The sequence below is a fragment of the Vibrio sp. 10N.286.49.E11 genome (assembly GCF_041469505.1).
Classification (GTDB): Bacteria; Pseudomonadota; Gammaproteobacteria; order Enterobacterales; family Vibrionaceae; genus Vibrio; species Vibrio crassostreae_C.
In genome coordinates this window covers 1-57,671 of the sequence record NZ_JBFRKQ010000004.1, presented here as the reverse complement: position 1 = coordinate 57,671, position 57,671 = coordinate 1, and the positions used below count along the sequence as shown (strand labels likewise).

General features: G+C 44.6%; 42 protein-coding genes and 2 pseudogenes (1 of these 44 running past the window's edge). 22 read left to right on the top strand and 22 right to left on the bottom strand.

What is annotated here, in order from left to right; genetic code table 11:
- The 3 genes from glgB to AB4167_RS00895 all read right to left on the bottom strand — a co-directional run.
- On the bottom strand, positions 1–135 hold the start of the coding sequence (gene glgB, locus AB4167_RS00905) for a 1,4-alpha-glucan branching protein GlgB (RefSeq protein ID WP_372135979.1). Its footprint begins 2,046 nt before the window's first position; the window shows 135 of its 2,181 coding nt (coding positions 1–135); the start codon lies at positions 133–135; its stop codon lies beyond the left edge, outside the window.
- A gap of 174 nt (positions 136–309) precedes the next feature.
- Positions 310–2,490 carry a 4-alpha-glucanotransferase gene (gene malQ / locus AB4167_RS00900; protein WP_017067441.1) on the bottom strand — a complete coding sequence of 727 codons (2,181 nt, stop codon included), beginning with the start codon at positions 2,488–2,490 and terminating at the stop codon, positions 310–312.
- A 185-nt stretch (positions 2,491–2,675) separates the two neighbouring features.
- On the bottom strand, positions 2,676–5,129 hold the full coding sequence (locus tag AB4167_RS00895) for a glycogen/starch/alpha-glucan phosphorylase (protein WP_136981738.1): 2,454 nt from the start codon (positions 5,127–5,129) through the stop codon (positions 2,676–2,678).
- 566 nt (positions 5,130–5,695) lie between these two features.
- Here AB4167_RS00895 and malT point away from each other — a divergent pair.
- The 7 genes from malT (at position 5,696) to AB4167_RS00860 (ending at position 14,190) form a co-directional block, all read left to right on the top strand.
- On the top strand, positions 5,696–8,404 hold the full coding sequence (gene malT, locus AB4167_RS00890; RefSeq protein WP_017061867.1) for an HTH-type transcriptional regulator MalT: 2,709 nt from the start codon (positions 5,696–5,698) through the stop codon (positions 8,402–8,404).
- Positions 8,405–8,997: 593 nt separating this feature from the next.
- Positions 8,998–9,918 carry a DUF368 domain-containing protein gene (locus AB4167_RS00885; protein ID WP_017068934.1) on the top strand — a complete coding sequence of 307 codons (921 nt, stop codon included), beginning with the start codon at positions 8,998–9,000 and terminating at the stop codon, positions 9,916–9,918.
- Positions 9,919–10,121: 203 nt separating this feature from the next.
- Positions 10,122–10,562 carry a hypothetical protein gene (locus AB4167_RS00880; RefSeq protein ID WP_017061864.1) on the top strand — a complete coding sequence of 147 codons (441 nt, stop codon included), beginning with the start codon at positions 10,122–10,124 and terminating at the stop codon, positions 10,560–10,562.
- On the top strand, positions 10,559–11,155 hold the full coding sequence (locus AB4167_RS00875; RefSeq protein ID WP_004732104.1) for an SCO family protein: 597 nt from the start codon (positions 10,559–10,561) through the stop codon (positions 11,153–11,155). The genes AB4167_RS00880 and AB4167_RS00875 overlap by 4 nt, the downstream gene beginning before the upstream one ends.
- Positions 11,156–11,238: 83 nt before the next feature.
- On the top strand, positions 11,239–11,697 hold the full coding sequence (locus tag AB4167_RS00870) for a copper chaperone PCu(A)C (RefSeq protein WP_017068936.1): 459 nt from the start codon (positions 11,239–11,241) through the stop codon (positions 11,695–11,697).
- Positions 11,698–12,204: 507 nt separating this feature from the next.
- A complete protein-coding gene (gene rsgA / locus AB4167_RS00865; protein ID WP_102321105.1) occupies positions 12,205–13,269 on the top strand; it encodes a ribosome small subunit-dependent GTPase A in 1,065 nt (354 codons plus the stop codon).
- A 387-nt stretch (positions 13,270–13,656) separates the two neighbouring features.
- Positions 13,657–14,190, top strand: a complete 534-nt coding sequence (locus AB4167_RS00860) for a DUF4136 domain-containing protein (protein ID WP_137001434.1) — start codon at positions 13,657–13,659, stop codon at positions 14,188–14,190.
- Positions 14,191–14,520: 330 nt separating this feature from the next.
- On the opposite strand, the gene AB4167_RS00855 is transcribed toward AB4167_RS00860, so the two are convergent.
- Positions 14,521–14,712: a hypothetical protein gene (locus AB4167_RS00855; protein ID WP_017072403.1), complete on the bottom strand. Its 192-nt coding sequence runs from the start codon at positions 14,710–14,712 to the stop codon at positions 14,521–14,523.
- Positions 14,713–14,860: 148 nt separating this feature from the next.
- Positions 14,861–15,829, bottom strand: a complete 969-nt coding sequence (locus tag AB4167_RS00850; RefSeq protein ID WP_136979036.1) for an alpha/beta fold hydrolase — start codon at positions 15,827–15,829, stop codon at positions 14,861–14,863.
- Positions 15,830–16,114: 285 nt separating this feature from the next.
- On the opposite strand from AB4167_RS00850, the gene AB4167_RS00845 reads away from it, so the two are divergent.
- Positions 16,115–17,122 carry an AraC family transcriptional regulator gene (locus AB4167_RS00845; protein ID WP_137001433.1) on the top strand — a complete coding sequence of 336 codons (1,008 nt, stop codon included), beginning with the start codon at positions 16,115–16,117 and terminating at the stop codon, positions 17,120–17,122.
- A gap of 56 nt (positions 17,123–17,178) precedes the next feature.
- Here the strand turns inward: AB4167_RS00845 and AB4167_RS00840 are convergent, their stop codons facing one another.
- The 3 genes from AB4167_RS00840 to AB4167_RS00830 all read right to left on the bottom strand — a co-directional run bounded on the left by AB4167_RS00840 (position 17,179) and on the right by AB4167_RS00830 (position 19,586).
- A complete protein-coding gene (locus AB4167_RS00840; protein WP_372136014.1) occupies positions 17,179–17,841 on the bottom strand; it encodes an OmpA family protein in 663 nt (220 codons plus the stop codon).
- Positions 17,842–18,041: 200 nt separating this feature from the next.
- Positions 18,042–19,265, bottom strand: a complete 1,224-nt coding sequence (locus AB4167_RS00835; RefSeq protein WP_372135978.1) for an HlyD family secretion protein — start codon at positions 19,263–19,265, stop codon at positions 18,042–18,044.
- Positions 19,266–19,586: a hypothetical protein gene (locus AB4167_RS00830; RefSeq protein WP_017072398.1), complete on the bottom strand. Its 321-nt coding sequence runs from the start codon at positions 19,584–19,586 to the stop codon at positions 19,266–19,268.
- Positions 19,587–20,221: 635 nt separating this feature from the next.
- On the opposite strand from AB4167_RS00830, the gene sstT reads away from it, so the two are divergent.
- Positions 20,222–21,436: a serine/threonine transporter SstT gene (gene sstT, locus AB4167_RS00825; protein ID WP_004732110.1), complete on the top strand. Its 1,215-nt coding sequence runs from the start codon at positions 20,222–20,224 to the stop codon at positions 21,434–21,436.
- Positions 21,437–21,665: 229 nt separating this feature from the next.
- Here sstT and AB4167_RS00820 read toward each other — a convergent pair whose 3' ends face one another.
- From AB4167_RS00820 to AB4167_RS00810, 3 genes are all read right to left on the bottom strand, one after another.
- Positions 21,666–22,877 carry a tetratricopeptide repeat protein gene (locus tag AB4167_RS00820; RefSeq protein WP_102320670.1) on the bottom strand — a complete coding sequence of 404 codons (1,212 nt, stop codon included), beginning with the start codon at positions 22,875–22,877 and terminating at the stop codon, positions 21,666–21,668.
- 352 nt (positions 22,878–23,229) lie between these two features.
- The gene (locus AB4167_RS00815; protein WP_048609831.1) at positions 23,230–23,832 is read right to left on the bottom strand and encodes a response regulator transcription factor; all 603 of its coding nucleotides are present in this window, start codon (positions 23,830–23,832) and stop codon (positions 23,230–23,232) included.
- An 11-nt stretch (positions 23,833–23,843) separates the two neighbouring features.
- Complete coding sequence (locus tag AB4167_RS00810; RefSeq protein WP_137001432.1) at positions 23,844–25,715, bottom strand: sensor histidine kinase; 1,872 nt, start codon at positions 25,713–25,715, stop codon at positions 23,844–23,846.
- A 209-nt stretch (positions 25,716–25,924) separates the two neighbouring features.
- On the opposite strand from AB4167_RS00810, the gene dsrO reads away from it, so the two are divergent.
- The 5 genes from dsrO (at position 25,925) to AB4167_RS00785 (ending at position 33,252) form a co-directional block, all read left to right on the top strand.
- Complete coding sequence (gene dsrO, locus AB4167_RS00805; RefSeq protein WP_372135977.1) at positions 25,925–26,761, top strand: sulfate reduction electron transfer complex DsrMKJOP subunit DsrO; 837 nt, start codon at positions 25,925–25,927, stop codon at positions 26,759–26,761.
- Positions 26,758–27,906 (top strand): NrfD/PsrC family molybdoenzyme membrane anchor subunit, encoded by a 1,149-nt coding sequence (nrfD, locus tag AB4167_RS00800; protein WP_372135976.1) that lies wholly within the window; start codon positions 26,758–26,760, stop codon positions 27,904–27,906. Before dsrO ends, nrfD begins: the two co-directional genes overlap by 4 nt.
- Before the next feature lie 14 nt (positions 27,907–27,920).
- Positions 27,921–31,013 (top strand): tetrathionate reductase subunit A, encoded by a 3,093-nt coding sequence (locus tag AB4167_RS00795; protein WP_372135975.1) that lies wholly within the window; start codon positions 27,921–27,923, stop codon positions 31,011–31,013.
- A 526-nt stretch (positions 31,014–31,539) separates the two neighbouring features.
- Positions 31,540–32,181 carry a c-type cytochrome gene (locus AB4167_RS00790; RefSeq protein WP_136982465.1) on the top strand — a complete coding sequence of 214 codons (642 nt, stop codon included), beginning with the start codon at positions 31,540–31,542 and terminating at the stop codon, positions 32,179–32,181.
- Positions 32,182–32,190: 9 nt separating this feature from the next.
- Positions 32,191–33,252 carry a c-type cytochrome gene (locus AB4167_RS00785; RefSeq protein WP_136982466.1) on the top strand — a complete coding sequence of 354 codons (1,062 nt, stop codon included), beginning with the start codon at positions 32,191–32,193 and terminating at the stop codon, positions 33,250–33,252.
- A gap of 142 nt (positions 33,253–33,394) precedes the next feature.
- Here AB4167_RS00785 and AB4167_RS00780 read toward each other — a convergent pair whose 3' ends face one another.
- Both AB4167_RS00780 and AB4167_RS00775 read right to left on the bottom strand, forming a co-directional pair.
- Positions 33,395–34,324 carry a LysR family transcriptional regulator gene (locus tag AB4167_RS00780; protein ID WP_136982467.1) on the bottom strand — a complete coding sequence of 310 codons (930 nt, stop codon included), beginning with the start codon at positions 34,322–34,324 and terminating at the stop codon, positions 33,395–33,397.
- Positions 34,325–34,350: 26 nt separating this feature from the next.
- Complete coding sequence (locus AB4167_RS00775; protein ID WP_009845852.1) at positions 34,351–34,791, bottom strand: Lrp/AsnC family transcriptional regulator; 441 nt, start codon at positions 34,789–34,791, stop codon at positions 34,351–34,353.
- Between the two features lie 141 nt (positions 34,792–34,932).
- Here AB4167_RS00775 and AB4167_RS00770 point away from each other — a divergent pair, with 141 nt between their 5' ends.
- A complete protein-coding gene (locus tag AB4167_RS00770) occupies positions 34,933–35,517 on the top strand; it encodes a LysE family translocator (RefSeq protein ID WP_102320677.1) in 585 nt (194 codons plus the stop codon).
- A 55-nt stretch (positions 35,518–35,572) separates the two neighbouring features.
- Here AB4167_RS00770 and AB4167_RS00765 read toward each other — a convergent pair whose 3' ends face one another.
- On the bottom strand, positions 35,573–35,962 hold the full coding sequence (locus tag AB4167_RS00765) for a DUF1294 domain-containing protein (protein WP_017064222.1): 390 nt from the start codon (positions 35,960–35,962) through the stop codon (positions 35,573–35,575).
- A 156-nt stretch (positions 35,963–36,118) separates the two neighbouring features.
- Between AB4167_RS00765 and AB4167_RS00760 the strand changes: the two genes are divergently transcribed.
- Entirely contained in the window at positions 36,119–37,891 is a 1,773-nt protein-coding gene (locus tag AB4167_RS00760) for an alpha-amylase family glycosyl hydrolase (protein WP_372135974.1), read from the top strand.
- Between the two features lie 353 nt (positions 37,892–38,244).
- Positions 38,245–42,294 carry a pullulanase-type alpha-1,6-glucosidase gene (gene pulA, locus AB4167_RS00755; protein WP_372135973.1) on the top strand — a complete coding sequence of 1,350 codons (4,050 nt, stop codon included), beginning with the start codon at positions 38,245–38,247 and terminating at the stop codon, positions 42,292–42,294.
- Between the two features lie 141 nt (positions 42,295–42,435).
- Here pulA and AB4167_RS00750 read toward each other — a convergent pair.
- From AB4167_RS00750 to AB4167_RS00725, 6 genes and pseudogenes are all read right to left on the bottom strand, one after another.
- Positions 42,436–42,986 (bottom strand): annotated as a pseudogene (locus AB4167_RS00750) (endonuclease); the annotation flags it as partial.
- Entirely contained in the window at positions 42,890–43,135 is a 246-nt protein-coding gene (locus AB4167_RS00745) for a hypothetical protein (RefSeq protein WP_133151248.1), read from the bottom strand. The pseudogene AB4167_RS00750 and the gene AB4167_RS00745, both read right to left, overlap by 97 nt.
- A gap of 319 nt (positions 43,136–43,454) precedes the next feature.
- A complete protein-coding gene (locus tag AB4167_RS00740) occupies positions 43,455–45,077 on the bottom strand; it encodes an alpha-amylase family glycosyl hydrolase (protein WP_372135972.1) in 1,623 nt (540 codons plus the stop codon).
- An 86-nt stretch (positions 45,078–45,163) separates the two neighbouring features.
- Positions 45,164–45,670: a glycosidase gene (locus tag AB4167_RS00735; RefSeq protein WP_102394256.1), complete on the bottom strand. Its 507-nt coding sequence runs from the start codon at positions 45,668–45,670 to the stop codon at positions 45,164–45,166.
- A 328-nt stretch (positions 45,671–45,998) separates the two neighbouring features.
- On the bottom strand, positions 45,999–46,808 hold the full coding sequence (locus AB4167_RS00730; protein ID WP_102394255.1) for a MalM family protein: 810 nt from the start codon (positions 46,806–46,808) through the stop codon (positions 45,999–46,001).
- A gap of 103 nt (positions 46,809–46,911) precedes the next feature.
- Complete coding sequence (locus tag AB4167_RS00725; protein WP_102394254.1) at positions 46,912–48,186, bottom strand: maltoporin; 1,275 nt, start codon at positions 48,184–48,186, stop codon at positions 46,912–46,914.
- 434 nt (positions 48,187–48,620) lie between these two features.
- Between AB4167_RS00725 and glgX the strand changes: the two genes are divergently transcribed.
- From glgX to AB4167_RS00710, 3 genes are all read left to right on the top strand, one after another.
- Complete coding sequence (gene glgX, locus AB4167_RS00720) at positions 48,621–50,606, top strand: glycogen debranching protein GlgX (RefSeq protein WP_372129578.1); 1,986 nt, start codon at positions 48,621–48,623, stop codon at positions 50,604–50,606.
- Between the two features lie 240 nt (positions 50,607–50,846).
- Positions 50,847–52,589, top strand: a complete 1,743-nt coding sequence (locus AB4167_RS00715) for a diguanylate cyclase (RefSeq protein ID WP_102398418.1) — start codon at positions 50,847–50,849, stop codon at positions 52,587–52,589.
- Positions 52,590–52,720: 131 nt separating this feature from the next.
- Entirely contained in the window at positions 52,721–53,449 is a 729-nt protein-coding gene (locus tag AB4167_RS00710) for a tRNA (adenine(22)-N(1))-methyltransferase TrmK (protein ID WP_136982470.1), read from the top strand.
- Positions 53,450–53,554: 105 nt separating this feature from the next.
- Here AB4167_RS00710 and AB4167_RS00705 read toward each other — a convergent pair whose 3' ends face one another.
- On the bottom strand, positions 53,555–54,499 hold the full coding sequence (locus tag AB4167_RS00705; protein ID WP_017063993.1) for an acyltransferase: 945 nt from the start codon (positions 54,497–54,499) through the stop codon (positions 53,555–53,557).
- A gap of 230 nt (positions 54,500–54,729) precedes the next feature.
- Between AB4167_RS00705 and AB4167_RS00700 the strand changes: the two genes are divergently transcribed.
- Both AB4167_RS00700 and AB4167_RS00695 read left to right on the top strand, forming a co-directional pair.
- Positions 54,730–55,533, top strand: a complete 804-nt coding sequence (locus AB4167_RS00700; protein ID WP_372136013.1) for a ferredoxin--NADP reductase — start codon at positions 54,730–54,732, stop codon at positions 55,531–55,533.
- A gap of 612 nt (positions 55,534–56,145) precedes the next feature.
- Positions 56,146–57,138 carry a 2-hydroxyacid dehydrogenase gene (locus AB4167_RS00695; protein ID WP_065583768.1) on the top strand — a complete coding sequence of 331 codons (993 nt, stop codon included), beginning with the start codon at positions 56,146–56,148 and terminating at the stop codon, positions 57,136–57,138.
- Positions 57,139–57,258: 120 nt separating this feature from the next.
- Here AB4167_RS00695 and AB4167_RS00690 read toward each other — a convergent pair.
- A pseudogene (locus AB4167_RS00690) lies at positions 57,259–57,585 on the bottom strand (DUF6363 domain-containing protein); the annotation flags it as partial.
- Positions 57,586–57,671 lie beyond the last annotated feature (86 nt).

The window sequence follows — 57,671 nt, the reverse complement described above, 5'->3', positions numbered from 1 at the left end:
CCCAGGAATCCACACACGTAATGCACCTTGCTCAGAAGGTAGGTATGGCCCTAAAAACGCGAATGGGTCTGTGAAACAAGCCTGTGATAGTTGGGTATATATTTGTTTTTGCTTTGAAATCGAACTTAGTTCCAAAACGTTTCTCCCTAACCAAACATCCAAAAAACATAATACAAAAATGCCCGCTATTAGTGCGGGCAATATAACGACGGTTTATTCTACCAGATGAGCATTCATTATTGAGTGACCGAGGTTGTAGTTTCGTACGGCGTAAGCAAAAAACCACCTAATTTCAAGTCACTCACGTCATTACTTACCGGCTTTTTCTCGAACGTCAGTCAGCTTAGAAGCGATACGATTAACGCCTTCGTGAGCAAATATTTCGTCCAAGTTCATTGATAGTTTACGACGCCAGTTAGGGTATTCATCAACCGTGCCAGGAATGTTTACTGGCTTGTCCATCTCTAGCCAATCTTCTAGCTGAACGCTCAGTAGTGTTGAACCACCAGCCGCTACGTGCAGTTGAAGTGCCTCAGCAAGGTAAGAGTCCATCGGTACTTGGCTCGCATCGCGGCCCACACCTTCTGGTAGGAAACCATGCCATGCTACTGAATCTAAGATACCTTGCTTGCACTCTAGGCGGTCATCGAACAAGGTTTCTAATTGTTCTGCATCTGGGTATAAGCCAATCTCTTGGCCCATTTTCAGGTCATCACAGTGCCAGAAGCCACGAAGCGTTGGCATATCGTGAGTACACAGTGCCGCCATCGATTGTGATGCGTAGTGTTTTGGTGAGATGAAACCACCGTCATCTTCTGATGTTTCGAAGAAGAACACTTTGTAAGAGTGCACGCCAGCATCTGCAAGGATGTCGACAATCTCATCCGGTACCGTTCCTAAATCTTCACCGATAACGCTACATTGGTAACGGTGAGATTCAAGCGCCAGAATAGACAGCATATCTTGTACTGGGTAGTAGATGTACGCGCCCTTAGTTGCGTTCTCACCCTTTGGAATCCACCACAAGCGCAGTAGACCTAAAACGTGGTCGATACGCAGTGCACCACAGTGCTTCATGTTCGCACGAAGTAGCTTGATGTAAGCGTCGTAGCTTGTTTCTTGAAGCACTTCTGGGTTTAACGGAGGTAGACCCCAGTTCTGACCCAAAGGACCAAGAATATCAGGTGGAGCACCAATGCTCGCATCCATCACTAGGTTGCCTTCGTCAGCCCAAGTCTCGCTGCCTGAATCTGCAACACCTACCGCTAAGTCACGGTACAGGCCAACAGCCATGCCCTTCTCTTCTGCAAGAGACTGTGCATCGTTGATCTGGCAATCTGCTAGCCATTGCAGGTACATGTACAGATGAACGTTTTCTAAGTTCTCTTTGATGTATTTCTGTGTCGCTGGGCTGTCGAATGTACGGTACTTCTCAGGGAATACCGGCCATCCCCACATGCCAGAATCTTCTGCATGCAGTTCACCATGTAGAGCATCAAACGCCGCTTGATGCATCAGGCTATCGCCACCCTCTTCTACGAAGGCTAAGAACGCTTGTGCACGGTCGCTGTTTTTGTCTAGATGACGAGTCTTAAATTCTGCGAATAGCAGAGGCAAGATGCTCATCTTAAGCTCAGACACTTCGGTGTAGTTTACCCAGTGTGCTTCACGCGCTTTTTGTAGACGCTGTTGGAACTCTGCGCTGCCGACTGTTTGTTGTGCTTCTGCACTTAGTGCAAATTCAGGAACTGAACTCACATCAATGTATAAGATGTTCAACCAGCGACGAGAAGATGGGCTATATGGGCTCGCACCTTCAGGGTTCGCAGGGAACAATGAGTGAATTGGGTTTAGACCAACGAAGTCACCACCACGAGAAGCGATATCCGCAACAAGCTGTTTTAGGTCACCGAAATCACCAATACCCCAGTTATGCTGAGTTCTTAGGGTATAAAGTTGAACACTGGGTCCCCAAAGCTTTTTGCCTTGCTCGATTGGTGACTGCTTGAAACACGCTTTTGGCGTAATAATCAGTGTCATCTCGTAAGGCTTCTTACGGCGCTTACGGCTCACAATGAGCTTGTGATAACCCCATGCCAAATCACTTGGCAATGCAAACACTAAAGGGCCACCCTCGGCACGCTCGTCACGAATGACTTGAGATTGAAGATAGCCTTCAAGTACCTCTCCTTGCTCGGTTTCTAAGCGCCAGCTGAACTCACTTTCACGAGCACTTACACCTAGATTAAGCGCCACTTCTACTGGCTCACCGTCACGCAAGACAAGAACTGGGTCTAGTACATCTTTTTTGTGTTTTCTTTCTGCTGACTTAAGCAGTGCATCATCGCTGCTTGTATCGTAGCCCAACGAAGCCAATAGAGACGTGATCGTCTCGTCTGATACTTGTGCTTCATCGCCCCACGCACTAACGTAACTGTCGGCAATGTTTGCCATTTCTGCGACTTGTTTTAATACGGTCTGTTCTTTCATCGCTCTCTCCGAAAACGTTCTGACGCTTTCTATTTTGTAGGGTTGTTAATTTAATTTTTACTAATCAATTAGCTTGTGACAATCGGTTTGTAAGCAGCTTGTTTATAAACGAAACCTTTAAGCCTTTCGTTTGCTCACAAGCTAATTGAGCCAAGGCAGAAACTGCCTTGGCTACTTTGGAAGTATTAACGGTTAACCGCTTCAAGTTTCCAGATGTTGTTCACGTAGTCGCGGATAGAGCGGTCTGATGTGAACTTACCAACCAATGCTGTGTTAAGAATTGCTTTCTTAGCCCAACCTGCTTGGTCTTTGTATTGCGTGCCCATGTCTTCGTGCGCTTTCACGTAAGATGCGAAGTCAGCAAGACATAGGTAAGGGTCACCACCGTCTAGCAGGCTATCAAACGTTGCACGTAGAAGGCCTGGTTGACCTGGAGTGAACTCATCGCCAGTCAGTAGGTCTAGAGATGCTTTCAGTAGTGGGTCTGCATTGTAGTAGTCGTATGGGTTGTAGCCTTGAGCTTTCAGAGCTTGAACACCATCAACGTCTAGGCCGAAGATGTAGATGTTTTCATCACCCACTTCTTCACGAATCTCAACGTTTGCACCATCCATCGTACCGATAGTTAGCGCGCCGTTTAGAGCCATCTTCATGTTGCCCGTACCAGATGCTTCTTTACCCGCTAGTGAGATTTGCTGAGAAACGTCTGCTGCAGGGATGATGATTTCAGCCATGCTTACACGGTAGTCAGGAATGAATACCACTTTCAGTTTGTTACCGATGCGAGGGTCGTTGTTGATCTTCTCTGCAATCTTGTTAACCGCGAAGATGATCTCTTTCGCTAGGTGGTAACCCGGTGCTGCTTTCGCTGCGAAGAAACATACGCGTGGCTCACATTCGAAACCAGGTTCGTTAAGAATACGGTGGTACAGAGATAGAATGTGTAGCAAATCTAGGTGCTGACGCTTGTATTCGTGAAGACGTTTGATTTGAACGTCAAAGATAGCGTTAGTATCTAGCTCGATACCCATGTTCTCTTGAACCCAATCAGCTAGGCGCTGTTTGTTTTCTTTCTTAACAGCCATGAATTCTTTTTGGAATTTCGCGTCTGTTGCAAACTTAGCGATGCCTTCTAGCTGCTCAAGTTTTGCTGGCCATTCAGTGCCGATCTTACCCGTGATTAGCGCAGATAGACCTGGGTTACAGAACTTCAACCAACGACGTGGCGTGATGCCGTTCGTTACGTTAGTCAGTTTACCTGGGAAGATTTCGTTGAACTCAGGGAACAAGTCTTTCTTAACCAGTTGTGAGTGAAGCGCAGCTACACCGTTTACTTTGTAAGAACCAATCACACATAGGTTTGCCATGCGAACCATGCGGTGGAAACCTTCTTGGATGATAGAAAGCTTCGCTTGCTTCTCACCGTCACCAGGCCACATCTTGCGAACTTCTTGCATGAAGCGGTGGTTGATTTCAAAAATGATTTCCATGTGACGTGGAAGAAGACGGTTGATCAGTGATTCAGACCAAGTCTCTAGTGCTTCAGGAAGTAGTGTGTGGTTCGTGTATGCGAACGTATGAGCACTGATTTCCCATGCTTGGTCCCAAGATAGACCTTTCTCGTCAATCAAGATGCGCATTAGCTCAGGAATCGCAATCGTTGGGTGCGTATCGTTAAGCTGAATCGTTTCTTGCTTAGGCAGATCTTCTAGAGAGAAACCTGCTGCTTCGTGACGACGTAGAATATCGCGAACAGACGCTGCTGAGTGGAAGTACTGCTGCATTAGGCGCAGAGTCTTGCCTTTCTCGTGGTTGTCGTTCGGATAAAGTACTTTAGTGATGTTACCTGCATCGATTAGCGAGTGTTGCGCTTCGAAGTAGTCACCGTTGTTAAAGCTTGCTAGTGAGAATGGTGCAATTGCCTGACATTCCCAAAGACGCAATGGGTAAACCGTGTTTGACTCGTAACCTACGATAGGTAGATCCCAAGGCATTGCTTTCACTTCCATACCTGGAACCCAAGTACGTACTTCTTTACCGTCGATGAATTCAACTTCTACATGACCGTAAAAACCAATGTGTTGTGCTAGTTCTGGACGAGCCACTTCCCATGGGTAACCTTCAACACCGCGCCATGCGTCAGGTGCTTCTTGTTGGCGACCGTCTTGGAAAGATTGCTTGAATAAACCGTATTCGTAGTGAAGACCGTAGCCTACTGTTGGGTATTCTTGAGCGGCACAAGAATCCATGAAACAAGCAGCTAGACGACCAAGACCACCATTACCTAGTGATGGGTCACGTTCTTCTTCTAGAAGGTCAGTTAGGTTTTGACCTAGCTCTTCCATTGCATGAGTGATCTGTTCGTAAAGACCCATGCTGATCAGGTTGTTACCTGTTAGACGACCAATCAAAAACTCTAGTGATAGGTAGTTAACGCTCTTAGCGTTCTTAATTTTTTCATCATTTTCAGTTTCTAGCAGGTCAAAAGTCGTTAGCTCTGCAAGAGCACGACCCATTGCTAGATACCATGAACGGCTGTCTGCTGTTTCAACGGTTGTTGCGTAGGTTGCAGATAAATGTTTCTTAACACTCTCTTGGAATGACACTTTATCGAAAGTTTTTTGCTGAGTTGGTTTCATTTCAGAAATCTCGCTTTTAATAGTTCTAATTCATCTGTGACATATCGTGCATGGTCACCATAAACTAAACATCCTCCCGCTAATGCAACTGACTAGGAGTAGATGGGAGGGCGTAGGGGGCGTACCGACTTAGGGTTAGTGATCTGACTCTCATGTTCTGACTGAGAACAAAAACTTGGAGTGACTAAGATCACAAGCTCCCGTTCGATAACTTAACTTCAATTGATGTGACTTTTATTTAACCCATTTAAAGTCATTGCCAAATCTGAGTTTCAGATCACGAAATAATTTCCAACTCTCATCTTTTGCATTGATTCCCGTGTAGGGATGAACGAAGTCACATTCACAAACCAACCCGCAACGTGAGCAAAGTCTCAAATAAAGGGCGTAGACACCCAAAAACATGCAGGAGTGCAAGGTTTCTGAGGAGGATCGTAGTCGGTAACGTTTGGCTTCACGTAATATGAGTAAAGACTTAAGTAATTAGGCTCATGTCATTGGAGTGCACTCAACGATAGATTGGGATATTCCAGAACATAGCCACGGAATAGGTGTAAAACTTCGATATGTGGATCCCTTCGAAACTGACTCGTCCCGGCCGCTTACATAATGCAATCCTACGACCTAGGGTTCTCGATCTGCTTCACAATGCAGATTGCTATAAGCTTGTGTTGTTCCGCTCTCCAGCGGGCTACGGCAAAACCACCATGGCTGCACAATGGTTGGTAGATAAACCTAATGTGGGTTGGTACAGCATTGATGATAGCGACAATGATGCCTTCCGCTTTATCAACTACCTACTTCAATCACTTAATAAAGCGACTCAAAATGCCTGTCCGAATGCCCAAAAACTGGCAGAAAAGCGACAGTTTTCATCGCTGCATTCTTTATTAAGTGAAGTATTTGCCGAGATGTCGGAATTCCATCACGAGTGCTTTCTGGTGTTGGATGACTATCACTTGGTCAACAATGACGACATCCACGAAGCCATGCGCTTCTTCCTCAAACACATGCCCGATAACCTAACGTTGGTTGTCACCAGTCGTGGTACGCCACCACTTGGTACAGCAAACCTGCGCGTTCGTGACTTAATGATCGAATTAGGTAATGACTCGTTGGCGTTTGATACCGAAGAAACCACACGCTTTTTCAACCAACGCGTAGCCGACGGCATTGATGACACCACGGCAGATAGCATTTGTAGTTATGTAGAAGGTTGGCCTTCTGCACTACAACTTATCGCGCTACAAGCACAACACCAAAAACGCACTCTTGCACAGTCCGCAGAGTCATTCTCTCACTTTAACCACGCCCATCTTTGGGACTACTTGGTTGAAGAAGTATTCGACCTGCTAGACAAAGAAACCCGACAGTTCTTGATGCAATGTTCTGTGCTTGATCACTTCAACGATGAGCTTGTGTGTGCACTTACACAGCGTGAAGATGCCTTAGGTATGATCGAATCACTCAACCGTTTTGGTTTGTTCATCTACCCGCTTGAAGGTGAAAAGAACTGGTATCGCTTCCATAACTTGTTTGGTGAATTCCTCGCACATGAGCGCCAAGCTCGAATTCCTCAGCAAGAAGCTGAACTGCATCGAAGTGCTGCAAAAGCGTGGATCAAGCAAAACACACCACACCAAGCACTACGTCACGCACAGCGTGCTGAAGATCCAGAACTGATCATTCAAATCCTGACTGAGCACGGTTGGCCGATGTTCAACCAAGGTGAGCTTTCGTCATTAGAAATGGCGATCAAACAGCTAACCACAGATCAACTATACAGTGAGCCAAAGCTTTCGATGTTGCGCGCTTGGCTTGCACAAAGTCAGCACCGTTATGACCAAGTGGGTACTTTGTTGGAAGAGGCTGAGACTCAATATCAAGCGCGAAACATTGAACTCGATACTCAGCAGCAAGGCCAATACAACGCCTTACGCGCACAAGTTGCCATCAACAGCAATGAGCCTGAGAAAGCATTGGAATTGGCTGAGCTTTCGTTGAGTCAGTTGAACACCACCGTTTATCGTAGCCGCATTGTCGCAACCTCGGTTGTGGGCGAAGTGAATCACGTAATGGGTAACCTAAGCCGTGCGCTACCGATGATGCAACAAACAGAAAAACTGGCACGTCAGTATCAGGTTTACCATCAGGCCCTGTGGGCGATTCTGCAACAAAGCGAAATCTTGATTGCTCAAGGTTATGTTCAAGCTGCATTTGAGCTACAAGACAGTGCATTCAAATTGATTGAAGAACATCAGCTGCAATACGTACCTCTGCACGAATTCTTGCTGCGTGTTCGCGCTCAGATCTTCTGGTGTTGGAACCGACTAGATGAAGCGGAAGAGTGTTGCTACAAAGGCTTAGATATCCTTGGTCACCACTCTCCGAGTAAACACCTGCACAGCTATTCTATGTTGGCTCGTATTTCATTGAGCCGTGGTGAGATTGATAAAGCGTCGAAATTTATCGACCAGATTCAGCACCTATTGCGTCAATCGACTTACCACGTAGATTGGACGGCAAATGCTTCTCTTTCTTTGATTCTGTTCTGGCAAGTAAAAGGCGATAAAGAAGCTATCCGTGATTGGCTGAGTGTGGCTGTTCGACCTGAATCGGCAAGTAACCACTTCTGCCAACTTCAGTGGCGAAACATCGTTCGTGCTCACATCATCCTTGAGCAGTATGAAGACGCAGAAGAAGCGCTGACTTTCCTTAAGAGTGAAGCCCAGCGTTCGCACCTGATTACAGACACCAACCGCAACTTGATCGTTGAAGCCGTGTTACGTACACAAATTAACGATGAAGACAGCGCACGAATACTACTCGAAGAAGCGCTTCATATGACTAACCAAACCGGTATGGTCGGTAACTTCTTGGTAGACGGTGGGACTATCGGGCATATCTTGGATAAGTTGAGCAACAAGCCAGGCTTAGGTGATTTAGAACGTCACCGCGCACAACAAATCATGAAAGATATTTCCGCGACCCAACGCAGCCGCTCGGTTCACTTCGATGAAGACTTTGTTGAGAACTTGGTTAATCACCCGAACATTCCTGAGCTTGTGCGTACTAGCCCACTCACCCAGCGTGAATGGCAAGTACTTGGTCTGATCTACTCAGGATTCAGTAATGAGCAGATCGCTCAAGAACTCGATGTAGCGGGTACCACAATCAAGACTCACATCCGTAACCTTTACCAAAAGCTCAACATTGCTAACCGTAAAGAAGCAATCAGCACAGCGGAGAACTTGCTGCAGTTGATGGGGTACTAAAACGGATTCGAGATTCGAGATTCGAGATTGATTCGAGATTGATTCGAGAAAACATAAGCTAGTCACCGATGGTGGCTGGCTTTTTTTTCATCTGAAGTTTAGAACCTAAAAATGTAGGAATGGGAAAAGTAAAAAGACGATCACCAAACGACAGGCAAAAAAATAGCCAACCGCAATAATCGCGATTGGCTCTATATATTTGTGAACAAATCATAAGTTCACTAACAACGTCAGTTGGCTAGGTGACCCTCGGCTTAAGAAGGGTCAATGTATATAATGCAGTTAGCGTGCCAACTTTTATTCGACGTTTTATAAGCCCTGCACCGCATAAAAACCATGAATTTGTCATGCGAATTGCAAAGTGCATTTGCATATTGCAACCAAGATGCAATATCGATAAGGGATCAGTTTCATCTCTGCTCTTAATGACAAATCACTAAGTGGTTGTTATCTAAATGTTAGGCAAATATTCACTTCAACTTATTGCCTTACAATTAATAGAGTAATAAAAGCCCTTCCCCAAAAGCATATTCATACTTTTTTTACACTAAAGTTTGTATACTGCACAAAATCATCCTCAACTCTATGAAGCAATGAACTACTTAAGTACTTTTTTCAAAGGCATGGCAATGGGCGCAGCAGACGTTGTACCTGGCGTGTCGGGCGGAACCATCGCATTCATCACTGGTATCTACGATACGCTGCTAGAAAGCATTCGCAGAATTAACCCTAGCGTACTTGGCTTATGGAAACTCGAAGGCTTCAAAGCCGCGTTTAATCACATCAATGGTTTCTTCCTAATTTCACTGTTCGCGGGCGTATTCACGAGCATTGCGACATTCGCAAAATTGATTTCTTGGTTATTAGTCACCCACCCTGTTCCACTGTGGTCTTTCTTCTTCGGCCTGATCTTGGTCTCGGTTTTCCATATTCTTAAGCAAGTAGAGAAACGCGATATGATTCGCTTCGTGTTTTTGCTGCTTGGCGTTGCTTTCGCTTATAGCATTACCGTGCTTAAACCGCTGCAAATGGAACCAACCAGCATCAACGTATTGATTGCGGGTGCGATTGCTATCTGCGCGATGATTTTACCCGGTATTTCAGGCAGCTTTATTCTGCTCCTGATTGGCATGTATGGCCCCGTGCTTGGCGCCGTTAAATCATTTCAAGTCGATGTACTTGCGCTATTCCTTGCGGGCTGTGTGATCGGACTGCTGACTTTCTCACATGTACTGTCTTGGCTATTGCGTTCATTCCGCGACTTCACATTGGTATTCTTAACCGGTTTGATGATCGGTACGCTGCCTAAGATCTGGCCTTGGAAAGAGACCATCAGCTGGCGCACAAACTCAAAAGGTGAACAAGTTCCTCTGATTCAAGAAAACCTATCACCGTTTGATTTTGAAGCGGTAACCTCTCAGCCTTCTCAGTTGGTCATGGCGATTGTGATGATGTTTGCTGCGATTGCATTGGTTTTAGGCCTGGAGAAGTTCGCAGAGCGTAACGCTGACTAATCATTCAACGTATTTCTGGAACATGTTCAGAATGGATAGAACTTAGAAATACTAAGCTCACATATCTATTAAACAGACAAAAGCGAAGCCAATGGCTTCGCTTTTTTAGTTCTACCATACGCACAAAATTGCTTTTTGATACAAGCACGTATTGAGGGGTGTGATAACATCGCCGCTCTTATAAAATTAAATGAGAACACGACATGCACTCTGCATTAAAGGTTGCTGCTGTTGGGATCGCTCTCGTGGCAGGCTTTTATGGGCCGCAAGCAATTCAGCAATTTAAATCTGCGATGGAGCACTCAACTGCCGACGTCAGCTTGGATGATTACTGCATGCTTTCAACCACATCGTGTGAGCAGGAATCCATTTCAATGTCGCTTGACCGAGAAACCGCGCAACCTCTTCTACCCACAAAGATAAAGGTAGTTTGGGAAGGTGCTGCATCTGAGACACTGGTGTTATCGCTCACAGGTTTAGAAATGGAAATGGGATCAGCGCGTTTTCAATTAAAGAGCATTGGCAACAATACCTATGAAGGTGATGTGATTTTACCTGTATGTACTTTAGATAAAATGACATGGATCGGTGAACTCACTGATGGTGTCGATACTGTAAACCCTGCAATAAGGATGGCAAGATGAGTAGAAATTGGTCGTTAGCATTGGTTGTCGCTTTTGTACTTGGCTTTGGTGTCAAAAGCTATCTTGATGGGCAAAACGAAGTTCAAGAACAACACGCTGCAAAACAAGAGTTCTCCGCAACGACTCTTTTCGGCAAAGACAACCAACCAACGGAAATCTTTGACCAAACCGATGACAGAATTCGTATCGTTTACTTCGGTTTCACACGCTGCCCAGATGTGTGCCCCACTTCTTTGGCTATGTTGGCCGGAGCACTTAACCAAGTCTCTGATGAAGCAAAAGCCAAGATTCGCCCGATGTTTGTCTCTCTCGACCCTGAGCGTGATGCAGCAGAAGCCTCATACGAATACGCACAATACTTCCACCCAATGATGGAAGGATTAAGTGGTCCTTTGGATGTGACAACCACGCTTGCACACAACTACGGTGTTATTTTCAGAAAGACCAAGCTGGAAGGTTCAGAGTTGGAATACACCCTAGACCACAGCTCATATTTTTATTTTTTAAAGCCCGACGGTACCTTGATTACCAAAGTACCGCACACGTTGACGCCAGCGCCAATTGTTGAGGCTATCAACAAGCTGACGCAGTAAAACGTAAAAACAAAGAACTTACTCAATAAAGTTCAAAAAAAGTCAGGTCCCAGACCAAAAACATAAAAATTAAGGACAACAACATGAAGTTAAAAGCACTTGCTCTAGCAGGCTTATTGCTCACCCCTTTTGCTCAGGCTAGTAGCGATATTATGGTTCATGACGCGTACGCTCGTGCAACCCCGCCTTCAGCAGTGAACAGCGCGGTGTTCACGACTCTGATGAACCACAGCGATAAAGATCGCGCTATTGTTTCTGCAACAACACCTGCAGCAGGTAAAGTAGAACTTCATGATGTAATCATGGATGGCGATGTTATGAAAATGCGCCAAGTTCAAGAGATCACCATCCCTGCAAACGGTGAAGCGGTACTTAAACCTGGTAGCCTACACATCATGTTGTTCGACCTAAAAAGTAGCCTAAAAGAAGGTGAGCAAATCGAGATGACTCTGACCTTTGCCAATGGTGAAACACAGACCTTCGACGCACCAGTGAAGAAAGTGATGAGCGGCATGAAGAAGATGAACCACGACCATCATTAATCGTATTCACAATTGATAAAATAATTTAAGCCACGATGACTTCTCGCCATCGTGGCTTTTTGTTAAACTGAGCGCGCTTTTTATTCAAAGCCTGAACACATAAATAAACCAAGGAGAATAGAAGATGATTGTAATGAAAACACTAAAACTGGCAGTAAAAGTAACGCGTTAATTTGTTTGGTTAATCAAACTTTAATCTCGAACTACCAACATTAAGCCATCAGCTGGCTACCGCACACTTTTACCCGGTTTACTGTTGATCGTAAGTGATCAATATCTGCATGCCTGTAAAGCATGACTCAAATCCGGGGTCCTATCGATTTTGAATTCGACCCAAGCTCAAACATTTTTGACGTCTCGACGCTTTTTGAACTGACCAACGCTTTTCGATCTCATCGACAACCTGAGATCTTACAAGACGTTAATGCTCTCATAAGACTTTAATGCACTGATAAGACTTTAATGCTCTCACAAGAAAAGAAAGCTCGCACGTCTGGGTAAATAGACATGAATTCACAAAACGCATTTTCTCATCCAATGTCACTTCAACAACTTGGATGGCAACCTGTATTCCAACAACAACTGACACTTGAAGACTACGACCATTCAGTGATCGCCCGTATCACCGCGCACCATCGCAGTGGCTACACATTTGCGTCTGAACAAGGCGAAATCACTCTACCTATTCATCACAACCAACCTGCAATGACCGTTGGCGATTGGGTAATATTGAACTCTGAACTGCAATTCGATCGCTTACTAGAACGCCAATCGCTCTTTAGCCGAAAAGCTGCAGGCAGTCGTGTGGCTGAACAATATATTTCAGCCAATATCGACACAGTGTTTATCGTGGTTTCATTGAACAACGACTTTAATCTGAGTCGCATTGAACGCTACCTGGCACTCGCAAATGAAGCACAAGTTGAAGCGGTTATCGTCCTGACTAAGAAAGACTTGTGTGACGACTACGAAGGCAAAGTACAACAGGTACAAAGCTTAGACCCGATGCTCATGATCGAAGCGGTCAATAGCCTAGATCAAGGCTCAACCCAAGTACTGTCACCTTGGTGTAAAACCGGCAAAACCGTCGCGCTAATGGGGTCTTCTGGTGTGGGTAAGTCGACTTTGGTTAACTCATTGCTAGGTGAAGCATCGCAGGCAACTGGTGGTATTCGTGAAGACGACAGTAAAGGTCGTCATACAACCACATCACGATCACTCCACTTGCTCGCATCAGGTGGCTTGCTTCTCGACACTCCAGGAATGCGAGAGCTCCAACTTGCAGACTGCGCTGAAGGCGTGAGTGAAACTTTTTCAGACGTCGAAGAGTTAGCAATGCACTGCCGCTTCTCTGATTGTCATCATGAATCAGAGCCGGGATGCAAGATAAGGGCTGCCATTGAGAGTGGTGAACTGTCTGAAAGACGATTTACTAACTATCAAAAGCTACTGAGAGAGCAAGCAAGAAACGGCGCTTCTCTTGCAGAGCAACGCGCTAACAATAAGCAGCTTTCCAAAATGTACCGAAACGTACAGTCAGAAAGCCGTAATATTAAGAAAGGCTCAGCTTAAGCAGTTGGATATTGACGGTAATCTGAGTTAATCGCTCAACGCTGATCTGAAACACCGAGCCCCACGTGTCAATCGCGTGGGGCTTTATCTACAAATTCCCCTCCTAATCAACAAGGGATATTAAGATATCGTCTGCTTCCGAAAGTAAAAATTCACCATTTATAATAGTTGGAATTTTTCTTAGCGAGTTAATCATCACGTTAATGTTTCTCTTTATCCAGTTCAATATAATTCCCCCTTGAACAATAAAGTTAAAATACGATTAATCGCGTCACTTTTACTACCAGATTGACTGAATATAACGAACATAAAGTATCGATTACCGGACAAGTATAATCACCTTCAGAAGAAAATTTCATTTCAAACCACCTTCCAAGGAGATAGAAAATGCTTCGTCTAACCACCATATTATTAACGCTTCCTCTAGCTGCCTGCTCTACAATAAATACTGACTTCGAAAAGCAAACCGATTTCTCAATGTATAAAACCTATGATTTCAGCTCGCCCGGGACTGCGAAAGAAGAGAAGAACAAAATACCGATTAGTATCGACTCAATCAGGATTGAAAGTGCGATCATTAAAGAAATGAGCCGCACAGGGGTTTCATTTGTAGAGGACGGAGGCGACCTATACGTCCGCTACCAACTTCAGCAAGCATCTGAACTTGTGTCTTCCGGCTCGTCATTTGGTATTGGCTATGGTTGGAACAATTTCCGTGGGGGAATGTCCACTCCACAAAATTATCACCAACAGACGTACGGACAATTGGTTGTAGAACTGATCGATGATAAAACCAACATCGTTGTATGGACCGCGAATTCAAGCCGGAAATTGACTCGCTCAATGAGTTCTAAGGAACGTGAAGAGCTGATTTACGAGGAGATCGCTGAAATGTTTCAACAGTACCCTTCGTACAAATGATTAAAAACTTCTAGGTGATAACTTCTTCAAATATCGGCCATTGAATGTGCAGATAGAGGAAGCCTAGGCATTAGAGGAAGAAGGCACCAAAGCCACTAATGCAATAGATCAAAGCTGCATCATATTGTTATATACCCTCAACCTTAAAGCTAACGCTGTAACTCACGTCCGAGTGACGAGTTTCACTCCAATCACGTTAGGAGCTCCATTTTCGTCTATATATAGCGAGACGTTTAAGGGGATGCCTAACGTACTCAAATGCTCTTTATGTACCAGACTCGACTCTAAAACAGGATCGTGAAACATAATTGTCAGCGAGGGCAAAAGCGGCTATTCAGCTTGATTAGCAAACCTAGAATATTCAAACGCGATAGCATTTAACAACTGAGGTAAGTCTTTAATATTTTGTTTATTAATTTCGATATAATCATCAACGAAGTGGTCTTTTTCTTCGGCTGCCTTATTAATAGAACAACCTAATAATAGAATACAACTTAGCGCTAAAAGGGTTAGCTTCTGCATTTACAATGCCTTGATTAGTTTTAGGTAAGGGATGAGGATAGAAGTGGTAAAAAGCTCGAAAGGCGCTCAATAAATCGACATTCACTTTTATTGAGCATGAACCTTCTCGTAGTTCCATTTCAATCATATTTACTCAATCATTTAACTGTTATTGCGTCTTATCAATCCAATATTTCACCATTAGCGAAAACTCTTGGTACCTATCTTGATAACAAAAATGACCACTGTCTTTGAATACTGTTAACTCAGCATTCGACATGCGTTTAGCTAAACGTTCTCCATTATCGACGTAAAGAATTGCATCGTTTTCTCCCCAAAATATCTGAGTGGGTAACTCTATTTTATCGAGCAATGGATCAACCGTTGCTAGACTTTTTGGGTAATCTTTAAACCATTGCATGACGGCAGGAATTCGATTGCGATAAGAAGCAATATAGTCGGAAATCTCTTCTTGATTGGGGCGATAGTTCGTATAGCAAACCTTGATACAGCCTTGAACTAAAGAGCCAGCCCCTGTCACTTTAAAAACAGTGCGCCAAAACGATGAGTCGACCATTTTTCGGATGGCGCTTGCATTTGACGAAGGATTAATTGCTGGGCCATCGCCTATCAATAAACTTTTGACATCATTGTCATATGTGCCCACATAGTAAACGATCGCGGGCATACCAACGTCAGGCCCCAATAAATGTGGTTCTTGAATATCCAAATGATTTAAGAATTCTTTTAAAAAGTCGCCTTGAGCCTTGAAAGACATGTATTCAATCCCGCCCGCACTGCCGCCGAACCCAGGCATATCGTAAGCATATAGGTTGTAGTGTTCAGCCAACCCTGTCCAAATAGGGGCATACGCAAGAATGCTTTGAGGAAAAGGGGAAAGCATCACAAGAGTCGGTTTACCAATCGCTTCAGAATGTGCGTATCGAATATCGACACCATTTATCTTGGTTCGCTTTATTGGCATGGATGGTGTCGTTTCAAATGTTGGGAACATTGGATAGTCGTTTTTTCTTCGCAACTGCTCCAAGCTTTTATATTCAGAAGTCAATAACATCAGTGCCGATGCGTTAATACGATCAAACACGCTAATTTTTTCTATCTTAGGAGTATGTGTCATTAATTAATTTCTATTTAATTCTCTGAAGTTAAAAGACGCTGAAACCATGATTAAAAATTTCCATCCAATTTATTTCTGGTTCTCAAAAAATAGTATTGGGGTTTACTCAACTCAGTATTTACAGCTATCAATAATTGTAGTTAACACCATTATTACTAATATTATCGCCACTACTTTACCGATATATTTGATGTTAACTAACATCGTTGGGGTCTGTTAAAACTCGTTAAATTACGTCATTTATGCTATGTTTATGACCTAATTCACAGAGGTTTGGATGGATCAATGACTATCAACACAACTTACTTTATAAGGGTAAATAGCCTGATGAATTTGTATTACAACGTATGTAATCAATATTATTCAGATCCAATCTCCCCACAGACAATTCCCCAATCCGCGTTTAATCACACAATGAACCTGTTGCCCATTTCTGAGGTATTTCAGCTTTATGAAGAACTCGAATGCTATACAAAAAATCCAAACTTTATGCTCGAGGCTGTGCGCCATTTCCGGGTCGAAGACTTGGGCGGATTAGGCCAATGGATGTTCTCTGGTCATGACTTAATGTCGACGATAAGAAAGGTAAATTACGGCATGGGGTGTATTCAATCCGGTGCTTTTTGGGTTGCTGCACCTGTGGGGTCTATCATCAAGTGGACTTACAACAATCAGTATGATGCAGAACACTTAGACGTTCATGACAGTATTAGAGTCGCTGTTTTGATGTCAAAAATATTGAAAAAATACCTTGGGGCAGACTTTGCTCCGATGCGCGTACTACTTTCAGGAGAGCGTGCGGATGAGAAACTATATCAAGATTATTTTGGCTGTGATGTCGCGTGGAATCATCATCAAACAGAGATCTGGTTTCATTCCAGCTTACGCTTGGCAAACCTGGCTGATAATCAAGATACCAAGCAAACCTTTTCGCTGAATTTTGAGGATTTGGACCGATGTTTAGACATGCCCGATCCTAGCGATGACACTAAGTTAGTTTATGAAGCCATCAACTACTCATGTCACTTTGGTTTACCGACACTCGAAAGAGTATCGAACCTGTTGGGCCTATCAATTCAGCAGTTTCAACGTAGATTCCATAAATATGGCCACAACTTTACCGAAATGTGTGGTTTTGTCTTAAGCAACAAAGCGGTCAAAATGCTAAGCCAATCAATACCAGTCGAAGAAGTTGCAAGCAGTTTAGGGTATAACCATCTCGATAGCTTTACGCATATGTTTAAGAAGCATCGAGGCATGACACCCAAGCAATATCTCAAATCATTGGAATAAAATAAAACATCCGCAGAGTGTCTCCACTTGCGGATGAGAAAGGTTGCATCACCTCGCTAGATGGCTTGGATACTGATCTCGACACGGCGATTGCAGGCTCTTCCGTCTTCGGTTGCATTGTCACAAATAGGGTAACGTTCACCAAGGCCGCTGGTACTGATTCGTCCACCTTTCACTTTTTGATTCACTAAGTAAGCTTTTACTGAATCAGCACGTTTCTCAGACAACTGCTGATTAGAAGCATCATTGCCAGTACTGTCGGTATAGCCTTTGATTTGCAAATACGAATCTGGGTACTCGACCAATATTCTCGCAACACCATTCAATGAATTGTATACCGTCGCTTCAAGTAGGTATTCACCAGAGCGAAAACCGATGCCGTTTTCCATCACCAACACTAACTCATTTTCACCAACACGCTTTACTTGAACGCCTGAACCTAGCAACTCCTGACGCAAAGCGTCCTCTTGCTTATCCAGTGTGTAGCCGACTCCTCCACCGATGAGACCGCCAGTCGTTGCCCCAATTAACGCTCTCTTTTTCCGTTCTTTTGAATTATCTCCAGACAGGAGACCAATCGCAGCACCAGACAAAGAACCAATCGCAGTCCCTTTTGTTGTGGAATTCGTTTCCATCTCACCAGTCGTTGCGTCCTGACGTTGAGTCGCCTGACAGCCCACCAAGCTCGTTAATAGCAACAGAGAGATAATAGGTTTAATGCATCTTTTTATTTCAGAAGATATGAATAGCATAAATATATTCCAGTTAAATTTAGACTTTCGATTAAATATTCACTGAATAGCAAACATATTAAAATTACAGACCACGACTGTGGCCCGTAATTTCATTAATAATCTTATTTTGAATAATTCGGAATTAAATAACCGAATTAACTCTAGTTCTAGCTCTAGCTCTAGCTCTAGAAAGAGTAGAAGTAGTAGAGCTGCGACTTCATACGTAAAATGATTCCACGTATTACATCAAGAAACGCCATAAGCTCTGTTGGCTTTTCTCCGCTAATCCAAGCTAAACCAACCGCCCCGACTGGTACGCTATAACCCTCAGGCTCAAAGACTTTCAACCTAACAAAATGATGTTTATTTTGTAGGTTCTTACCTGTTGTAGAGCGAACATTCTGGTCAAAGCCAAGCAAGTTACTTTGCGCTTCGCCGGTTGCTTCAATAATACCTTCAACCTCTGCCGTGAATATTTTCCCTGGATAAACTGGCGTTGTAAATTCAGCCAATTGACCCGGTTTAACATTTCTAATCGCTTGATGATTCACTCTCATCAATACGTATTTCTCGTTGGTGTACATCTGCAATCGTGGAACTCTAGAAACAAGCTGACCTTCACGAAGAATAAAGTTAGTCACAAAGCCATCAGCGGGTGCATAAATCTTGGTGCTATCAAGATCCCATTTTGCTTTATTCACCTTCTGAATTGTTTCGTTAAAGTCTGACTGACGGGATTCAACCGAGAGTTCCGCTTTGGTTATTTGTAGCTTGGCTTTCTCTACATCAGATTTCTTTTTGCTCAGCTGTGACTCAAGCTTGGCCACAGTGTACACAGCAGAATCGGCGACCGTTTGCTGGTTATCAATCATGCTTTCAGTGATCGTATTACGCACGACTCGGTTTTGTTCAAGATAACGCTTCAACGTTCTTTTCTGTAAGTCTCTATTTGACTGAGCAGCTGAAAGCTCACTTTGTGTCATTTCAAAATCATGTAACGCTGCCTGATAGCTGGATTCAGCGATTTTTACTTCTTCAGCCGCAGTGCTAACCGCTACGTTTGCCGAGTCGCGCGAAATCTTCGCTTGTTCATAAGCAATTTGATAAGGCTCGTTTTCAATCTCATAGATTAACTGCCCTTTCTCAATGCGTTGGTTAGGGGTGATATAAATCTGGTCGACCTTACCCGAGACATTGGTTGAGGTTGGGCGAAGCTGAATGTGAGGAGACTGCACCACAGAGCCTCCCGACAAATCCATTGGTGTATAGTTAATTAATCCTACCCACACAAATAACAACCAACCACTGCCTCCTAGATAAGCGAATGCTTTCGTCCCTGTGTTCCAAGGCATGCCAACAAGTCTTAATAAATAGATGAACAAACACCAAACCGCTAAACCTTCTAACATTTAGACATCCTCTGATTGATTAACTTGAGCCGGAGAATTCCATAAATCACGCAGTCGGATAATGGCTTTTTCAAAATCTACAAAAGCAATGATAATGGCGAGCACCCACACCCAGTGCCAAATGAAGCCAATCCAAGTGAGCGCGGTAATCAACCCTATCTGATGGTGGTCAGTCTTATGAGCCTTTTGAATAGGGATCTCGTGAAGCTTCCAAAAACCGAACAGGCCAGCCGCTATGGTGCTGATCAGCACGATAGCGGCTGCTATATGTAAAACGGTATCTGCAGAGGTCTCTACATAAGGGATACTGATTAAACTCATTGCTCATACTCTTGTAAATTAAGACCAACACAGGATATATGCCACCCACTTACAACGGCAATTTTAGATAAATTACGTCATATAAAATAACATGATGATATAAATCACCAGATAAGGTGTGCGATATATCAAAGTAGCAAGGTATTAAGTTCAGTAGCCTGACGCTATTAAGGAGAGCTGATGAGATTCACAGCTAACGCTGCTTAAGTAGGTGGGAATGCCGATAGAAAGATTAGATAACGACAAAACATGGCAAGTCATGCACCAACGTAGATTAAGCAAAGTAGGTGATGTCTATGATGTCTGTTGAAGTGGCTTTTTTACCTATACAAGTTTAGGCAGCTATTTCCGAACACAATGTTTTTATCAGTAATGGTTTACACACCATAAATACTAGAACATTAAGCCAATGGAACATTATTCAGCAGACTTATACCTCAACAAAAGCACAAAAATTTAACATTTAGCTCTAAAAACACCACGCAGCGCAAACAATCACCCTAAAAGTAAACTATTCCTAGACACCCTCTTAGATCCCGCTAATATGACCGCCCATTCCACTAGTGTATAGTTGGATTTGGTACAACTTTATAAAAAATACATCACTATAATAAATTAACAATTGCAGGTATTTTATGCAAAATCACAACATGCTCGCCCGCATCGCTCGTGGAAATCTCGTTCTACAGATCCTTGCTGGTATTGTTTTCGGTGTCGTTCTCGCCATGGTTTCTCCTTCAGCAGCTCAAGATGCAGGCCTATTAGGTAGTCTGTTTGTTGGTGCTCTGAAAGCTGTTGCCCCAATTTTAGTATTCATTCTTGTTGCAGCTTCTATCGCAAACCAAAAGAAAGGTCAGCATACTCATATGCGTCCAATCATTGTGCTTTACCTGATTGGTACGTTCTCTGCAGCACTGACTGCTGTAGTACTGAGCTTCATGTTCCCAACCACTTTGACACTGGTTGCTGGCGCTGAAGGTGCTAACCCTCCTCAAGGTATTGCAGAAGTTCTTCATACGCTTCTATTCAAGCTTGTAGATAACCCAGTTAGCGCACTAATGAACGCGAACTACATCGGTATTCTTGCTTGGGCAATCGGCCTTGGTCTTGCACTGCACCACGCATCTGCAACAACCAAAGCGGTTTTCGAAGACCTTAGCCACAGTGTTTCACACATTGTTCGCTTCATTATTCGTCTTGCGCCATTCGGTATCTTCGGCCTTGTTTCGACTACATTCGCAACAACGGGCTTCGATGCATTAGCAAGCTACGGTCAACTGCTAGCGGTTCTACTAAGCTCAATGCTGATCATTGCTCTTGTCGTTAACCCACTACTTGTCTTTGTAAAGACAAAACAGAATCCATACCCACTTGTACTGCAATGTATTCGTGAATCTGGTGTAACAGCATTCTTCACTCGTTCAAGCGCTGCAAACATCCCAGTGAACATGAACCTTTGTAAGAAGCTAGAGCTAGATGAAGATACTTACTCTGTATCAATCCCTCTAGGCGCAACCATCAACATGGCAGGTGCTGCAATCACCATCACTGTGTTAACGCTTGCAGCTGTACACACAATGGGTATTGAGATTGATATCTTCACTGCGATTCTACTAAGCCTTGTTGCTGCAATTTCAGCATGTGGTGCATCAGGCGTTGCCGGTGGCTCACTGCTACTGATTCCTCTAGCTTGTGGCCTATTCGGTATCTCAAACGATGTAGCGATGCAGGTTGTAGCGGTTGGTTTCATCATTGGTGTGATTCAAGATTCGGCTGAAACAGCACTTAACAGCTCAACTGACGTAGTGTTCACTGCGGCTGTATGTAAAGCTGAGCAAAACAAAGCTTAACAGCTCTTGGGTATTAGGCTTTAGCTCTAAGCTCTAAGCTCTAAGCTCTAAGCTCTAAGCTCTAAAAGCAAATAGCACACAAATAAAAAGGGAAGCATTCGCTTCCCTTTTTTGTTGTCTTGGTTTTCTAGATTACGGTTAGAAGCTATATAGATTTATAGATTTATAGATTTATAGATTTATAGATTCAGTCATTTTTGTCTAACTCATCAAAGCTAACCAACACGTTTTAGTGGTTGCTTTTCCAGCTTGGATCCACGGCTGCCTGACTGAAGTCTAGAGGGTCACTATTTGGGGTCGCTTGTCTCTCTGTTGATGCTTGCTCGGAATTAGGTTGTTGGCTGTAATCAACATTCGTATCTTGAGCACTCGCCGTTTGAGTATCTAGATGGCTGGTCTCTACACTTAATGGCTCAGCCTCTTCATCAGACGCTTCTTTCACTTTCTTTGGAATCGGTATATTGCGTTTGTAAAGCTTGTTGAGCGCCTTAATAATTGAGTGCTTGGTGATTGCTTGTTGGGTCAGCTTGGTCATGATCGGTTTAGTCAGTGCTTGTAAGCCCACAACCGCATCGACACCTAGCTCACCGCCCACTTTATCTCTCTGCTGCTTAGCTTCTGAGTAGCCAAAATGAGCAGATAGGAATAGCCAGATATAAGCAATTGCATTACCGTGTTCACCATGGTCGATCCACGCTTCACCCGCTCTAAACATTGCCTCTGCACTGTTCTTTTCTGCTGCTGTCTCAAACCAGTACACAGCCTCACCATGGTTCGGCTCTACGCCAACACCATTTAAGTAACTCATACCCAGTTTGATCTTGCCGTCTAGGTTGTTTTTCTCTGCCGCTTTGCGATACCAATCAACAGAGCTTTCTGCAGAGTAGTCTGGATTTTCTTTGTCTAGGCACCAGTCACCCATGAATAGCATCGCTTCGGTATTACCACCAGCGGCAGACTCTTCAATATAGGTGTAGCCTTTGGGGATGTTCTTCACGGTCCCACGTCCATGAACCAGGGCTTTACCCATCTCAAATTTCGCCGACATATCGTTATCTAAGGCAGAGATCGCAAGCTGCCAAAAGTTGGCTTGTTCTCTCAAGATCAGATCTTCTTTGCGCTTCATACTTAAGCGAACAATGCCGTACATGCCGTTGACGTTATCCAAATGCGCCGCTTTATCGTACCAATATAACGCTTCCTTGATATTGTTACGTTCAGCCTCTTTCGCTAAATATAGAATCGACGGGACATGCCCTGTTTCTGCTTTAAAGTGGCGCTCTTTTTGCTCTTGGATACGTGCCTTTTCAATCGCCTTTCGGTAAGCGACAGCTCGCGCTTTACGTTCTTGTTCCAAGCGCTGCTTTCTTAGTGATAAAGAAATCAGCCACACAGCAACAAGTATTAACGAAAGAGCGGTCGCACCAATTGCGATTCCCATTGTACTCATAAAATATTTAACCTAACTCGGCAGATACAAGACTCGACGTTGAGAGTGTGTTCTACCCATAGTGAATGTTATGTTTCGAATTACAGGGAAAAGTGCAGTTACTGGCACGTTCCGCCTTAAAATGAACTTAGTTCAGTATCTCAGGATTACATTGCGATAAGAAGCCTAGGAGGTTCAATCCGTATGCAGTCCATAGACGATGTGATCTTGCTTCAATATAGATAAATTATGAAGGCTGCCTTTCATCAGGAAAGTCCTAAAGCTTAGTGACGAAATTGATGTTTTTCCCATCAACAATTTCGTGCAACTGCCGTACAACTCTCTTACAGGAATAGCTCTATACCTAGGTCAATTGACCGTATATGTAAGCCAACTCGGCAACCGTCTTCGCTGAGAATTTCTTCATCAAGCTTGCTCGGTGTACTTCCACTGTTCTCATGGCAATGCACAATTCATCGGCTATTTTCTGGTTACGCTTACCGTCGATAATTTGTTTGAGGATGTCTATCTCACGCTCGGTTAACGACGCGTACGCTTGGCGATACACATTCATGTGTAAGTGCTTTTCTGAAGCGTCCAAACCTTGCTTGATCGCCTCAGCTAACTCATTGCCTTTAACTGGCTTTTGAAAGAAATTCACCGCGCCGGCTTGTAAGGCTTCAACCGCCATTGGCACATCACCGTGCCCCGTCAGGTAAATCACCGACAGTGGGCTCTGCGCTTTTACCATCAACTCATGAACTTGCTGCCCTCTCATCTCTGGCATTCGGCTGTCTAAAACCACACAACCCGGCGCACTCAAGTCCACTGAGTCTAAAAAACTGGGGCCATCTTCAAAAGCTGATACAGTGAAATCATGCTCTTCTAATAAGAACACCAACGAATCGCGCATCGACTCATCGTCATCAACCACATAGACAGGAAGCCTTTGATGAAGTTCAGACATAACAAGATTCCTTATGAATCATTTGAAAGAGAGAAAGGCAGTGTCACCGCAACATGACATCCATGTGGGGTGAGTGACGTGATCGTCATTTGACCACTGTGATCTTCAATAACATCTTGGCAAATCGCGAGCCCAAGCCCCAAGCCATTTTCTTTGCTGCTCACAAAGGCTTGAGTCACTTCTTGTTCAGTGAAATCTAAGCCCGTTCCGTTATCGATAATCGACAACATTATTTTATCCGGTTGATACTCGGTAATCACTTTAATTGTCGATGGTTCGTTGTTTTTGTTACCAATATCAGACGTAGCGCTTTGTTCGCGATGCATCTGAGCATTACACGCATCAGTCGCATTGTTGATCAAATTTACAACCACCTGCTGCAATCCGACGGGGTCAACATGTAGCGTGATAGGTTTACCCACGACATAACGTTCAATGGTTATCTTGTGTTTCTGTAATCGAAATTGCAGTAGCTCGATGGTATCTGTAAGAAGAACTTCTATATCAGTTTGAGATTTATCTGATGAGCGTTTTTTGATCATGTTTCTTAAGCGCTGGATGATCGCATCAGCACGGTCCACTTGCGACTGGATCTTCTCAAATACAGGCTCTATGTCAGTCAGCGGTTTGTTCTTCGAAATCCGCAGTAAACCACCTTCGCTATAATTCCGAATAGCTGCCAAAGGCTGATTAATCTCGTGTGCCAAGCTACTTCCCAGTTCACCAACTACCGCGATTCGTTGTGAGTGCTCTAGCTGTTCACTCTTACTTTTCAGCTTATAAAGCGTCGCTTCTAGTTGCTTTTTGCTGCGACTGAATTTGTATTCTAGCCAGAAGTGGTAAGCATTCAGAGACACGACAAGAATAAAGAACGCCCATGCCCACTGTTGATTGTACTTGAGCCAGATTAACGCTTCTTTCCACCAAGGTTGTTGCAGTGGATGCATGTCGAGTTGTTGATATAGCTTGTCGATCGCCAGCAAGCTTGTCGGTGACGTCCAACCCGATGCATTCGCTGCAATGGCTGGTGCACTGCTCTTTGGCATCGAAAACAGCACCTGACTCATTTGTTTAGCCAGTGCCGAAGAGGCTCGTTCTGTTTTGGCAAACGACCAATTAGAATACAGAGGTGTAGACACTTGGCATCGGAAGCCTTCAGGCGCTTGATTACCGATGATTCGATATTGCCCAGCCACCAGCAAACCTTCACTGATCATGTTCTCAACTAAACAGCTTGGTACGACAGCCGCTTCAATGTGCCCTTCACGTAGTTGATACAAGCTGGCGTCGATCGGGAAACCTAAAAATTGGGTGTTAGAGAAAAAGTGATTAGGGTTCAGCCCTTCTTGCATTACTTGGTAACGCATAGTCAAGTAACCGCCAAACGCATTTTCAGAGACAGCAGCAATCGGCTTTCCACTAAGTTGCTCAAACGAGATATACGGTGACATTCTTCTGACCACTAATGCAGAACCGATACTGCGCGTGCTGCTCACACCTTGATCGTCGTAATTGTGACTGGTCATGGTCGCCATCCAAGAGAGCGCGTATTGACGTCCTAAACGCACTGCTTGGCCGGGATTAGTGATAACAAAATCGACCTCGACCTTCTTTACCGCTTCCGCCATCTCTTCCAAATTAAAAGGCTTGAGAACAAAGTGTTTTCCTGGGATACGCTCAGACAACCAGTCCATCGTTAGTTGCCAGCGTTGTTGCGCTGCAAGTTTACCCCTGATGGCTAAAACACCCACTTCAATCGTCTGATCTGATTCAATCGTACTTGTCGCTACTGAAACAGGTTCCGTTTGAGCAGCGAAACAAATACCTGCACTCAAGTTCAGCCAGCACGTACTGATGAATGTGATGAAGTTGCGAACAGTCACGGACATCTCTTTATTCAATCGGATTACCTATTCAATGATTTCTCAACGCGTTGAAGCACTTTTAAATAAAGCATAACAGCTAGATAGCGAAAACCACATTTGTTCTAGATCAAGTTTGATCTGGGTATGTGGAAATCCACAATACCCCGTGAACGGTCAAAAACTGACAATGAGCCTAACAGATCGAATACCCATTTATAGGTACCTCTATGGACTCATTGAAAAGACGGTTTCTCAGCCAATTCGGCAAGGTTTCCGCTGGTGCTGCGCTCATTCCCATTGCCGGAATCAACACCGCAGTCGCAAGCACAGCCATTCGCAATAACAACCAACCTGACCGCAAAGGCAAAATAGGCAAACGCTACGCCATGGCGATTGATTTACGTAAGTGCGTTGGCTGTCAGGCGTGCACTGTTGGCTGTAGCGTTGAAAACCAAGCGCCAATTGGCCAGTTCAGAACCACCGTAAAACAGTATGAAGTCTCCCTTGATGATGGTTCGACGGCTCAACAAGACGTGAAATCATTCATGTTACCTCGCCTATGTAATCACTGTGACAACGCCCCCTGCATCAAGGTTTGTCCTGTTCAAGCGACCTTCCAGCGTGAAGATGGGATAGTGATGGTCGACAACGAACGCTGCGTAGCCTGTGCTTACTGTGTTCAAGCTTGTCCTTACGATGCTCGTTTCATTAATAACGACACCCTTACCGCAGACAAATGTACCTTCTGTGCACACCGCCTTGAAGACGGCTTACTGCCTGCTTGTGTAGAAACCTGTGTCGGTGGCGCGCGTGTCATTGGCAACCTTAAAGATCCAAACAGCGAAATTAACCGCCTGCTCAATGAAAACCAAGACGACATAAAAGTGCTTAAACCAGAGCAGAATACCAACCCACATGTTTTCTATATCGGCATGAATGAGCGATTCGTTAGCCACATTGAAGGCCAACCTGCGATTTATGATCCAGCCGCCATCGATAACTCATCCTCTAGCAAACAAGAATTGGCAATCGCGACACAAGGCAAACAAGGAGAGACAGCATGAATATCACTGAGGTGTTAGTTCCCGCTCAAGAGATCGCTTGGCTACCGTGGGCGGTTCAATATTTCTTCTACATTGGTTCGGCTTACGCGGCCGCTATTCTGTTTTTGATTGCACTGATATTCAAGAACTCAACCAGCCACCAATTTCGTTCTGCCCTTGTGCTTGTGATGGCCATCGGCGCGATTGTTGGGCCATTAGCACTTACTGGTGACTTGCATCAACCCGGACGTGCGTGGCACTTCTATGCTCACATCACACCTTGGTCATGGATGTCATTGGGCTCTCTGTTTCTACCTTTGTTTTCTGGTCTGGCTGTTGCGACTGCTTGGGTTTACCTGCGTGATGACATCGCACAGCTCAAAGAGAGTGAAAACCCACTTCTAAAACGTTTGTCTTGGCTGACGCTAGGTAAATGGCAAATATCATCAAAGCTGATGATTGCACTCGCTGCTGTGACGGCTATTTCGGGCCTAAGCATCGCGCTTTATACAGGCGCAGAGATTGCGATTTTGGCGAGCCGACCGCTTTGGCATCAACCGGCTTCTCCACTACTTTGGTTCACGACCGCATTCTTTGCTGCTACAGGTTTAACGCTGTTGATTTGGGCTCTGCTGCCTTCAAGCAAACCAAGCTTAAAACCAACAGACCTAGCTCTGATACAAAGAACCATTACCTTAACTGGTGGCCTTGCCATCATTCTCACGTCGATTTGGGCATCTAACCATGGTCACTTCAGCCTGTATGAGAACGACGCTTGGGGCATCAATTTAGGCATCATGACCACCAGCATTTTGCTGTGCATGATCTTGGTTCTACCACTGCAACGCCTATCGCAAAGTAAGCTAGGAATTATCTGTGTTGCGCTTGCGACCATAGTTTCTGCATGGGCGGTACGTTGGGTCACCATGATGGAAGTTCAAACCATTCCACGTTTCGATGTTGGCCCATTCCCTTATGAACTGCCGATGGGTAGCGCAGGATTACTCGGCATTGTTGGTATGTGTGGCCTTTGGCTAGCACTTGCGTTGTTTGCTTCTGAAATCGTGTCTGCTGGATCGTCAAGAACAACTGGCTCTGCGACAAAGACAGCATCTAAGCCAAACCAAAACACATCATCACCACTTAACCGCTCACATAGCTTGTAGTCTGAGGAATCATCATGGATAACAAACGTCGTCAATTTTTGAAAACAGGCCTTGCTGCCGGTGGTGTTGGAGCTTTTGCTGCAGGTTATGCGACAACCACAAAGCACATGGTTCACGGTGCTATCGATGGCACCGCAGGTAAGAAAACCAACCACATCCATCACGGTAATTCGCTAGAGACGGAATACAGTGTCGATGAGCAGGGTAAGATCTCGCCAAATCCAAACCAACGCGTGGCACCCTCAATGTGTTTTGGTTGCTGGACATTGTGTGGCTTGCGTGTACGTATCGATAATCGCAATGACGAGATTTTACGCATCTCGGGCAACCCGTATCACCCACTATCAAGCGACCAACAAATCCCGTTCAAAACACCGGTAAAAGATGCCTACATTGGCTTGTCTGGTGAATCCGGTATCAATAACCGCTCGACAGCCTGCGCACGCGGTAACGGAATGTTAGAGATTCAAAACAGCCCATACCGAATCACTCAACCGCTCAAACGTGTCGGTAAACGTGGTGAAGGCAAGTGGGAACCGATCAGCTACGAACAACTTATCTCTGAGATCACCGAGGGTGGTGATTTGTTCGGTGAAGGCGAAGTTGAAGGTTTACGTTCGATTCGCGACATCGAAACACCACTTGATCCGAACAATCCTGAATACGGACCAAAAGCCAACCAACTGCTTGTGACTAATGCCGGTAATGAAGGCCGTGACGACATCTTGAAGCGCTTTGCATTTAACAGCTACGGCACTCGTAACTTTGGTCACCATGGATCTTACTGTGGCTACGCGTTCCGCGCAGGTTCAGGCGCGATCATGAACGATCTAGACAAGTTCTCGCACTTAAAGCCCGACTTCAACAACGCAGAGTTCATTCTTTTCATCGGTATGTCTCCAGCTCAAGCGGGTAACCCGTTTAAGCGCCAAGCAAGACAGCTGGCTGAAGCTCGTACCAACGGAAAACTGAGCTACACCATAGTGACTCCGAGCCTTCCTGCAGGATCTTCAAGCCTTGCTGCGGGCGATCGAAACAACTGGCTACCGATCAAACCGGGCACCGATTCAGCATTAGTGCTGGGTATGATCCAATGGATCATCGAGAACCAACGATACAATCACGACTTCTTGTCTCGCCCAAGCGCACAAGCGATGCAAAAAGCAGGCACCACGCATTGGTGTAATGCTTCACACCTTGTGATCAGTGACGAAGCACACCCACAAAACGGGCGCATGCTTCGCGCATCGGATATGGGTTTGCTAGAAACAGGCGAACCGATGTCTGACGATGACGGATTTATCGCCCTAGATGTGACAACGTCACTATTAGCGTCACATATTCAGGTGAATGAAGCGGCGCTGTTCGTCGATCAAGACGTAGAAGTTGATGGTCAGACTGTTCGTGTTAAGTCTTCTCTACAAAGATTGAAGGAAGAAGCCTTCAAATATGACCTTGCATACTACAGTGAGCAGTGTGAAATCCCACAAGACCAGATTATTGCGTTGGCAAAACGCTTCACCAGCTACGGTACAAAAGCAGTCGTCGATACTCATGGTGGCAACATGCACACCAACGGCTTCTACAACTCGTTCTCTATTCTGATGCTGAACGCGCTGATCGGTAACATCAACGCGAAAGGCGGTGCGATGGCGAAAGCGGGCGGCTACCCGACTTCGGTTGCTGGTCCTCGTTACGACTTTACTAAGTTTAAAGGTAAGACTAAGCCTCAAGGTGTATTCTTGTCCCGCAGCAAGTTCCCGTATCAAAAAACTAGCGAATACAAACGTCGCGTTGCCGCAGGCGAGTCACCTTACCCGACGCGCGCGCCGTGGTATCCAATCTCAGCGCCGCTTTTAACCGAGCACTTATCAGCTGCGATTGATGGTTATCCTTACCGCGCAAAGGCATGGATCAACCACATGGCGAACCCACTTTATGGTGTTCCGGGTTTAGACAACTTGCTAGGTGAGAAGCTTAAGGATCCAAAACAGCTTGGCTTGATCATCTCTATCGATGCCTTCATCAATGAAACCACAGCATTATCGGATTACCTCGTACCAGACACAGTGACGTACGAAAGCTGGGGCATGGCAACACCTTGGCATGGTGTCGCGACCAAAGCGATCACTGCTCGTTGGCCGATTGTTGAGCCTAAAACCTCACGAACTCAAGACGGACGTGCCATCAACCTAGAGAACTTCTTTATTGATCTGGCGAAAACACTCGACTTGGGTGGCTTCGGCGACAACGTAATCAAAGATAGCCAAGGTAACTGGCACGGTATTCATAGCGCTGAAGATTTCTACCTTCGCTCTGCAGCTAACTTGGCATTCGCAAAAGGCGGAGTGCCTAATGTAGACGCTGAAGATATCGTTTGGTCTGGTCTAGAGCGCCTAGTGCCTGTGATGAACAAAACGCTTAAGCCAGAAGAGATGCTCAAAGTGGCGTATATCTTTGCGCGTGGCGGTCGTTTTGAAGACGCAACCAATGCCTACACCAATGAAACTATGAAGTACAAATGGACCAAACCTTTGGCTATCTGGAATGAAAAGCTGGGGACCTCTCGCAACACCATCAGTGGCGAACAGTACATGGGTTGCCCGACATGGTATCCACAAAAACTGGCAGACGGCACGCCTTTGGCAGAGCAGTTCCCGACCAAAGAGTGGCCATTTACTCTGACCAACTTTAAATCCAACATTCACAGCGCGGTGTCTAACTTGTCACCACGTTTAGAGTCGATCAAAGGCGTGAACCCGGTTTACATTCACCCACAAGACGCCTCTTCTGCAGGCATCAAAACTGGTGACGTATTTGCCATTGAAACACCGAGCTCAACCACACATGCGTTGGCGATGGTGATCGATGGCATCAAACCGGGCACATTAGGCTTTGAACATGGATTTGGCCACAAAGAACTCGGCGAGCGTGCACACTGGATTGGTGACACACAACAACCAGTGAAGATGAAGTCGAACGATGGCGTTAACATCAATGATATAGGCTTGATTGACCCGACGAGAGAAGGCAAAGGCGTCATGTTGGATTGGGTTGTGGGTGCAGCAGCCAGACAAGCGCTTCCGGCTAAGATCTACAAGGTCTAGCTTAAACTCAGCAAGCTATAACTTAATCACTGAGTCAAAACACTTCCTTATCTGATTTGCAGATGAGAACACAACAGGGCAGCTTCGTCATTCGAGGTTACCCTGTTTTTTCGTCCCCTTGATCTAGAAAAGCAGCCTATTTGGATAAACGCCCAATCTACATAAAGTACCCAATCTACATAAAGCATCCGCTCTAGATAGAGTAATCAGCCCAAAGCCATTAGGTAATCTTCATTTCACCACAACTTTTTTAGCCCGCATCCATAAAGCAGCTATGCTTATACAATCGGTGCCATAAAAGAGCCTTAACAAGCAGTTATACCGAGGCGAACATGGCAGTTCCCTTGCATTTCATAAACGGCAGTTGGATCAACCTATAGAAGTTCACATCAATACCATTATGGTGATTGAGGTTATTAATGTGAGACTCACCTCAAATTCCAAGTGAATTAATGTGGAAATCCACAATAGCGCGAACAACCAATTATGTCGAAAATGCGTGCATTACAACCAATAGCGACGCCTCATGACTAAGCTGACAATTAAAGCTCAAACTCTAACGCTTTGCATCGCTGCTCTAGGAAGCCTTTCTTTATCCGCTTTTGCACAAGCAGCACCCAATCCAATGCCAGAAGCCGCAGAAACTTGTAGCGGCTGCCATCAAGCCGACGGTAAAGGCATGCCCAACATTGCCCCTATGCTTGCAGGGCTCAATGCTGACTATCTAGAACATCAACTGGTTCTGTTCTCAAGTGGTGAGCGTCAAAGCGCGATCATGAAGGGAATGGCTGACGGTGTATCTGATCCCGCTGTTCGTCGTGAGGTCGCAGAATACTTTGCATCACTACCTTCATACGAATTTACCGATTTAGAGCAGCGCGGCTCACAGGCTGATATCGATAACCCCTATCGTAAACTTGTATTCCAAGGCGATTGGGATAGAAACATTCCAGCCTGTGCAACCTGTCATGGGCCAAGCGGTATGGGCGTAGACAAATTCCCGCGCCTAGCAAGCCAGCATGCCGACTACATTCAAACTCAGCTCAACGCCTGGAAAAATGGCACTCGTAAGGGTGATGATTTGAACATGATGGGCAACATCGCAGGCAAGTTGACCGACGATGAGATCAAAAACCTGTCTTACTACTTCGCCTCTTTCCGATACTAAAGGGCTCGCATGAAAACATTACTTTTAATTACCGCAACCCTTGCCTCTGGAATCGCTTATGCCGAAGCTGAGTTGCCCGATCGCCAAACCGAACTGCCAGCCGTTGAGAAGCCTCAAGATAACAAATATCTGGTGCCACGAGACTTGGTTGATATCCCTGCTGGGGAATTTGGCGACAAAGTAAAATTGGGTTATTCGCTGTTTGTCGATTCACAACAGATGCGTGGTACGTTCGTAGGCAATGAACAAAACTGTGTAAACTGTCACATGCAAGCGGGGATGAAGCCTAACGCAGCACCTCTTTGGGGTGCGTACATGGCCTACCCTGCGTATCGTTCCAAGAACGACAAAGTAAACAGCTACGCAGAGCGTATCCAAGGTTGCTTCACCTACTCAATGAATGGTCTGCCACCGGCTGAGGGTTCAAAAGAGATGGTCGCACTAACGGCTTATTCATACTGGCTGGCGATGGGCGGCATCTTAGACAAGAACGGCATGCAAGATACACCCGTTCCTGAGATCAGCGATGCTGACTTACAAGTCGGTGGTAAAGCGGAAAGCTTCCCTCTCCCTGAAGAGCTGTTAAGCAAATACCCAATCGATGACCGCAGTAAACTGGCCGGCCGTGGCTACCCTAAGATTGCAAACCCTGAACAAGAGCCATCGATAGCGCGTGGCGAAAAGGTTTACCAAACCAGCTGCCAAACCTGTCATGGTCAAAATGGTGAAGGTATTAAAGGGGCGGATGGTCGCTCATACCTACCACCTCTTTGGGGCGAGAATTCGTTCAACTGGGGCGCAGGTATGCACCGTGTAAATACAGCAGCCTACTTCATCTACGAAAACATGCCGCTTGGAAAGAGCCAACAGCTTTCAATTCAGGATGCATGGGATGTAGCCGCATTTGTGAACAGTCATGAACGCCCACAAGACCCACGATACAAGGGTGATGTTGCAGGTAATGCTAAGCGTTACCACAACCACCAAGGTTACTATGGCAAAGAAGTTGATGGTAATGTACTGGGTTCAAAAGCCTACCCAAGTGGTAAAAAAGTGATTCATGAGCATTGATAGACATTAGTGAACAAGAGCCTTTCACGTCAGCTATAGCTAAGCTTTACATTGTAAATTAGCTATAGCCAGAGGAATAAAAAGGAGCCAGATCGTTCGACGTTCTGGCTCCTTTTTTATGTTTGAACGATTAGAGATCCAGCTAGTCTTGCTGCATCTTCTCCCAAATCGTCGGAGAGCCGATATAGTCTTGAACCGTGGTAATGAACTCTTTGACCAGTTTGGTCTGTTTACGGTGCGGATACACAGCGTAGATTGCAGTATCAATCGTAGAGATCGGATAATCCGGAAGCAAAGTAACCAAGTCAAGCTCTTTCATTGAGGCATACAGGTTTGATTGATCAAGGAAGCCATAACCTAGACCATCTTTCACACAAGACACCATGGTACGAACATCACTCACCTTATAGTTGCCACGAATCGTCAGGCTTTGGAAAGTGTTGCCATGCGGCTCTTCACTGATACGTAAATGATCGACCGTCATATCGCCATTGGTATAAATCACAGCAGGTAGAGCAAGTAAATCTTGTGGCGTTTTCGGTTCACCGTGCTCTTTCACAAAATCGTTCGATGCGACCAACATGAAGTTACTGTCGGCAATCTTCTTCGCAATCAAATTCGATTCAACAAGCTTACTGAAGCGAAACGCGATATCAAACTGCCCGGCAATGATGTTGGCGATCTTATCGTCTAGTGAAAGTACGATCTGAACATCTGGGTACTTTCTCATGAACTGAGTGATGATAGGTTGCAGATATTGCTGCCCAAAATAGATCGGTGAAGTAATTCGTAGCACGCCTTTTGGCTCTGACTGGTATGAATCTGCAATGCCTTGAATCTGATTGATGGTGTCTTTCAGTACATAGGTTTGTGCGAGAATATCTTCCCCTGCCGACGTCAACGAAAACGAGCGTGTAGAGCGGTTCAGCAGCTGAACACCTAAATCTTGCTCGAGCTTTTTGATCTGTTTAGAGAGTGATGAGTTGTCCATATCGTGCAAGGTTGCCGCTTTGGTAAACGACCCTTGTTGAACCACATCTAAGAACAATAACAACTGATTGGTATTTGGCACTGCGCCTCTCCTGAAATAAAACTCGACTAGCGTTCGTCTTTAGGGGTATCCATCACAACCATAGTCGTAATAGATTGCACCTGAGCACATTCCCCAAGCACATCGGCATGAAACTTCTTATAGCCCGGTAGATCTTTGGTTTCTACCCTTAGCAAGTACTCGTTGGCACCGGTAATGTTGTGGCACTCCACCACCTCTTTTTCCATACTGACATGCTGTTCAAACTCTAGTTGAGCCGCTTTGCTGTGGCTCGATAAACCAATCGAAACGTAAGCAATAAAGCCAACGCCCATCAGGCCATTATCCAGAACTGCACGGTAACCTTGAATGATCCCTTTACGCTCGAGATCTTGTACTCGCCTTAAGGTCGCTGAAGCCGACAAACCAATTCGTTCAGAAAGCTCAATATTGGAGATTCTGCCGTCCAATTTAAGCTCTTGCAATATCCTTTCGTCAAATCTGTCCATAAGTACTTATTATTGTGCATTTAGTGATAATAGAGGAAATAAAAGCACATAATTGCCCCACTTTCCACCTACTATGTTTCTCAACACGTGAAAGTCATGACCGGTCAGTCACTTCGTTCATTTTTTTGCTGGAGAACCATAATGCCTTTAGAACAACTTAGCGCACTTGCCTTGTTTGCGTTCGTCTCGACCTTCACGCCGGGTCCAAATAACATCATGCTTATGACATCAGGAGCAAATGTTGGCTTTGCCCGCACTATTCCGCACATGCTTGGCATTGCTCTAGGGTTTGCAGCCATGTTGCTGCTGGTTGGCTTCGGTTTAATGGGTATTTTCAACGCTTATCCGGTTACGCACCAAATATTAAAGTACCTGAGCCTTGCTTACTTGGTTTACCTAGCGATTAAAATAGCAAAGAGTGGAAAAGCGAAAAGCACTGAAGCTTATAAACCGATGACCTTCATTGGCGCGGCAAGTTTTCAGTGGGTTAATCCGAAAGGTTGGTCAATGGCACTGACAGCCATTTCTGTTTATAGCAGCGGTAGTTCATGGTGGGAGCTTGCGATCATCGCAGGTATCTTCACGTTAGCGAACTTACCGTCAGTCACATTCTGGACGGCGGCAGGTAAACAACTACAGCACTGGCTAACAACACCAGTCCGCATTAAAAGCTTCAACTACGGTATGGCTGGCTTGCTTCTAGCATCGACCATTCCGATGCTCTAGTCGAATAACTTCTGTATTTTAACGGTTGGTACTCCTGTGCTAACCGTTATTCTCTTTATAAATAACCCACAAGTTCACTAAGCCAACGACCAAACATCGTCTGCCCGCTCGGCGTTAACGTCCACACAAACGCCGCAACATTCACTGCCACTGTCACCCAATATATGGCTCTGAACGGCTGCTTCTGCGTTTTATGACGCAGCTTATCTTGAGCGATCAACGCCCCTAGCCAGCCACCAGCAACAGAAAAAATATGCAGAGTTTTCTCTGGCACACGCCAATTGCCATTGATCGCTGCTCGCTTGTCCTTCGCGTACACAAAAAACGTCACGAAACCGATAACCAAATACCACACCAACAGCGCTTTAGAACTTTCCGCAAACAACACAGATACCGCCACCAGAACCAAATAAGTGATAACGATTTGAATAGATGAAGACAACATGACTCCTTTTGAGCAACAGCTCACATACTGTAGCAATTACGCCCTGTAGATTTTGATAAGGATGAGTAAGGCATATTGTAATTCGGTTAGCCTGCAAAGAATAAACAAGCCCTTTCATCCCTACATAACATGATGGAAGTTAAAGGAATTATAAATATGTACAACCAAAAGTACGCCATCTACCAAGTTTTTACGCGTTTATTTGGCAATAAAAACACCCAACATGTTCCATGGGGCACAATCGAGCAAAATGGCGTCGGTAAGTTCAGTGATTTTACCGACAAAGCGCTGTCTGAAATCCGCAAACTCGGTATGACTCATATTTGGTATACCGGAGTGCCACATCATGCGCTCATCAATGACTACAAGCACCTTGGTATTTCAGACGATCACCCTAGCGTGGTAAAAGGCCGTGCGGGATCACCATATGCCGTCAAAGACTACTATTCCGTAAACCCAGATCTCGCAGACAACCCTGAATGCCGACTAGAGGAGTTCGAGGCACTAATCAAAAGAAGTCACGACAATGGTTTAAAAGTGATTATCGATATCGTACCGAATCACGTTGCGCGTCATTATAAAGGCTTAAACAACCCAGAAGGTGTCAGTGACTTCGGCGCTCAAGATGACACAACGCTGGAATACCACAAAGACAATAACTTCTACTACATTCCCAACAGCACCTTTGAATTGCCAGACATAGAGCCCGCCTTTACGCCGCTAGGTGGTGAACAGCATCCCAACCTAAACTCCCCGTTTATAGAGACGCCCGCCAAATGGACAGGTAACGGCTCACGTTTAGCCAAGCCTAGTTTCGATGATTGGTATGAAACGGTGAAAATCAATTATGGCATGCGACCAGACGGTTCAAAAGACTTCCCTGAACTACCGAGTGACTATGCTCAACGCAATTACATGGATCATTTCCGTTTCTGGAAATCTGTTTATGTGCCTAACTCTTGGGCTAAATTCCGAGATATCGCCTTGTTTTGGTTGAATAAAGGTGTTGATGGGTTTCGCTACGATATGGCTGAGATGGTTCCAGTCGAATTTTGGAGCTACCTTAATTCATCTATAAAGATGAAAAACCAAGATGCCTTTTTAATGGCTGAGGTGTACCAACCGGACTTATATCGCGACTATATCCACTTAGGCAAAATGGACTACCTCTATGACAAAGTAGATCTGTACGACGGTCTAAAAGACATCATGCTAGGCAATACTTCCACGGCTATCATCCCCAAAATCCAACATCAAATGATGGATATTGAACATCACATGCTGCACTTCTTGGATAACCATGATGAACAACGCATCGCGTCTCCTGAATTTGTAGGTGACCCAAATATAGCGAAGCCTGCAATGCTAGTCAGCGCGTTATTGAGTAGTTCTCCAACCATGATCTACTTTGGGCAAGAAGTCGGCGAACCGGGCGCGGAGAATGCAGGCTTTGGACAGCCCTCACGAACTTCCATATTTGACTACATCGGAGTCCCACAACACCAAAAGTGGATGAACCACGGCGCATTCGATGGCGGGCTATTAGACGAAAACGAAAAGCAGCTGCGTCACTTCTATCAAAAGGTAATGAACTTTTCGCTAGAGCACTCATCGATAACAGGTGATTACCAAGACTTACACCAGTGCTGTAACTTAAGTGATTCAGTCTACGCATTTCTGCGCTCTGACCACCAAGAGCTAACCATTGTTGCAGCTAATTTCAGCCAACATACCACTGAAAATATTCACTTTAAGATTCCAAGTGATGTAATCCAAAAACTCAAATTAGTTGATGGTCGTTACATACTCAATGAATATATTGAAGGCATAGCGCAACAAGTGCTCGACATTGAGAACAGTGTTGGCAGTTTTAATATTGAATTGAAACCGCTGGCGTCTTTGGCTTGGGTGTTATCCTTAAATGGATGATATACCTATCAATATAAATTACCGCACAGCTCGCTTTTAGCTAATTGATAAATAACTTAATTTCCACATTAAATTAACACTCTCTCAATTCGATATATTACTCACAATAATAAGGATGAGCTCTCATCCTTATTAACTACGCCTAGCCTCTACGCCTTACATTATTGATATTATGCAAATGAGTCATTGATCCAATAAATTTAACTTAAACCAAATACAAAGCGTGATATTGACACTAGGTTTCCTATTTTTATATATTAAAAATAACTTTATACATAGCCATCACAAATAGTTGACCTTGGTTAAAGCTAGGATATTCATCTTCATAAAAAGTGAAATATGGATATCAAAACGTGAACAACATAAATATTAATAAAATTATCTCTCTACGAAATACCTTCAACAATACCAAAAAGAAGAGCTTCAAACGCTCTACATTGGCCAAAGCAATGTTACCGCTCTTCACCGCTACTTTGATCGCGGGTTGTGGTAGTGATAATGATAGCGACAACGGTACAGCCCCTGGCAACAGTGGTTTATACCCTGCAGCTGAAAACGAAGTCGTTATTTACTACAAACGCGATGTTGCCGCTGCCAGCTCATCTGGCTCAACTTACGACGGTTGGGGGCTGCACCTTTGGAATGGTGAAGGCTGTACCAGCACAGATTTAGTCGGCATGGGATTAAGTGAAACCGGAACCGACTGGAACAGCCCTTACGAATATGATGGTATCAGCGATACTTACGGTGCCTATTATGTGTTGAAAGTTGACCCAGATGCCTCTGACCCACACAAATGCATGAACTTCATCTTGCACAATGGTGATGAGAAAGCATTTGGCAGTGCCAATTCTAAAGTCGAGTTAACTAAGCTTGGCGATTCACAAGGCGTATTTGGTTTCCATGGCAGCAGCGAGTTGTACTACGACCCTATTTCAGAGCGACCAGTCAATATTGATGGTCAAAAAGCACACTGGCTAGATGCAACCACAATTGGTTGGGAAGCGGCTAGCAATGCAGACTCTGTGAAGCTTTTCTATGCACTAGACAACAGCATCACAATGAACGATGACAAAGAGATTGTCGGTGGAACTGCAATTGAACTAAGCAAAGACGGAGAACTATCTTCTGAATTGAAAGAGCGTTTCCGACACCTTGCAAGCTTACCTGCCCTAGCTATCGATGTTGACGACAGCACACTTCGCACTATTTTAAAATCTCAGATAATTTTTGTTGCCTACAATGCCAATGGCGATGTTATCTCTTCAACTGAGGTTCAAAAACCTGGTGTGCTTGATGCGGTATTTGCTAGCGGAGATGCTGGTAATGCAATGGCTGAAGAACTAGGCGCAATTGTTGAAGGCAGTGCGGCGACCTTCAAGCTTTGGGCACCAACCGCGCAAGATGTAGAACTCGTTCTATACAGTGAAGATCTGCTAAGTTCACAAGTAATCCCGATGACGGAAAACACTGAGACAGGCATTTGGGCGACTGATGCCGTGTCTAATGCAGTGAACAGTTATTACCGTTACCAAGTGAAGGTTTATCACCCAACCACAGGCAATATCGAAACTCGCCTTGTGACAGACCCATACTCTCTCAGTTTGTCAAAGAACTCAGCATACTCTCAAGTGATTGACCTGAATGATTCAACCTTGAAACCAGCGAACTGGGACAACTACCAACGACCAACCGTAGAGAAAGACGAAGACCACGTACTTTACGAATCACACCTACGTGACTTTAGTTTCAGCGATAAGCTCGGCACAGCTAGCCTAAATGGCAAGTACCTCGCTCTTACAGAAGCCGATCGTGAGTCGGTCAAACACCTACAAGCTCTCCAAGAAGCAGGTTTAACTACGCTGCATATCTTACCAGCATTTGATATCGCTACCGTCGATGAAGATGCCGCGAGCCGTGTTGATATCACCGACACCGTAGGAAAACTGTGTGATGTAAAACCGACAGCTACCTTATGTGGAAGCGAAGACGAAAACAAAGTCATCGAAGACGTACTCGATGGTTATGACCCTTCAACGGGTGACGCACAAGCATTAATGAATGACCTTCGTATGCTTGATAGCTTCAACTGGGGCTACGACCCATTCCATTACACAGTGCCTGAGGGAAGTTACGCGACCGATCCTAATGGTTCTCAGCGTATTCTCGAATTCCGTCAGATGGTCAAAGCTACGCACGACATGGATCTTAAGCTGATCATGGACGTGGTATACAACCACACCAATGCGTCTGGTGTGAACGATAAGTCGGTACTGGATAAGATTGTCCCTGGGTACTACCACCGTCTTAACGTCAACACTGGTGGCGTAGAAAACTCGACTTGTTGTGACAACACTGCGACCGAAAACCTGATGATGGGTAAATTGATGGTCGACTCACTTAAGGTGTGGGCTGACGACTACAAAGTGGATGGTTTCCGTTTTGACTTGATGGGCCACCAGCCAAAAGATGTAATGGTCGAAGCATTGGAAGAAGTGCGCAAAATCGACCCGAATACTCTGTTCTACGGGGAAGGCTGGGACTTTGGTGAAGTCGCCAACAACGCCCGCTTCGACCAAGCAACACAGCTAAACATGGCTGGCACAGAAATCGGCACTTTCTCTGACCGTCTACGTGATGCGGTTCGTGGTGGCAGCCCATTCGATGGCGGTATGGATACAGAAGGCAAGCACCCACTTCGTTTCAACCAAGGCTTCGGTAATGCAGCTTATGCCAATGAAGAAACAAAAACAGATGCAGATTCAGTAAACGGCCGTTTACACAACCAAGATCTTGTTCGCCTGGGCATGGCGGGTAACCTAGCAGAATTCGTTCTACTCGATTACAAAGGTGATACTAAACTTGGTAAGAACGTAGACTACAACGGTGCTCCAGCGGGCTACACTAAGATGCCATCTGAGAACATCTCTTACGTGTCGAAACATGATAACCAAACGCTTTGGGATAACAACGCATACAAAATCGCCTCTGGTACTAGCTCTGCAGAGCGTGCTCGCATGCAGTATGTATCACTCTCTACCGTGATGTTAGGCCAAGGCATACCATTCATCCATATGGGTTCTGAGCTGTTGCGTTCGAAATCAATGCAGCGTGACTCTTACGATTCAGGTGACTGGTTCAACCGCGTTTACTTCGACGGTAGCGACAACAACTGGAACGTCGGTCTACCTCGTGAAGACAAAGACGGCGCAAACTGGGAGCTGATCAAAACTATCGTTGCTGACAGCACTGCGATGCCAAACACTGACGATATCGAGCTAACTAAGCAACAATTCCTAGAACTACTGACTATTCGTAGCTCAAGCGAACTGTTCCGTTTAGATACCGCTCAAGAGGTCATGAACCGCGTTGATTTCCGCAACGTAGGCAAAGACCAAGTTGAAGGCTTGATTGTGATGTCTATTGACGACGGTACGTCAGCGGGTGCAGATCTAGATACAAACTACGACGCCATCGTCGCAGTAGTGAACTCAACAGCAGAAGAGAAATCTTTCAAAATTGAGGGCACGACGGGTTTCGAACTGCATTACGTTCAGAAGAACTCGGCTGACATGACCGTTAAGAGCGCAAGCTTCTCCAGTGAGACTTTCACGGTTCCGGCACTTACAACAGCGGTATTTGTACAACCTCAAGGTAACGCACAAGGTGCTGGTCTGCCTGTTGATACAGATAACAAAGACGTATCGAGCATTCCTCCTTATGGCGAAACCAAAGTTTATGTTCGTGGTGACATGAGCGGTTGGAATCCATCAGAAGAATGGGAAATGTCATTCATTGGTAACGGTATGTACTCGGTAACGGGTGTACTTGAAGCTGGTGATTACGGTTTTAAGTTTGCTGATGATAGCTGGGGTACACCAAACTTTGGCTGTGATTACACAGAACAAGCTTCTGGATCTCTAGACTTGGGTACTGAAGATAACTGTGCATTGTCCGTTACTGAAACAGGCAAATACACCTTCGTTCTAAATGCGATTCATGAGCAAAGCGATTCAGCTGACAAACCGGTTGCTTCTGTAACGAAAGCGGCAGACGCACCAACGTTTGGTGAAACTTCACTCTTCCTACGCGGCACAATCACAACTTGGGATACGCCAGCTGAAGATTCAAGCGCGAAGTTCAACTACGTAGCCGCAGATGTTTACTCTTTAGATATCGACCTAGCAGCAGGTAGCTACGAAATGAAGATCGCAAGTGCGGATTGGGCGGGTGACACCAACTTCGGTGGAGAAGGCAATGTAGAGCTCGGCGCAGCAGTCACCATGGATGTTGGTGGCGACAGTGCAAACCTTAAAATCACAATTGCAGAAGCAGGAAACTACAACTTCCACTTCAATGCAGCTGATAAAGCCGCACCAGTCGTGACAGTAACTAAGAACTAAAAACAATAGGCTCAACCATGTGCTAGCTTGGGGAGGGTAAAACCTCCCCTTTTTTGTGCCTCTAAAACGGCATTAAAAAGCCGCCCGAACAGTGACGATAGCGGCTGTGTTGTTTCTGGCGATTTGCTTTAGCTAATGGGGTTAGTTTCCCCAAATGATCTCTACAAATTCAGGGTGATCCACAAACGGGTTGCGGTTACCTTGGAATTCAAACACCGCTTGGTTACGGCTGATCGCTTTCGCGCTAACAAGTTCGTTTTGTGCCAACGTTTCAACATGTTCAGCATCCATGGTTCAAAGACGGTCGTTTTCGTGCCGTTTAGTACTGCGTCTGAGCTGCTTGAATTGCTTTCCCAGTTACCAATCACATTTTCATAGCGTGTCGCCATGTAGAAATACACGCGAGCAAAATCACCTTTGAACTCATCAATAGGCTCAAATACCGTTCCTGAATAGCCCAAAGTAGAGCTTGCTAAGCCGACTTTTGAGCCATTGCTAGATGCGTAAGTGCTGTTACCCACTTCACCAAATAGCCAGTTGCTGCGCTTCGCATTCACATAGCCATCGGTTGCAAATAGGTGGTGACCATCAGAGTTCATCGGTTCAACCTTGCCACCAAACCAGCTCTTAGGGAATAAGTGTTCACGGTTGTAGCAATCGCCTTCCGTTTTGTATTGGCCACACTGGTCGGTGAAACAGCAATGCCGGAATCAATCACAGACCACTGCGTTGGTGCATTACCATTCCACTGTTCAAAGTCGCCATTAAGAACGTGACTGGAGAGCAAATAAGAGGTAATGGATAGAAGGGCTTCGTTGTGGATTTCATTATAATTTCCCATTAGTTATATAAATCCACAAAAAGATAAACATAACAATTACACATGAGTAAGCCTTAAATCACATTTTGACTTTGCATGAATGTGAATATTCTCATTATCGTGCAGCACATCTCACAAACTGCGTACTGTTTCTTTCAATTTTTAGCAGCGAATGTTCGATATAAAACAAATAGATGTAGAAAGGAAAACTGGGATTCAACGTGCAATATCGCCACCGAAGAACAAGAAAGAACGGCATCTTAGACAAAGAGACGAAAAAACCAAGCGTGCGCCTATGGGGGTCAGCAGCAACACTTGGCTTTGGATAAATGGGGAAAACTTATTGTCCGCTTTGTATCACTTTGAAGAAGCGCCCTTGTAATGATGACATCGGGATCTGGTATTGCCCGTTACTTGGTGTGATTTGTTGGTTAGTGATTAAATCCACCAGCGCTTGATTGCTACCGACTTGCGCTTCTGTCAACACTATGTTGCGAGCACTCTCAAGGGTATTCAAAGCAAATAAGACTTGGTCATCGCCAGATACTTTCAAGTCCACATAACTGCCATTGCTTGCTACCAAGTTAGTGCGGCTGCCTTGATACAAAGCAGGATGAGCAGCACGCATAGCCATCAATGACTTAACGTAGTTTTTCAGGTCAACTTGGTTGGCATCTAGGGTCGCGGTTACGCCTTCAATCTTGGCGCTGCTTCGTGCGACGTGATCATCACACACTCCTCGAATGGCACAGGTGTTGTTGTCTTCTTTCACAACGAAACCGTCAACTTGATCGCCAATTTCATCGCCGTAATAAAGCGTAATAGGCCCAGAGTAAGCGGCTTGAAACGCAAACGCCGCTTTGTGACGTTGCCAATATTCTACGTCGTTCACATCAGCCAACCCACCACGTTGAAGTAAATCGCCAAAACGAACTAAATCGTGATTACCGATCATTAAGTTCGGCTGTGCATGGGATGGATATAAGCGGTGCGTTTGGTAGCCATTGTCTAACCAATCGACACCTCGCCCCCCCAGGCCACTTTCATTAACCGCTAATGTTTCTACGATTCGATAGCGCATAGGGAAATCAAATGCCGAGCACAACGCAGGTTCAGCAGACGCACCGTAGGCGTCACTTCCAATCTCTGATTCGCCTTTCCAGATCTCAGCTACCATGTAACCCAAAGGATTAACTTGCTCCCAATTCGCATTGGTGTATGTCACACTTTGCGAGGCTTCATCCACCGCTTTGCGGATTTGTGTCAATGCATCGGTTGGAACTTGGTACGCTTGGTCTAAACGCCAACCATCAATTTTTAGCTCTTTTACCCAGTAAGTCGCGACTTCTTTATAGAAATCCAAGCTTGCTGGGTAATCCACTGGATTACTCGAACCAGAAGGTAACAGCCCTGATGGAGATGGCTTAATCAACCCTTCTTTGTGATGACCAAACACGCCATCAAAGAAAACATACAAGCCGCGTTTGTGCGCTTCATCTACCAGCGTTCTCGCGGTTTCCAAATCACCAAAACGAGGATCAATCTTAAAATAATCCGTGGCAAAGTAGCCCGTTGCATCCAAACGATCGGCCCAATGGTCTTGTCCCGTGATCGCTTGGGACTCAAAAATCGGAGTAAGCCAAATTGCGTTCATACCCAAACCTTGGATGTAATCAAGCGAATCAATAATCCCTTGAAGATCACCATTGTGATGACTGGTGCCATAACCCGTTCCATGGCCTATGTTCGAATCTCCATCTACAAAGCTTTCAACCATGATTTGATAAGTCCGAAGCTGATTGCTTTGCTCCATTACATTCGCTTGGCAGGCGTAACTTGTATCGGGCAACGGTGTGCTGCCACTATCACTTCCACCTGAGGAGTTGCACGCTGATAATACACTTACAACACTCAACGCTATAAATGATTTACTCAGCAATTTATTATATCGAACATTATGCATTAAGTTCTCCTGAATAAAATTAACCCCAACATAGTTTCATGTAGGGGTTAATAATTAAAACAAACTTCAAATAACCAAATGGAATATTATTTACATTTATTAATCATAATATTAAGTGGTTTTCCATCTCCTTCAAACCGAAGGCTCCAAACGTATTCCCCATCTTCATCAATATCAACCGAAGTATCTGTACCGTAACCACCAAATGTGAGTGGCGTTAATTCACCAACATTCATTACATTACCTTTTGCAGTAAATTGAGGGGACCACAACTCTGTCGCATACTGCATTTTGTAAGAGCCTGATTTTTCTTGCGTCACCACTTGATAGAAGTTATTGCCTTTGTATATATACTTACGTTGAGGTACATGTTTCCAATCAGAATCAGCAAACGTGCCTACGACAAACAGAGGTTTAGAAATCGGGCCTTTCGCCATACTATCTGGGTTGTCACAAGCGGCCATGAAGGCAACAACTTCCTCTTGAGATAAATTAACAATAGGCTCAGCAGCTCCGTCTGATTCTGCTGTCGATTGACAACCAGCAAGAGTAAAAAGCAAGGCAGCAGCAAGTGATGTTTTCATCATGTTCATTTTCACGTTAATTCCTTTTTAATATTACAAAGTAAATAAAAACTCACCAAGTTGGTAAAAGTTTAATATTTAAAAAGAACAAAATATCGAACTACCGATAAGGAGTATTATTCCATATCTTGCTGGTCCAGATTACTTTGATAGGTTTAATTATTTCCTAATCGATGACGATTGAGGTTGGAAATACAATTTAATTATTGATCTATTCAATATAAAAAAACAAAGTAAAAAAACAAATTTGTGAATAAGGTAACTATATGTAGGGGGGAGCTTTAAACACTCAAATAGAGTAATAAAAAAGGTCAGCATATCGCTGACCTTTTTGAAATTATTTTGTATTTACTGCTTTCACAAATACTTCTTTTGCACCTTTGATGCCCAACTCTTTCGCTTCATCAAGCAGTGTTAATGCTTTCGGAATATCGTTAGCCGCGACCGCTGCTTTAATCGAGCTGTGGTAGTAGCTGGTTAAATCCGTACCTTGTGGGATGTTGTCGTTTTTCGCGACAATTTTAGTATTCACGATATCGTTCGCGGATACTGAGAAGCGGAACTGACCAAGTGGTCTGTGTTTCGCTTGAGGATCTGCAATATCTGGTGGCTGAGTGTGATTTGCCAGTGCGAAGGCTTTTGCAGGGTGAAGAACTTCAGAACTTCCTTTTAAATCTGCGGAAGTTGTGTAAACCAGTACATGCAAGTCATTACCCGTCATGTCTGGAATCACGTTCATTTCAAGTACAAACTTATCGTTATCCAACAGTTTTGCTGGCTCGTACTTAAACTTTGAGAAATCTGCTTGGTAAATAGTTTCGCCAGCCGTATTCATTACCATAACGTTAGGAGCGAAGAACTCTAGATTTTTGTTTACAAATGTCTCTAGTTTGATATCGAGACTGCCGCGATTACCTGGTAACACGAACGCTGCAATTGCGCCAGCGCTATTACCATCTAACAACATTTGGCTTTTGTCAGTCAAAGCGAACTCAGTAACCACAGGCACATCAATTGGTACCCATTGAATGTCGCCCGATTGCGTGATCACTTGTTGCTGACCTTTCGGGTTCATATCGACTTGTTCTACAGAAGTACAACCTGTAGCCAACATTCCCAACAGTACGGGAGCAAGCCATTTTTTCATTACCTTCTACCTCGACTCATTATTGTTTTTTTGAAATAAATACAGCCAGATAAGGTTCTGGCTGTATCATTCTAGGACAATTTAGGACTTAGTGGCTAGATGATTACCACCAGGCTTCAGCTTGTACACCGAATTGGAATGTATCGTCTGAACGACCGCCGTCAAATGCGTTAGAGTTGTCGTCTTTATCTGCAGTTAGGTACGACGCGTAAACGCGGATTTCAGGACGAGCCCAGAAGCTAGAGCCAGCAGACCATGCTTGAGCAACAGTTAGTTTACCGAACTTGTTCTCTGCACCGTCGTTATCATCGATAGCGTAACCAGCTTCGAAGATAGTTTTGTGGTTGTCATCCCATTTGTACATTGGACGTACAACTACAGACATTGCTTCCCACTTGTCTTGGCCAGCCCACATGTCTTCACCAACACCGTATACTAACTGGTGACCCATTTCCCAGTTTTCGCCCATGCCGATTACACCCCAGTTGATTAGGCGGTAACCAGATGCGCCACTGTCAGCTTCTGCACCGTACCAGCTACCGTCGCCGTAGAATGCCATTGTTTTAGAGTAGCCTTCTGTACCGTACTGGAATACTGTTTTGTTGAAGCCTGAATCTAGACCTTGAGTCAATTCAGCAGTGAACATTACACCGTCTTCTGCATCTTTAGTGCTGTTTGGTGCGTCGTCAGTTTCGTTAACTAGAGCGTAGTTTAGACCTAGTTCTAGAGAGCCGTTTTCCCATACTGGAAGACCAGCGTAACGTACGTCTAGAGTGTTAACGTTTGCATCGCCGCCATCGTTACCTGGGTCAGCGATATCGCCACGGTCGTTACGAACCCATGCAAAAGATACTTTACCTGGACCAGCTTCGATGCCTTCAACACCAGCGCCCGCGCCAGAGATGTTCCAGTAGTAGAAGTCAGAGATATGGATGTCGTGACGTTGGTAGTAACGCTTACCTGCCCATAGAGTCGCTTCAGGAGCGAAATCTAGAACACCTTTAGCTTGAACGTTGAATTGGCGTAGCGCGAATTGTGCATCATCAACACATTTAATATCGCCAGCGTCGTCAAGACCACAGTTAGTAGAAGTGCTTTCCCAATCGTTTGAACCGTTAGAAGTCATTGCAAACATAGAGTCAACGTAGAACGTTTTACCGTTGTTATTGTAAACTTCTTTACCTAGTTGAACTTCACCGTATATATCGCCTTCGTTACCTAGACGACCGATTTTGTTCTTTTCAAATGTTACTTGCTGTCCACCGTCAGCGCTAAGACCAACACCAGCACGCATGTAACCATGAAAATCTACAGCGAACGCAGAGCCAGCAGCTAACGTAGTTGCCACTGCTGCAGCAATCAAACTTACTTTTTTCATTCTTAACTCCATTAAGGACGATTTATTTTAGGTTTTTATATTTTTGCTCTCTTGCGGCAACCAAAGGCAGTAATGGTAGTCGTAAGATAGAGAGGTTTAGGGTTTCCCCTGATTCGTTTCAACGGGGTCAATATTAAGAGGGGATGACAAGTTTGACTTCCTCCGCCCCTAAGTTAATTAAGGGGGACTAGAGGGGAGTAGAAAATATACAGAATGGTGTTTTAAAGAGGTAGATCACTTAATATAGGAGGAGTAGACAGCACACAGATCTAATTATTCAACATAAGTGAGATCTAGCTCAAATATATAATTTGAACTTCATCGATGAATTATTTTTTTTACCGTAATTAATCTGTGAAGTTGCTTGACCTTATTGTGACAAAGCTTTTTACTTATAGTTCACTGATGTCGATAAACGAACAAGAAATCAAGCAATGACTAGAACGCTCGCTCGCCCTTATCCGCTAGGCGCAACGCTAGGTAACACTGGCTGCAACTTCTCTATTTATTCTCCTGACTGTAAATCTCTTTCACTCGCTCTTTTTGACGAGAACGACGAATTCACCACTTATAAATTGGAAAATGAATACGCTGATATCAGATATGTCTTTATTGATGGTATTAAAGCGGGGCAAAAATACGGCTTCATTGCCGAAACGGACAATGGCCCTATCCTGCTTTCAGACCCGTATGCCAAAGCAATAAGCGAACCGCTCGATTACGTCACGCCATATACCAATGAAAAAAGCTTTGCTATGGCGAAATGTGTCGTTGTTGATGACACCTTCGATTGGCAAGATGTAGAAAAGCCACGCATTAGCCGCGAAGATACCGTTCTTTTTGAAACGCATGTAAAAGGTCTATCTCAACTGCACCCAGAAGTGGCTGCCAATACTAAAGGACGCTACTTAGGGTTAGTGAGCCCTGAAATGCTTGCGTTCTACAAACAGCAAAATATCAACTCTCTACAGCTTTTGCCCATTGCCGCATGCATGCATGAACCACACCTATTAGACATGGGTAAAGTGAACTATTGGGGTTACAACCCATACTTGTTTATGGTGCCTGACCCTCGCTACGCAGAGAAAGATGCCGTAAACGAGTTAAAGACTGCGATTCGTGAACTTCACCGAAATGGCATCGAAGTCATTCTAGACGTGGTGTACAACCACACAGCAGAAGGTGGCGAAGGTGGTACAACCTTCAACCTCAAAGCGCTAGATAGCCGCTACTACATTAAACATGGCTGCCATTACGCGAACTTTACTGGTTGTGGTAACACCGTTGATCTCACCCACCAGCCAGCACTCAACTTAGTGATGGATACGCTTCGCTATTGGGTAAGTGAGTTCCAAGTCGACGGCTTCCGTTTTGATTTGGCTGCAACACTGGGGCGCGAAGGTGACAACTACAACCCTGAGGCTGCATTCTTTAAAGCTGTGGCTCAAGACCCTGTACTTAAAGAAACCAAGCTCATTGCAGAACCTTGGGACATCGGTCCGAATGGCTACCAAGTGGGTAATTTCCCGCTAGGCTGGAATGAGTGTAACGACAAACTACGAGACATCACACGTAGCTTCTGGCGTGGTGATCAAGGCTACCTAAAAGAGTTTGCGACTCGTTTGATGGGGTCTCGTGATATCTACAGTGCAGCGCACTGGCCTTACAAACTCACCGTCAACTACATCACTTATCATGATGGTTTCACCATGCAGGATCTTGTTTCTTACAAGCATAAGCACAACGAAGAGAATGGTGAGAACAACCGCGATGGACACGGTGACAACCGTTCTGAAAACTACGGTGTTGAAGGTGAAACCGAAAACCTGTTAGTTATTACGACACGTGAAAAGCAGAAACGAAACTTCATGGCGAGCCTGCTGTTTGCTTTTGGTATTCCTCATATTTTGACGGCCGATGTGTTATCTCATACTCAAAAAGGTAACAACAACGCTTACTGCCAAGATGGCGTGACCAGCTGGCTTAACTGGGAAGATTCAGAGCGCAAGACTTACTTCAAGACTTGGTTATCTGAAATGATCTCTGCTCGTCAGCAATACATGGTGCCGTTTATTAAGGCGTTCAGTGGCGAAAAGCGTAACTCTAACCGCATCTTCTGGAGCCGTGTCGATGGCACACTTATGGAGCATGACGACTGGAACCGCTTAAGCTCAGTCGCTTTGCATTTAGGTATTGGTAAAGATGGCGACGAGTTAATTTATCTTATCAACCAAACCAATGCGCCAGCACGTTTCTCGTTACCGAATGACCGTGAACAAAACTGGGTAACCATCTGTGATACCAACTTGCGAAACGTTAAACCCGGTCATGCAGAAGGTGAAATGTTGTTGTCGCCAACTTCGATGGCAATTTTGCACTATTCGCCAGATCAGGCTGATTTGATTAAAGCAAAAGCTTAGTCAGCTTAATAAAACACCGAAAACCATAGAAGCCAGTTATATTTACAGCTGGCTTTTTTGTTAGCTGAATATCACAAAAATCATTCATCCATATGGAATCATTTGCATTGATGTGGTTAATGAAACTGTTTAGTATTGCCGTACTATAAAAATGAATCTATAACGTCTTTGGATATCATGGCTTTACCTAAAACATTAATTCGGCTTTTTAAACCATACATTATTTTATTAACTGGAGGGATGCTCTATCTTGCTATGACTCAGCTTGAAAAAGTAGAAACAGCAGCAACAGAACAATCATCATCAAACATTCGTATCGCAAGCTCTACCATTCGTTCCAACATCGAAGCCACATTCGGCAAACTCTATTTTTTAGAAACCAGTCTAGGCTTGCCTAAAACGGCTCCAATCGGTGATAAAAAATTCAGAGAATTGAGTGATAATATTCTAAGAAGAACACCAAATTTCTCCGATATCGTTCGATACCAACCTAACTCCCAACATTATGTCTCCACTCGTGGCCTTCCTCTTTCCAATGAACAAATCGCCACAATACAATGGCATTCAATAGACGGTGTTGTAGAAGATTTTTACATCTCTTCCGTTTACCAAAAAGCCGATGGACGATGGGTTTTCGCCGTTAAACACACTGCAGAAAAGCTCAACGAAGAAATATGGATTGAGTTTGATTTAATGCATACCACGCAAGGTTTAAGAGATTTAAAAACGCTTAATAATGGCTATGTATTTGTTGTAGACAGAGCAACAGAGCGACTGGTATTCCACCCGGATCCACAGCGTATCGGTTCTAAATCCATCAGCTTCCATGCAGGGATCAGCCACCAACTCTCACAAGGTGAAACCGTTGGTAAGCACGAATATTACTATCAAGATAACTTCAAAATATCGGTATTTGACGCAGACAACAGCTTAAATTGGGTGTTCATTGCGGGCACTGACCGCCATGACATCTTAACCAGCTCACATCAATTTACGTTGACGGGCTTAGTACTGGGCTCACTCCTGCTATTGTGGATTGGTGCCAACTATCTGGCTTATCGTTTGAACGTGTCCTTGTCGCAACTGAATAAAGTCGATGACCTTGTAAGCTTTAAGCGAGAGTTAAAATCCATACTGGATAGTTTCACCTACCAAAAAGGCATTCAATTCTGTCTCTATCAGCTTGAGAACCACGCATTCAGTACCATCGACTATCACGGAAACAAATCCACGGTACATTGTGACAAAGCCCTTGCAGAGCGATTTACACCGGACACTATGGCTTACCGAAGTGGTAAGTACGCCGATCCACTGGCGTGTAAACTCAAAATACACCAACGTCATTACTGTATTCCTTTGCACTCTCGTCAGCAGTTGATCGCAGTGTTGTACGTAAACGTAAACTTACCGATCAGCCAGAGTATTCTACGAATGATCCGTGATTACACTGAAGTCTCTTTGTCTAACTTACTGCTTCAACATCAATTGAGCAGCAAAGATCTGATGACGCAGTTAGACAATAAGAGCAGTTTCAGCATCGCCATCGAAAACTACGTGAGCGAGCCCGATACCTATGTCGCTCTGCTTGATATCGATAACTTCGACCACGTAAACCGAGCCTACGGTGAAGCGGTTGGCGACAAGATGATCAAGCTGACTGCAGAATCGATACGCAGTTACTTCCCCAAGCCAAAGGGACTTTGCTTGGCTCGTGTTGGAGGAAAGGAGTTCGCAGTATTATTCAAAGCCAATGATGTGAAAGATGCCAAATTCCAGCTAGACCAGTGCAGAGTCGCAATCGCGGAGAAAACCATCGTCACTCCAGATATCACCTTATCGCTAGGGGTTAGCGTGGGATACTCGCAAATAGAGGGTGAAACAGACTCAGCTTTAGCGCTGGCGGAACAAGCGAAACTTATCGCGCAACAACTTGGTAAGAACCGAGTGGAAGGCCATATCAGAGCCGTTGCCAAAGCATCGTAAACCTATACTTACATTTCTGTAGCCACTACAAAGCACCTAGGATTCACACCCTAGGTGCTTTTGTTTTTCTAGAAAGTCATTACAATGCGCCTTCGATAAGACAACACCCCTTTTCTAACGACGCGAACCTTATGAAGCTAAGTAACCGACTGCAAACTCTCCACTCCCTTGTCAGCAATGACTACCAGCATATTTGGGACTGTTGCTGTGATCATGGCTTTTTGGGTGTTCAACTGTTATCGGATAATAAAGCGCCTCAGATTCACTTTGTCGACATTGTCCCGTCTCTGATGAGTGAGCTTGAAGGCAAGCTAGCGCGCTACTTTCCGCAAGATAACAGAGCCGAACAAACGGTTAGCAACCAATGGCAAGTCTACTGCATGGATGTCGCCGCTATTCCGCTTGAGAAACATACAGGCAAACACCTAGTTATTATTGCGGGTGTCGGTGGCGATCTTACTCAAAAGCTCGTCGATGATATTCATCGTCAACACCCAGACAAAGCGATCGATTTCTTGCTTTGTCCGGTGCATCAGCAATTCGAGTTGAGAAGCCATTTAAAGGCGATCCATTTTGGTCTTATTGATGAAGTGTTGATTGAAGAGAACCGTCGTTACTACGAGATTTTATTGGTGAGTAATAGTCGCGGTGATTCAGAAAAGAGCCAAACCGTTAGCGAGATATCAAACGTCGGTGACAAGATCTGGACACCAAGTTGTGATGAACAAGTGAAGGTATCACAGCAATACAAAGCCAAAACATTGCAGCACTACTTACGTATCCATCAAGGACAAGAGAAGCAAGGAAAACCTAGCCAAGTAAAGCATATTATTGATGCTTACCAGGCGGTTAAGCCATAGTAAGTACTAACTTAATGGTTTGAATATTAAGAAAGTCAAATTAATAAAAAAGCCGATAGTTCAATGAGCTATCGGCTTTATTAATGCTATCGATTCAGTTTTAGCTTACTGTTCTTGTTTCTTATAAGCCACATCAGGCTCGTCAACTGTCTCTACCTCAGAAGGCTTATCAACCCCATAAACCGTATCAAGGTAGACGTCTTTCTCTTTCCACGTGCTGTTCAACCAATTGTGGAAGCGACGTTTAAAAGCCTTATCTTCAAAGTAATTACCGTTCACGTTCTCATCCATTGGATGCAATTTAATACGCACAACGACCTTAGTCATTTTGCCCTTCAGCATATCTTCAAACGGAGAGGTTTGGTTTTCAGGGTAAGCTAAGGTCACATCCACGATGCCATCCAAAATTGGGCCCATTGCAGATAAAGCAAATGCCACGCCCCCAGTTTTCGGCTTCAATAAGTGGCGATAAGGGGTCTTTGCTGACGCCAGTTTCTCGTGGTTTGCACGAGTCCCTTCAACAAAATTAACCAATGTTGTCGGTGCTAATTTGAACTTAGTACACGCTTTATTGATTGCATTAAAATCATCATTACGGCGTTCTGGGTTGCGTAATAGGAACTCACGAGAGTGGCGTCTCATGAATGGCATATCTAAGCCCCAGCAGGCCAAGCCAACAAATGGTACGTACAACAATTCATGTTTCAAGAAGTACTTCGTCATCGGCATTTTGTCTTTTAGGATTGAAGACAAAATCACAATATCTGCCCAGCTTAGGTGGTTGGACATCATCAAATACCACTGCTTGGTCGAAATATCTTCCCCCCCTTCCACTTGCCATTCGATATCGTTATTGGCGTTCAACATCCATAAATTAAGAGAAGCCCAACACCAGAATGTGAAGTTAGCTAAGCGAGTGCATGATTTTTGAACGACAGAAATTGGCAAAATAAGTTTGATTAGGGCAAACAGGCTCACAGCCAATGCGGTGAATGCAGTATTAATGGTCACGAACAATACGTTCAAGGCCATACGAAGATTATCAAGCATAAAACACAGTTATATTGAGAACGAAAGCCGCCATTATACGCATCTATAAATTATTCTCTTCAGTAATTGGTTGAATATCCTAGGGGTCAAACCACTCAACCTATGTTAACGATGTTCAACCAGCTAAAGTCTATTAAAACGAAACCAAAACACATGCACGAGTCATTTGGACTCAAATAGTATATTGTCTTTTTGACAACATTCGACCCAATAATTAACCTTTAATCGGTATTGATAAGCATTCTCATTATTGGCGTGGTACAGGCAAAGTCCTAAACAAAACAGAATGGACAGATCAATTGTTCTCACTCCAGGTTAGTGCACCTGTCTCTTCTTATCAGGCAGGTCAGTTCACGAAACTTGGCTTACTTAACAGTGAGGATGAGTTCGTAAGACGCGCCTATTCGATGGTGAACGCGCCAGAGCACGAACAAGGTCATCAACATCTGGAATTTTTGATTATTAAGGATCAGAACGGTCAGCTTTCACCTCAACTTCATGAGTTGAAGATGGGCGATGACATCTTTGTCGGCAAAGACCCAAGTGGCTTTATGACCTTAGATGAGATCCCAGAGATCGCCGACGATCTATGGATGCTTTCAACCGGAACCGCGGTAGGCCCATTTATCTCAATACTTGAGAGCATGCAGATACAGCAAAATGAGTTGGCTTCAGACAAAGCCTCTTCATTCAAGAATCTGGTTCTAGTGCATGCTGTAAGAACAAAGCAAGACCTGACTTATCGAGATCGTATCACTCAACTCGTTAATCACTTTCAAGGGAGACTTAAATATGTGCCAATTATTTCTAGAGAATCAGTTACCGGAACTTTGCGCGGACGAATCCCAAATTTGTTACTTGGAGGCGACCTCGAGCAAGCCGCGTCTGTCGCTTTCAATCAAACCCGCAGTTTTTTCTACCTTTGCGGCAATCCGCAAATGGTTCGTGACACAAGCGAAGCGCTAACTAGCTTAGGTTTCGAAAAGCACTTACGCAGAAAACCCGGTCAATTCAGCAGTGAGAACTACTGGTAAATAACAACCGCCACTCGTTAGACAGAAGCACAACTTTCAAAGAACAGTTAGAGAAGAGGTTTTATATGAGTCATTTACGTATTCCGTCACACTGGAAAATTCAACGTTCCACACCCGAAAGTAAGATTCATTCAATATTGATGAACTTATAAGCAAGCAACCTCGTAATGTGATTTTTAATGTTCAATAAGTGAAGACAAAAGATCAAATAACCATAGCAATTACAATGACTAATGGTGATAGACAAGAGAAAAAAACTCTAGCACACTGAACAGAGTTGTAGGGCATGTTGACCTATCGAGCTGATTTTTGCAGCCGTTTGTGGGTTATTTATACAAGGCAGAGAATTCGACGTGTAGCTCTCCTACATGAGAATTCGATAACGCTGTAGAAAGGAACCACAAACACTGCCCGAAGGGTTCGGCTAAAATCATTTTACTCTTTGTTGAGAGGGTTTTGCTTAGAATGACTAGGCGGCAAACCTCTCGTCGCGATTAAAACGATTTTATCTCGAACAAAACTTAACCGCGAAAGGTCAACATGCCCTTGTTTTAATCCCGTTTCAGAGAATGAATTAGTGGGTTATTTATATTTTAGGTAAGAGAGGAAGCCATGCTCAACATTGCTTTTTTTAGCTCAAAATCATACGACGAAAAATCATTCGAACTGGCAAAAGGCGAACTCAACGCTGAGTTTCATTTTCACGATTTTCGACTCACCACAACAACAGCAAAAATGGCGCACGACAACGAAGTGGTTTGTGCGTTTGTAAACGATGACCTATCGCGAGACGTGTTAGAGATTCTTGCTCAAGGCGGCACCAAGTTAATCGCGATGCGCTGTGCGGGCTTTGACAAGGTCGACCTAGACGCAGCCAAAGAGTTTGGTCTGCAAGTGGTTCGCGTTCCGGCTTACTCACCAGAATCGGTAGCAGAACACACGGTTGGCATGATGATGTGTTTGAACCGTAAACTACACAAGGCATACCAACGCACTCGTGATGCGAACTTCTCTCTTGAGGGGTTAGTTGGCTTTAACTTCCACGGTAAAACGGTCGGTATGATTGGCTCGGGTAAGATTGGCCTAGCGACGATGCGAATTCTGAAGGGTTTAGGCATGAATATCCTATGCTATGACCCATATCCAAACCCGTTAGCTGTTGAGTTAGGCGCTAAATACGTTGAACTCGACGAACTTTACCAAGAGTCTGATGTGATTTCTCTACACTGCCCAATGAGTAAAGAGAACTACCACCTATTAGATGCGACTGCGTTTGAGAAGATGAAAGACGGCGTGATGATTGTCAACACCAGCCGTGGTGAACTACTGGATTCCACAGCTGCTATCGAAGCGCTTAAACAGAGTAAGATTGGCGCACTTGGTCTTGATGTTTACGACAACGAGAAAGAGCTGTTCTTCCAAGACAAATCTAACGATGTGATTGTCGATGACGTATTCCGTCGCCTATCTGCTTGTCACAATGTATTGTTCACAGGTCACCAAGCTTTCTTGACCAAAGATGCTCTGTTCAACATCGCCAATACAACGCTCACCAGTGTTGATGCCTTCTTTGCTGGCAACACCAGCGGTAACGAACTCGTTTAATCGCTAATTGAGTTAATAGCAGACTGAGTTAAAAACAAACTAGGTCTACAGATACAAAGCCACGCTATTCTGAAGTGAACAGCGTGGCTTCGTCGTTTATTCAGTATTCTAAAACCGTTCCTAGACGCAGAAATGACAATCTTCAGTGTCTAAACCATAAACGCCTTTTCTAATAGCAAGGTGCTCTTCACCGGCTTTGACGCCCATCTCGTAACCTGTATTAAGAGTACTTTGATCCATAGTTAAACGCTTAACCGCGAAGGCTTCAGGTGGCGCTATCACTTTAATAGTCGCATCTTTGGGTGGGTTACGAATGAACTCCAGAGACTGGTTGTAGTTTTCAGCACGTACCGCCATCGACTCAGCAATATTCGGGAATTTCTTTAATAGTTTCTTCAGCATCCATTGGTGCTTTTGAGGCTTCATTCGGTAGCTCAATGGGTTAGAGCGCGTATAACCCCCACTTTCGTTACAACGCAGAGAGTGAGTGAGTTAATACAAGGGCTTGCCGTGTTGTTAGTTAACAACAATGC

Coding starts and splice junctions, on each gene's coding strand:
- malQ (WP_017067441.1), bottom strand. CDS start 2,490: ATGAAAGAACAGACCGTATTAAAACAAGTCGCAGAAATGGCAAACATT.
- AB4167_RS00895 (WP_136981738.1), bottom strand. CDS start 5,129: ATGAAACCAACTCAGCAAAAAACTTTCGATAAAGTGTCATTCCAAGAG.
- malT (WP_017061867.1), top strand. CDS start 5,696: ATGTGGATCCCTTCGAAACTGACTCGTCCCGGCCGCTTACATAATGCA.
- AB4167_RS00885 (WP_017068934.1), top strand. CDS start 8,998: ATGAACTACTTAAGTACTTTTTTCAAAGGCATGGCAATGGGCGCAGCA.
- AB4167_RS00880 (WP_017061864.1), top strand. CDS start 10,122: ATGCACTCTGCATTAAAGGTTGCTGCTGTTGGGATCGCTCTCGTGGCA.
- AB4167_RS00875 (WP_004732104.1), top strand. CDS start 10,559: ATGAGTAGAAATTGGTCGTTAGCATTGGTTGTCGCTTTTGTACTTGGC.
- AB4167_RS00870 (WP_017068936.1), top strand. CDS start 11,239: ATGAAGTTAAAAGCACTTGCTCTAGCAGGCTTATTGCTCACCCCTTTT.
- rsgA (WP_102321105.1), top strand. CDS start 12,205: ATGAATTCACAAAACGCATTTTCTCATCCAATGTCACTTCAACAACTT.
- AB4167_RS00860 (WP_137001434.1), top strand. CDS start 13,657: ATGCTTCGTCTAACCACCATATTATTAACGCTTCCTCTAGCTGCCTGC.
- AB4167_RS00855 (WP_017072403.1), bottom strand. CDS start 14,712: ATGCAGAAGCTAACCCTTTTAGCGCTAAGTTGTATTCTATTATTAGGT.
- AB4167_RS00850 (WP_136979036.1), bottom strand. CDS start 15,829: ATGACACATACTCCTAAGATAGAAAAAATTAGCGTGTTTGATCGTATT.
- AB4167_RS00845 (WP_137001433.1), top strand. CDS start 16,115: ATGACTATCAACACAACTTACTTTATAAGGGTAAATAGCCTGATGAAT.
- AB4167_RS00835 (WP_372135978.1), bottom strand. CDS start 19,265: ATGTTAGAAGGTTTAGCGGTTTGGTGTTTGTTCATCTATTTATTAAGA.
- AB4167_RS00830 (WP_017072398.1), bottom strand. CDS start 19,586: ATGAGTTTAATCAGTATCCCTTATGTAGAGACCTCTGCAGATACCGTT.
- sstT (WP_004732110.1), top strand. CDS start 20,222: ATGCAAAATCACAACATGCTCGCCCGCATCGCTCGTGGAAATCTCGTT.
- AB4167_RS00820 (WP_102320670.1), bottom strand. CDS start 22,877: ATGGGAATCGCAATTGGTGCGACCGCTCTTTCGTTAATACTTGTTGCT.
- AB4167_RS00815 (WP_048609831.1), bottom strand. CDS start 23,832: ATGTCTGAACTTCATCAAAGGCTTCCTGTCTATGTGGTTGATGACGAT.
- dsrO (WP_372135977.1), top strand. CDS start 25,925: ATGGACTCATTGAAAAGACGGTTTCTCAGCCAATTCGGCAAGGTTTCC.
- nrfD (WP_372135976.1), top strand. CDS start 26,758: ATGAATATCACTGAGGTGTTAGTTCCCGCTCAAGAGATCGCTTGGCTA.
- AB4167_RS00795 (WP_372135975.1), top strand. CDS start 27,921: ATGGATAACAAACGTCGTCAATTTTTGAAAACAGGCCTTGCTGCCGGT.
- AB4167_RS00790 (WP_136982465.1), top strand. CDS start 31,540: ATGACTAAGCTGACAATTAAAGCTCAAACTCTAACGCTTTGCATCGCT.
- AB4167_RS00785 (WP_136982466.1), top strand. CDS start 32,191: ATGAAAACATTACTTTTAATTACCGCAACCCTTGCCTCTGGAATCGCT.
- AB4167_RS00775 (WP_009845852.1), bottom strand. CDS start 34,791: ATGGACAGATTTGACGAAAGGATATTGCAAGAGCTTAAATTGGACGGC.
- AB4167_RS00770 (WP_102320677.1), top strand. CDS start 34,933: ATGCCTTTAGAACAACTTAGCGCACTTGCCTTGTTTGCGTTCGTCTCG.
- AB4167_RS00765 (WP_017064222.1), bottom strand. CDS start 35,962: ATGTTGTCTTCATCTATTCAAATCGTTATCACTTATTTGGTTCTGGTG.
- AB4167_RS00760 (WP_372135974.1), top strand. CDS start 36,119: ATGTACAACCAAAAGTACGCCATCTACCAAGTTTTTACGCGTTTATTT.
- AB4167_RS00745 (WP_133151248.1), bottom strand. CDS start 43,135: ATGGGAAATTATAATGAAATCCACAACGAAGCCCTTCTATCCATTACC.
- AB4167_RS00740 (WP_372135972.1), bottom strand. CDS start 45,077: ATGCATAATGTTCGATATAATAAATTGCTGAGTAAATCATTTATAGCG.
- AB4167_RS00735 (WP_102394256.1), bottom strand. CDS start 45,670: ATGAACATGATGAAAACATCACTTGCTGCTGCCTTGCTTTTTACTCTT.
- AB4167_RS00730 (WP_102394255.1), bottom strand. CDS start 46,808: ATGAAAAAATGGCTTGCTCCCGTACTGTTGGGAATGTTGGCTACAGGT.
- AB4167_RS00725 (WP_102394254.1), bottom strand. CDS start 48,186: ATGAAAAAAGTAAGTTTGATTGCTGCAGCAGTGGCAACTACGTTAGCT.
- glgX (WP_372129578.1), top strand. CDS start 48,621: ATGACTAGAACGCTCGCTCGCCCTTATCCGCTAGGCGCAACGCTAGGT.
- AB4167_RS00715 (WP_102398418.1), top strand. CDS start 50,847: ATGCTCTATCTTGCTATGACTCAGCTTGAAAAAGTAGAAACAGCAGCA.
- AB4167_RS00710 (WP_136982470.1), top strand. CDS start 52,721: ATGAAGCTAAGTAACCGACTGCAAACTCTCCACTCCCTTGTCAGCAAT.
- AB4167_RS00705 (WP_017063993.1), bottom strand. CDS start 54,499: ATGCTTGATAATCTTCGTATGGCCTTGAACGTATTGTTCGTGACCATT.
- AB4167_RS00695 (WP_065583768.1), top strand. CDS start 56,146: ATGCTCAACATTGCTTTTTTTAGCTCAAAATCATACGACGAAAAATCA.